The 57671-nt window shown below is 73.0% G+C and carries 55 protein-coding genes (2 of these 55 only partly in view); 26 read left to right on the top strand and 29 right to left on the bottom strand.

The window, feature by feature from the left end; translation table 11 throughout:
• The 4 genes from pelF to ACI8AX_RS01930 form a co-directional block, all read left to right on the top strand.
• On the top strand, positions 1-227 hold the end of the coding sequence (gene pelF / locus ACI8AX_RS01945) for a GT4 family glycosyltransferase PelF (RefSeq protein WP_456548102.1). 1498 nt of this gene lie to the left of the window's left edge; only the last 227 of its 1725 coding nucleotides appear in the window; the start codon falls outside the window, past its left edge; the stop codon is at positions 225-227.
• Between the two features lie 37 nt (positions 228-264).
• The gene (locus ACI8AX_RS01940; RefSeq protein ID WP_456548101.1) at positions 265-435 is read left to right on the top strand and encodes a hypothetical protein; all 171 of its coding nucleotides are present in this window, start codon (positions 265-267) and stop codon (positions 433-435) included.
• A 184-nt stretch (positions 436-619) separates the two neighbouring features.
• Positions 620-2296 carry a DUF4832 domain-containing protein gene (locus ACI8AX_RS01935; RefSeq protein ID WP_456548100.1) on the top strand — a complete coding sequence of 559 codons (1677 nt, stop codon included), beginning with the start codon at positions 620-622 and terminating at the stop codon, positions 2294-2296.
• Between the two features lie 56 nt (positions 2297-2352).
• Positions 2353-3435, top strand: coding sequence for a putative glycoside hydrolase (locus tag ACI8AX_RS01930; RefSeq protein ID WP_456548099.1), 1083 nt, complete (start codon positions 2353-2355; stop codon positions 3433-3435).
• Here the strand turns inward: ACI8AX_RS01930 and galE are convergent, their stop codons facing one another.
• The 8 genes from galE to ACI8AX_RS01890 form a co-directional block, all read right to left on the bottom strand.
• Positions 3436-4407: a UDP-glucose 4-epimerase GalE gene (gene galE / locus ACI8AX_RS01925; protein WP_456548098.1), complete on the bottom strand. Its 972-nt coding sequence runs from the start codon at positions 4405-4407 to the stop codon at positions 3436-3438.
• A gap of 77 nt (positions 4408-4484) precedes the next feature.
• Positions 4485-5807: a DUF4910 domain-containing protein gene (locus ACI8AX_RS01920; RefSeq protein ID WP_456548097.1), complete on the bottom strand. Its 1323-nt coding sequence runs from the start codon at positions 5805-5807 to the stop codon at positions 4485-4487.
• The gene (locus ACI8AX_RS01915; RefSeq protein ID WP_456548096.1) at positions 5804-6826 is read right to left on the bottom strand and encodes an NAD-dependent epimerase/dehydratase family protein; all 1023 of its coding nucleotides are present in this window, start codon (positions 6824-6826) and stop codon (positions 5804-5806) included. Before ACI8AX_RS01915 ends, ACI8AX_RS01920 begins: the two co-directional genes overlap by 4 nt.
• A 28-nt stretch (positions 6827-6854) precedes the next feature.
• Positions 6855-8198 carry a glutamate-1-semialdehyde 2,1-aminomutase gene (locus ACI8AX_RS01910; RefSeq protein WP_456548095.1) on the bottom strand — a complete coding sequence of 448 codons (1344 nt, stop codon included), beginning with the start codon at positions 8196-8198 and terminating at the stop codon, positions 6855-6857.
• A complete protein-coding gene (locus ACI8AX_RS01905; protein ID WP_456548094.1) occupies positions 8195-8836 on the bottom strand; it encodes a PIG-L deacetylase family protein in 642 nt (213 codons plus the stop codon). Before ACI8AX_RS01905 ends, ACI8AX_RS01910 begins: the two co-directional genes overlap by 4 nt.
• Before the next feature lie 3 nt (positions 8837-8839).
• Positions 8840-9685, bottom strand: coding sequence for a sugar phosphate nucleotidyltransferase (locus tag ACI8AX_RS01900; protein WP_456548093.1), 846 nt, complete (start codon positions 9683-9685; stop codon positions 8840-8842).
• A complete protein-coding gene (locus ACI8AX_RS01895; RefSeq protein WP_456548092.1) occupies positions 9682-10932 on the bottom strand; it encodes a class I SAM-dependent methyltransferase in 1251 nt (416 codons plus the stop codon). Before ACI8AX_RS01895 ends, ACI8AX_RS01900 begins: the two co-directional genes overlap by 4 nt.
• Before the next feature lie 349 nt (positions 10933-11281).
• Complete coding sequence (locus ACI8AX_RS01890) at positions 11282-12382, bottom strand: glycosyltransferase (protein WP_456548091.1); 1101 nt, start codon at positions 12380-12382, stop codon at positions 11282-11284.
• 230 nt (positions 12383-12612) lie between these two features.
• On the opposite strand from ACI8AX_RS01890, the gene ACI8AX_RS01885 reads away from it, so the two are divergent.
• Genes ACI8AX_RS01885 through ACI8AX_RS01865 form a run of 5 tightly spaced genes read left to right on the top strand, consistent with a single transcriptional unit; the run spans position 12613 to position 19002 of the window.
• Positions 12613-13578: a glycosyltransferase family 2 protein gene (locus ACI8AX_RS01885; RefSeq protein ID WP_456548090.1), complete on the top strand. Its 966-nt coding sequence runs from the start codon at positions 12613-12615 to the stop codon at positions 13576-13578.
• Positions 13578-14726, top strand: coding sequence for a hypothetical protein (locus tag ACI8AX_RS01880; RefSeq protein ID WP_456548089.1), 1149 nt, complete (start codon positions 13578-13580; stop codon positions 14724-14726). The genes ACI8AX_RS01885 and ACI8AX_RS01880 overlap by 1 nt, the downstream gene beginning before the upstream one ends.
• Positions 14723-16054 carry a hypothetical protein gene (locus ACI8AX_RS01875; RefSeq protein WP_456548088.1) on the top strand — a complete coding sequence of 444 codons (1332 nt, stop codon included), beginning with the start codon at positions 14723-14725 and terminating at the stop codon, positions 16052-16054. Before ACI8AX_RS01880 ends, ACI8AX_RS01875 begins: the two co-directional genes overlap by 4 nt.
• Positions 16051-17655 carry a polysaccharide biosynthesis tyrosine autokinase gene (locus tag ACI8AX_RS01870; RefSeq protein WP_456548087.1) on the top strand — a complete coding sequence of 535 codons (1605 nt, stop codon included), beginning with the start codon at positions 16051-16053 and terminating at the stop codon, positions 17653-17655. The genes ACI8AX_RS01875 and ACI8AX_RS01870 overlap by 4 nt, the downstream gene beginning before the upstream one ends.
• Positions 17656-17658: 3 nt before the next feature.
• Positions 17659-19002 (top strand): right-handed parallel beta-helix repeat-containing protein, encoded by a 1344-nt coding sequence (locus ACI8AX_RS01865; RefSeq protein ID WP_456548086.1) that lies wholly within the window; start codon positions 17659-17661, stop codon positions 19000-19002.
• On the opposite strand, the gene ACI8AX_RS01860 is transcribed toward ACI8AX_RS01865, so the two are convergent.
• Positions 18983-20230: a lipopolysaccharide biosynthesis protein gene (locus ACI8AX_RS01860; RefSeq protein ID WP_456548085.1), complete on the bottom strand. Its 1248-nt coding sequence runs from the start codon at positions 20228-20230 to the stop codon at positions 18983-18985. The genes ACI8AX_RS01865 and ACI8AX_RS01860 overlap by 20 nt on opposite strands.
• Before the next feature lie 126 nt (positions 20231-20356).
• Here ACI8AX_RS01860 and ACI8AX_RS01855 point away from each other — a divergent pair, with 126 nt between their 5' ends.
• Positions 20357-21613: a glycosyltransferase family 4 protein gene (locus ACI8AX_RS01855; RefSeq protein ID WP_456548084.1), complete on the top strand. Its 1257-nt coding sequence runs from the start codon at positions 20357-20359 to the stop codon at positions 21611-21613.
• Here ACI8AX_RS01855 and ACI8AX_RS01850 read toward each other — a convergent pair.
• From ACI8AX_RS01850 to ACI8AX_RS01820, 7 genes are all read right to left on the bottom strand, one after another.
• Complete coding sequence (locus ACI8AX_RS01850) at positions 21603-22154, bottom strand: dTDP-4-dehydrorhamnose 3,5-epimerase family protein (protein WP_456548083.1); 552 nt, start codon at positions 22152-22154, stop codon at positions 21603-21605. The genes ACI8AX_RS01855 and ACI8AX_RS01850 overlap by 11 nt on opposite strands.
• 2 nt (positions 22155-22156) lie before the next feature.
• On the bottom strand, positions 22157-23758 hold the full coding sequence (locus ACI8AX_RS01845; protein ID WP_456548082.1) for a sugar transferase: 1602 nt from the start codon (positions 23756-23758) through the stop codon (positions 22157-22159).
• 190 nt (positions 23759-23948) lie between these two features.
• Positions 23949-24668, bottom strand: coding sequence for an FkbM family methyltransferase (locus tag ACI8AX_RS01840; RefSeq protein ID WP_456548081.1), 720 nt, complete (start codon positions 24666-24668; stop codon positions 23949-23951).
• A gap of 98 nt (positions 24669-24766) precedes the next feature.
• A complete protein-coding gene (locus ACI8AX_RS01835) occupies positions 24767-26173 on the bottom strand; it encodes a sugar transferase (protein WP_456548080.1) in 1407 nt (468 codons plus the stop codon).
• A 227-nt stretch (positions 26174-26400) separates the two neighbouring features.
• A complete protein-coding gene (locus ACI8AX_RS01830) occupies positions 26401-26973 on the bottom strand; it encodes a hypothetical protein (RefSeq protein ID WP_456548079.1) in 573 nt (190 codons plus the stop codon).
• Between the two features lie 732 nt (positions 26974-27705).
• Positions 27706-27951, bottom strand: a complete 246-nt coding sequence (locus tag ACI8AX_RS01825) for a hypothetical protein (RefSeq protein WP_456548078.1) — start codon at positions 27949-27951, stop codon at positions 27706-27708.
• Positions 27952-28034: 83 nt separating this feature from the next.
• Positions 28035-28205, bottom strand: a complete 171-nt coding sequence (locus tag ACI8AX_RS01820; protein WP_456548077.1) for a hypothetical protein — start codon at positions 28203-28205, stop codon at positions 28035-28037.
• A gap of 93 nt (positions 28206-28298) precedes the next feature.
• Between ACI8AX_RS01820 and ACI8AX_RS01815 the strand changes: the two genes are divergently transcribed.
• On the top strand, positions 28299-28676 hold the full coding sequence (locus tag ACI8AX_RS01815) for a hypothetical protein (RefSeq protein WP_456548076.1): 378 nt from the start codon (positions 28299-28301) through the stop codon (positions 28674-28676).
• Between the two features lie 15 nt (positions 28677-28691).
• Here ACI8AX_RS01815 and ACI8AX_RS01810 read toward each other — a convergent pair whose 3' ends face one another.
• The 3 genes from ACI8AX_RS01810 to ACI8AX_RS01800 form a co-directional block, all read right to left on the bottom strand.
• Positions 28692-29549: a hypothetical protein gene (locus ACI8AX_RS01810; RefSeq protein ID WP_456548075.1), complete on the bottom strand. Its 858-nt coding sequence runs from the start codon at positions 29547-29549 to the stop codon at positions 28692-28694.
• A gap of 84 nt (positions 29550-29633) precedes the next feature.
• Complete coding sequence (locus ACI8AX_RS01805) at positions 29634-29807, bottom strand: hypothetical protein (RefSeq protein WP_456548074.1); 174 nt, start codon at positions 29805-29807, stop codon at positions 29634-29636.
• 48 nt (positions 29808-29855) lie between these two features.
• Positions 29856-31070 carry an acyltransferase family protein gene (locus ACI8AX_RS01800; protein WP_456548073.1) on the bottom strand — a complete coding sequence of 405 codons (1215 nt, stop codon included), beginning with the start codon at positions 31068-31070 and terminating at the stop codon, positions 29856-29858.
• 215 nt (positions 31071-31285) lie between these two features.
• On the opposite strand from ACI8AX_RS01800, the gene ACI8AX_RS01795 reads away from it, so the two are divergent.
• Together ACI8AX_RS01795 and ACI8AX_RS01790 are read left to right on the top strand one after the other, a co-directional pair.
• Positions 31286-31459, top strand: coding sequence for a hypothetical protein (locus ACI8AX_RS01795; RefSeq protein WP_456548072.1), 174 nt, complete (start codon positions 31286-31288; stop codon positions 31457-31459).
• Between the two features lie 86 nt (positions 31460-31545).
• On the top strand, positions 31546-32151 hold the full coding sequence (locus ACI8AX_RS01790) for an arsenate reductase/protein-tyrosine-phosphatase family protein (protein ID WP_456548071.1): 606 nt from the start codon (positions 31546-31548) through the stop codon (positions 32149-32151).
• Here ACI8AX_RS01790 and ACI8AX_RS01785 read toward each other — a convergent pair.
• From ACI8AX_RS01785 to ACI8AX_RS01765, 5 genes are all read right to left on the bottom strand, one after another.
• The gene (locus tag ACI8AX_RS01785; RefSeq protein ID WP_456548070.1) at positions 32148-32780 is read right to left on the bottom strand and encodes an arsenate reductase/protein-tyrosine-phosphatase family protein; all 633 of its coding nucleotides are present in this window, start codon (positions 32778-32780) and stop codon (positions 32148-32150) included. The genes ACI8AX_RS01790 and ACI8AX_RS01785 overlap by 4 nt on opposite strands.
• A gap of 19 nt (positions 32781-32799) precedes the next feature.
• Positions 32800-34179: a sugar transferase gene (locus ACI8AX_RS01780; protein WP_456548069.1), complete on the bottom strand. Its 1380-nt coding sequence runs from the start codon at positions 34177-34179 to the stop codon at positions 32800-32802.
• A 337-nt stretch (positions 34180-34516) separates the two neighbouring features.
• A complete protein-coding gene (locus ACI8AX_RS01775) occupies positions 34517-35836 on the bottom strand; it encodes a UDP-glucose dehydrogenase family protein (protein ID WP_456548068.1) in 1320 nt (439 codons plus the stop codon).
• A gap of 102 nt (positions 35837-35938) precedes the next feature.
• A complete protein-coding gene (locus ACI8AX_RS01770) occupies positions 35939-36076 on the bottom strand; it encodes a hypothetical protein (protein WP_456548067.1) in 138 nt (45 codons plus the stop codon).
• 435 nt (positions 36077-36511) lie between these two features.
• On the bottom strand, positions 36512-37030 hold the full coding sequence (locus ACI8AX_RS01765) for an adenylyltransferase/cytidyltransferase family protein (RefSeq protein ID WP_456548066.1): 519 nt from the start codon (positions 37028-37030) through the stop codon (positions 36512-36514).
• Between the two features lie 466 nt (positions 37031-37496).
• On the opposite strand from ACI8AX_RS01765, the gene ACI8AX_RS01760 reads away from it, so the two are divergent.
• The 7 genes from ACI8AX_RS01760 (at position 37497) to ACI8AX_RS01730 (ending at position 44797) form a co-directional block, all read left to right on the top strand.
• Complete coding sequence (locus ACI8AX_RS01760; protein WP_456548232.1) at positions 37497-38456, top strand: LCP family protein; 960 nt, start codon at positions 37497-37499, stop codon at positions 38454-38456.
• A gap of 74 nt (positions 38457-38530) precedes the next feature.
• Complete coding sequence (locus ACI8AX_RS01755; protein WP_456548065.1) at positions 38531-39247, top strand: methyltransferase domain-containing protein; 717 nt, start codon at positions 38531-38533, stop codon at positions 39245-39247.
• A 229-nt stretch (positions 39248-39476) separates the two neighbouring features.
• Complete coding sequence (locus ACI8AX_RS01750; protein WP_456548064.1) at positions 39477-40724, top strand: hypothetical protein; 1248 nt, start codon at positions 39477-39479, stop codon at positions 40722-40724.
• A gap of 95 nt (positions 40725-40819) precedes the next feature.
• Positions 40820-41416: a CDP-alcohol phosphatidyltransferase family protein gene (locus tag ACI8AX_RS01745; protein ID WP_456548063.1), complete on the top strand. Its 597-nt coding sequence runs from the start codon at positions 40820-40822 to the stop codon at positions 41414-41416.
• Complete coding sequence (locus ACI8AX_RS01740) at positions 41397-42392, top strand: glycosyltransferase (protein ID WP_456548062.1); 996 nt, start codon at positions 41397-41399, stop codon at positions 42390-42392. The genes ACI8AX_RS01745 and ACI8AX_RS01740 overlap by 20 nt, the downstream gene beginning before the upstream one ends.
• Positions 42385-43224, top strand: coding sequence for a glycosyltransferase family 2 protein (locus tag ACI8AX_RS01735; RefSeq protein ID WP_456548061.1), 840 nt, complete (start codon positions 42385-42387; stop codon positions 43222-43224). Before ACI8AX_RS01740 ends, ACI8AX_RS01735 begins: the two co-directional genes overlap by 8 nt.
• Positions 43225-43246: 22 nt before the next feature.
• Positions 43247-44797 carry an O-antigen ligase family protein gene (locus tag ACI8AX_RS01730; RefSeq protein WP_456548060.1) on the top strand — a complete coding sequence of 517 codons (1551 nt, stop codon included), beginning with the start codon at positions 43247-43249 and terminating at the stop codon, positions 44795-44797.
• 720 nt (positions 44798-45517) lie between these two features.
• Here the strand turns inward: ACI8AX_RS01730 and ACI8AX_RS01725 are convergent.
• On the bottom strand, positions 45518-46816 hold the full coding sequence (locus tag ACI8AX_RS01725; protein WP_456548059.1) for a glycosyltransferase family 4 protein: 1299 nt from the start codon (positions 46814-46816) through the stop codon (positions 45518-45520).
• Between the two features lie 447 nt (positions 46817-47263).
• Here ACI8AX_RS01725 and ACI8AX_RS01720 point away from each other — a divergent pair, with 447 nt between their 5' ends.
• A complete protein-coding gene (locus ACI8AX_RS01720) occupies positions 47264-48757 on the top strand; it encodes a sugar transferase (protein WP_456548058.1) in 1494 nt (497 codons plus the stop codon).
• Positions 48758-48839: 82 nt separating this feature from the next.
• Positions 48840-50318 (top strand): polysaccharide biosynthesis tyrosine autokinase, encoded by a 1479-nt coding sequence (locus ACI8AX_RS01715; RefSeq protein ID WP_456548057.1) that lies wholly within the window; start codon positions 48840-48842, stop codon positions 50316-50318.
• A 91-nt stretch (positions 50319-50409) separates the two neighbouring features.
• On the opposite strand, the gene ACI8AX_RS01710 is transcribed toward ACI8AX_RS01715, so the two are convergent.
• The 3 genes from ACI8AX_RS01710 to ACI8AX_RS01700 all read right to left on the bottom strand — a co-directional run bounded on the left by ACI8AX_RS01710 (position 50410) and on the right by ACI8AX_RS01700 (position 52995).
• The gene (locus ACI8AX_RS01710; RefSeq protein WP_456548056.1) at positions 50410-51195 is read right to left on the bottom strand and encodes an SGNH/GDSL hydrolase family protein; all 786 of its coding nucleotides are present in this window, start codon (positions 51193-51195) and stop codon (positions 50410-50412) included.
• 63 nt (positions 51196-51258) lie between these two features.
• Positions 51259-51909 carry an arsenate reductase/protein-tyrosine-phosphatase family protein gene (locus ACI8AX_RS01705; protein ID WP_456548055.1) on the bottom strand — a complete coding sequence of 217 codons (651 nt, stop codon included), beginning with the start codon at positions 51907-51909 and terminating at the stop codon, positions 51259-51261.
• Positions 51910-52029: 120 nt separating this feature from the next.
• A complete protein-coding gene (locus ACI8AX_RS01700; protein ID WP_456548054.1) occupies positions 52030-52995 on the bottom strand; it encodes a GDP-L-fucose synthase family protein in 966 nt (321 codons plus the stop codon).
• 88 nt (positions 52996-53083) lie between these two features.
• Between ACI8AX_RS01700 and gmd the strand changes: the two genes are divergently transcribed.
• The 4 genes from gmd (at position 53084) to ACI8AX_RS01680 (ending at position 57373) form a co-directional block, all read left to right on the top strand.
• A complete protein-coding gene (gmd, locus tag ACI8AX_RS01695) occupies positions 53084-54097 on the top strand; it encodes a GDP-mannose 4,6-dehydratase (protein ID WP_456548053.1) in 1014 nt (337 codons plus the stop codon).
• Between the two features lie 137 nt (positions 54098-54234).
• Positions 54235-55176, top strand: a complete 942-nt coding sequence (locus ACI8AX_RS01690; protein ID WP_456548052.1) for a nucleotidyltransferase family protein — start codon at positions 54235-54237, stop codon at positions 55174-55176.
• A 149-nt stretch (positions 55177-55325) separates the two neighbouring features.
• Positions 55326-57092, top strand: a complete 1767-nt coding sequence (locus ACI8AX_RS01685) for an ABC transporter ATP-binding protein (protein ID WP_456548051.1) — start codon at positions 55326-55328, stop codon at positions 57090-57092.
• 137 nt (positions 57093-57229) lie between these two features.
• Positions 57230-57373 carry a lasso RiPP family leader peptide-containing protein gene (locus ACI8AX_RS01680; protein WP_456548050.1) on the top strand — a complete coding sequence of 48 codons (144 nt, stop codon included), beginning with the start codon at positions 57230-57232 and terminating at the stop codon, positions 57371-57373.
• 4 nt (positions 57374-57377) lie between these two features.
• On the opposite strand, the gene ACI8AX_RS01675 is transcribed toward ACI8AX_RS01680, so the two are convergent.
• Positions 57378-57671, bottom strand: partial view of an asparagine synthase-related protein gene (locus tag ACI8AX_RS01675; protein WP_456548049.1) — the end only. The gene runs 1440 nt beyond the window's last position; only the last 294 of its 1734 coding nucleotides appear in the window; the start codon falls outside the window, past its right edge; its stop codon occupies positions 57378-57380.

The raw sequence follows: 57671 nt of genomic DNA, 5'->3' as shown, positions 1-57671 counted from the left end.
GGGTGGAGGACTTCTTCCAGCTGAGCGACGCCATGCGCGCCTACAACGACCTCTACCGCGAGCTGGGCGGCCTGCCCGCGGCGACCGTGGACAGCGGCCGGCGCCCGGGCGCCCACCGAGCCCCCGTCGCGGTGCCGGCGCCGGTCGAGGACCGGTTCCCGCTCGTCCGGCCGGACCGCCGGAGGGCCCGGCTGCCGCGCCTGTCCCGGCTGCGGCCCATCGCCTGAGGTCAAGGACGGCGGAGCGGCTGCCGATGACGGTCACGTGCTGCCCGCCGTCCTCGGATCCCTCCTCGTCCTCCCCTGGCTGGTGACCGCCGGGTCCTCCGCCCGGGGCACCCGCGCCCTGCCCGTGTCCCGCTGGACGAGCGCGCCCGTGCCCGTCCCGCACCGCACACCCACCCACCCCGACGACTGGGTCCTCCTCGTCCGCTGACGGCACCCGCGCCACCGAGGCGTGGGACAGGAGTGACGCCCGAGACTCCACACGCACAGTAGTTGGACAGCTGCAACGCGTGCTTGCTTGACTGGGACGACATCAGGTCCCCGCTCACTCCCCTGGGCGCTGCGGCGGATCGCGTCCGGCGACTCGCTGCCCCGCGCAGCGGTGGAGGCTCCCGGTGGGCAGGCACACCAACACCGCGTACACGGCTGTCCACCGGGCACCCGGCCGCGCACCACACCTCTGGGCCGCGGGGCGGCGCCTGCTGCGCGCGGTCGTCGTCGCGGCCCTCGCGGTGGTCCTCGTCGCGGGTCCCGAGACCGGCAGCCGGCCGGCCACGTCGGTGGAACCGGTCCCCGCAGCCGCAGCCCTCCGGGCGCACTGCACCGACTGGGCCGGCTGCCGGGACCTCGTCCGCGCCGCGCTGCGGGTCCTCGCCGGCGCGTCGGCGTCGCGGGCCGGCCGGCCGGCGCTCCCGTCGCCGTCCGCCGCGCCGTCCACCGCGCCGTCCACCGCGCCGGCGGCTGCACCGACGACCACCGCGGCACCGACGGGTACCGCCACCCCCTCGGCCACGACAGACTCCCGGCTCGTGCGGTACGCGCCGACGGACGAGGTGTTCGCCAACCCCGAGCGCGGCTTCTACCACTACACCGAGACCCACTGGTCGCCCGACGGCAGCGCGTACGCGCCGCTGGACGTCGCCCGGCTGACCGCCTGGCGGACGACGGAGTCGGTCAGCCTCGTCTACCGGGTGTTCTACCTCGACGGGCTGGTCGACCGGGACGCCGTCGACCAGCGGTTCCTCGACCAGGTCGCCGGCGACCTCCGGGCGGCGCGCGCCGCGGGCGTGCAGCTGGTGGTCCGCTTCGCCTACTCCGCCGACAGCGGCAGGGACGCCCCGCCGGCCCGCGCGGTCGGCCACGTCCGGCAGCTGGCCCCGGTCCTGAACGCCGGCGCGGACGTCGTCTTCGTGCTGCAGGCGGGCTTCGTCGGGCGGTGGGGCGAGTGGTACTACTCCGACTCCTACACCTCCGACCCGTCCCGCCCGTGGGAGCTCACCGACGCGGACTGGGCGAGCCGGGACCGCGTCCTCGACGCCCTGCTGGACTCGACCTCCCCCGGCATCTGGGTGCAGGTCCGCTACCCCGCGATCTCGCAGCGGCTGCTCGGCTCCGGCGACCCGCGGGCGGCACGCGTCGGCGTGCACAACGACTGCTTCCTGGCCAGCGACACCGACATGGGGACGCTGAACTCGGCCGCCGAGCGGACCTGGCTGGCGGACCGGTCCCGGACGCGGCCCGTCGGCGGCGAGACCTGCGGTGCCAACGCGCCGCGGTCGCTGTGGGAGACCGCGGCCGCGGAGCTCGCCCGCTACCACTGGAGCTTCCTCAACGCCGACTACTCCCGCGACGTCCTGGACTCCTGGGGCCCGTCCGGACGGACCACCGCGGCGCGGCTGCTCGGCTACCGCCTGAGCCTGACGTCGGCCACGCTCCCCGGTTCCGCACGGGCCGGCGCCACGGTGCCGGTCGAGCTCACCCTGACCAACCAGGGGTGGGCCGCACCGCTGTCGGCCCGCCCGGTGCAGCTGGTGCTCCGGGCGGGGACGCAGACCGTGGCCGTGCCGGTGCCGCTGGACGTGCGGACCCTCGCCCCCGGGACGACGCGCACCGTCCGCGTCGACGTCCCCGTGCCGGCCGCCCCCGGCGTCTGGGCCGTGTCGCTCGCCCTCCCCGACGCCGCCCCCGCGCTGGCCGGCGACCCGGCCTACGCCATCCGGCTGGCCAACCAGGGGCTGTGGGACCCGGTCACCGGCCGCAACGACCTCGGCCACGCGATCACCGTGCGCTGAGTGTGATGTGCCCGGCGGCCCGGGAGCGGACGGCGGAGGTCTGGCAGGCTCGACCCGTGGTCACCCGCCGTGGCGCCTGGATCAGGTACCAGGACGCCCTGTCCGAGCAGCAGCTGGAGTTCGCGGCCGAGAACTACCAGGTCGCGATCCTGCAGCCGTGGGAGACCGAGGCGGTCGGCTGGCTGAAGGACCGTCGTCCGGACATGACCGTGCTCGCCTACAAGTGCCTGTCCTCGGTCCGCGACTTCGAGTCGGGGCCGATCTTCACGTCGGGCGTCAGCCTCGAGGAGGCCGAGGAGGCCGGCGAGGAGTGGTTCGGCCACCGCGAGGACGGCAGCCGGATCCAGTGGGCCACCTACCCGGGGCACTGGCAGATGGCCGTGTGGGACCCCGAGTACCGGGAGCGCTGGGTCGACAACGTCGCCGACTTCCTGGACGGCACCCGCTGGGACGGCGTCATGGCCGACAACGACGTCTTCGACGACTACTACGGCCTGCGTCCGCCGATCGAGGGCGGCCGCGGGATGGCCGACATCCGCGCGGCCATGGACGTCTTCGTGCCCGAGGCCGGCGAGCGGCTGGCCGGGATCGGCAAGCTGCTCGTGCCGAACATCGCCGAGTCCCGCCGGGACCCGGGCCGGTGGGCGCGGCACGCGGCGTGGGGCGGCGGCTTCGAGGAGGTCTGGCTGGCCTGGGGGCCGCAGGACCACCTCGACCCGGTCAGCGCCCTGGCCCAGATGGAGGAGCTGCGCGGCCCCGGGATCAGCGTCATGCGGATCGCCACCGACGGCCGCGACGACCACCCCAACTTCCTGTACGGGCTGGCCGCGCTGTGGGTCTTCGGCGGCGAGGAGCAGGCGTACTTCTCCGCCACCGACCACGACGGCTACAGCGGGACGCCGTTCGTGCCCCAGCTGAACTGGGACCTCGGGGCGCCGCTGGCCGGCCCGCAGCAGCGCGGCAACGGCTTCTGGCGGGAGTTCGCCGACGGCTGGGCGGCGGTGAACCTCAACGACAACCCCCGCCGCTCGGTCTCCTTCACCGTCCCGTCCGGCCTGCGCACGGTCGACGGCGACCCGGCGCCGGCCAAGGTGAAGCTGCAGCCGCACGAGGGCGTGCTCTACACGCGCCGGGGCTGATCAGCGCCGGCGGGTCCAGCCCTCCCACGCCGAGGCGACCATCTCCTCGACGCCGTACCGGGCCTGCCACCCGAGCTCGGTGGCCAGCCGGTCGGCCGAGGCGACCACCCGCGGCGGGTCGCCCGCGCGGCGCGGCTCGACGACCGGCTCGGCCCACTCCTGGTCCGCCGTCCCGCTGACCGCGCGGACGACCCCGACCATCTCGCGCACCGACACGCCCTCGCCGCGGCCGACGTTCGCGGTCATGGCGGTCACCGAGCCGGAGCCCAGCGCCCGCGCGGCCGCGACGTGCGCGGAGGCGATGTCGGCGACGTGCACGAAGTCGCGGATGCACGTGCCGTCGGGGGTGTCGTAGTCGTCGCCGAAGATCCTCGGCGGCCGCCGGCGGTCCAGCTGCTGGAAGACCATCGGCACGAGGTTGGACACACCCCGGTCGGTGAGCTCCGGCGCCGCCGTCCCGGCGACGTTGAAGTAGCGCAGGCTGGCGTACCGCAGCCCGGTCGCGCGGGCGGTGTCGGCCACCATCCACTCGCCGACCAGCTTCGTCGTCCCGTAGGGGTTCACCGGCCGGCAGTCGACGTCCTCGTGGACCAGGTCGACGTCGGGTGCGCCGTACACGGCGGCGCTGGAGGAGAAGACGAAGGACCCGACGCCGGCCTCCGACGCCGCCTCCAGGAGCACCCGCAGGCCCTCGACGTTCTCCCGGTAGTAGTGCAGCGGACGGCGGACCGACTCCTCGACCTGCTTCTTCGCCGCGAGGTGCACGATGCCCCGGACGGCGTGCTCGCGCAGGGCGCCGGCGACGAGGTGGCGGTCCAGGACGCTCCCGGCGACCAGCGGGGTGCCGGGGATGCGCGCCGGGTCACCGGTGGAGAGGTCGTCGAGGACCGCGACCTCCTCGCCCGCCTCGCGCATGGCGCGGACGACGTGCGCCCCGATGTACCCGGCTCCGCCGGTGACGAGCCAGGTCATGCCCCGACGGTAGTGCGGCGGAGACGCCCGGCGGTCGCGTCCGGCGGAGACCCTGCACACCCCGGCCGGGGGCCGGGCTACGGCTTGCGGGCCAGCAGGCCGGCCGCCTCGAGGTCCGCCGCGGCGGCACGCAGCCCCGCGAAGTCCGTGCCCGACACCGACGCGACGTCGAGCAGCGACGTCGCCCCGTCGGAGTAGGCGAGCACCCACAGCATCGCCATCACCGCGTCGGTCGCCGCCTTGCCGCCGGTGGTCGGGTAGAGGCCCCGCTTGCCCAGCTGGGGCTCGCCGTACGGGCTGAGGTTCTCGTACCGCTCGTCGTGCTCCAGGACGTCGAGGACCTCGAGCACGGCGAGGTGGGCGTCGGCCAGCTCCGCCGGCTGCACGAACCCCAGGTCGTCGGCGGAGGTGTGGTACTCGGGGTACTCCCCGTGCGGCGTGCGCGACAGCCGGCCGAAGGGCAGGTCGAAGCCGATCGCGTTGAACTGCCGCTCGTCGTAGCCGTACGGCGAGTAGCCGCGCACCTCCCCGCCGCGCCGCGTCACGACGTGGGAGGCGGCGCGGTCCACGTCCCGGTCCCCCCGTCGCGTGCGCTTGTAGACCAGCGGACCCGGCCCGCCCAGCCCGGTGACCACCAGCCCGTGCCGCAGCCGCGGCAGGACGTCGGGGTTGCGGCTGAGCCAGGTGATCGAGCCGATCGTCCCGGGCGCGAAGAGGAACCGGTACGTGTACCGGCGCGACGGCAGCGCCATCAGCGTGCGGGCGACCTCTGTGGCGACGGCGATCCCGGCGAGGTTGTCGTTGGCCAGCGACGGGTGGCACACGTGCGCGGTGACCATCACCTCCTCGGCGGTCTCCCCCGGGATCACCAGCTCGCCGTAGGTCAGCTCCCCGGGCCCGATGGTGGTGTCGACGACGACCTCGTACGGCCCCTCGTCCATCGCCTGCAGCTGCCGGTCGGTGAGGCAGAAGCCCCAGTCGCGGCTGTAATAGGTGGTGCGGTACGGGATCCAGTCGGGCCGGTCCGGCAGCGTGTGCAGGTGCGGGCGCAGCTCGCTCAGCGTCATGGTGGCGCGGACCGGCACGCTGTAGCCGACCAGGTGCAGGTTGTGCTCCCGGAAGTCGACGACCCGCCGCCCGCTCGCGTCGGCGATGTAGGCGTCGCGGACGTTCCACTCGTCGTTGATCGTCCAGTCGAACGCCTGCGTGCCCGACGCGACGCCGTGCCGCTGCAGCGGCAGCGACTCGGCGAGCACGTCGAGCGTCGCCCGCACGCCGTCGCCGGTGATGCTGCGGCAGATCGGGTACAGCCGGGCCATCGCCGCGTGCATCGACTCCCCGAGCCCGGCGAGGTCCCGCTCGCCGGACCGCAGGGCGTCGACGACCCGCGCGAGGCTCACGACCTCGTGCGCAGCAGGTCGTCCAGCCGGCCCTCCGCCCGGAGCCGGTTGACCCGGTGCAGCCGCACGTACCGCTCACCCTCGAAGTCCTCGGCGCTCAGCCCGATCCGGTCCATGTCGACGGCGAGCTCCTTGATGCCGTCGAGCACCGTCCACCCCGGCCGGAACCCCGGCAGCTGCGTGGAGATCTTCGTGAAGTCGACCTTGTAGTCGCGCTTGTCGGCGCTCGCGCCCTCGGCGAAGGTCACCGGCGCGCCCATCACCTCGGCCACGGAGTTGGCGATGTCGCGCACCTGCACGACGTCCTCGTCCCGGCCGACGTTGAAGGCCTGGTCGTGGACGACCTCCCGCGGCGCCTCGAGCACCGCCAGGAACGCCCGCGAGATGTCCTGCACGTGCACCAGCGGCCGCCACGGGCTGCCGTCGCTCTGCAGCCGCACCTCGCCGCGGGTGAACGCCGTCCCCGTCAGGTTGTTGACCACGATGTCGGCGCGCAGCCGCGGCGAGGAGCCGTACGCGGTCGCGTTGCGCAGGTACGTGGGGCTGAAGCCGTCGTCGGCCAGCGCGCCGATGTCCCGCTCGGCCATCACCTTGCTCTCGCCGTAGGGCGTGACCGGGTTGAACGCGCTCTCCTCGCTGACCGGGGCGTCGCCCGCGGCGCCGTACAGCGAGCAGGAGGAGGAGAAGAGGAACCGCGGCACGCCGGCCGCCTTGGCGGCCCGGGCCACGTGCGTCGCGCCGTGGGCGTTGACCGAGTAGGTGGCGTCGGGGTTGAGGTGCCCGACCGGGTCGTTGGAGATGGCCGCTAGGTGCACCACCGCGTCGAAGCCCTCCAGGTCGGCGGGGACGACGTCGCGGATGTCGCCGGTGCGGGAGACGTAACCCCGCGGCTGCTCGCCGAAGTCGCAGCCGTCGTACCAGCCGGCGTCGAGGCCCTCGACCTCGTGCCCGGCCTCGAGCAGGGCGGGCACGAGCACCGCGCCGATGTAGCCGCGGTCGCCGTTCACCAGAACACGCATGGGGCACTCACTCCGGGTCGGTGCAGGGTCAGGTCGGGATGCGGCGGGGTGCCGCGAACGGCCGCAGCGCCGGCGCCACGGGGCGGCCCCGCAGCAGGCCGTCGGTCGAGCCGGCGTGCAGGGCCTTGGTGTACACGGTCAGCGCCTCGCCGACCGCCTCGACGGTGCGGTCGACGTCGTCGTCGGTGTGGGCGGCGGAGATGACGAACGACTGGCCGAGGACGCCGCGCTGCAGCATCTCCTGCAGGAACAGCGTCCGGAACTCCTGCGAGGGCCGGCCGAGGTGGTCGCGGGTGACGAAGACGAGGCAGGACGGGCGCCCCACCACGGTGAAGGAGTCGGCGATCCCGGCGGCGGCCGCCGCCGCGTTCGCCCCCTCGGCCAGCCGCCGGCCCCGCTCCTCCATGACCGCGACGACGTCGCGCTCCCGGTAGGCCTGCGCCACCGCCAGGTAGGCGGCCAGGCCGGTCGTCTCGGGGCCGTGCGTGGTGGAGAGGAGGAAGGTGCGCTCGGCGTCGGTGCGCAGGCCGCCGAGCTCCATGAGCTCGCGCTTCCCGGCCAGCGCGGAGACGGCGAAGCCGTTGCCCAGCGCCTTGCCCCACGCCGAGAGGTCGGGGGTGACGCCGTACACGCCCTGCGCCCCATGCCGCGACCAGCGCATCCCGGTGATCATCTCGTCGAAGACGAGGACGAACCCGTCGCGGTCGGCCAGCGCCCGCAGCCCCTCGAGGAAGCCCGGCGCCGGCTCGGCCAGCGCGGTGGCGGCCTCCAGCAGCACGCAGGCGATCCGGCCGGGGTGCTCGGCGAGCAGCGCCTCCACCGAGGCCAGGTCGTCGTAGTCGAAACCGACCGTGAGGTCGCGGTGCGCCTGCGGGATGCCGGCGGACATCCCGGTGGTGCCGATGAACCAGTCGTCGGTGGAGAAGAACGGGTGCGTCCGGCAGACGGCGACCAGGTCGCGGCCGGTGGCGGTCCGCGCCAGCTTCACCGCCGCGGTCGTGGCGTCGGAGCCGTTCTTGGCGAACTTGACCATGTCCGCGCCGGGCACCTGGGCGAGGAACTCCTCGGCGGCCCGCAGCTCCCACACCGAGGGCCGGCTGAAGCTGACCCCCGAGCGGGCGGCCTCGGCCACCGCCTCGACGACCGGCTCGTACGCGTGGCCGAGGGTCACCGACCGCAGGCCCATGCCGTACTCGACGTACCAGTTGCCGTCGACGTCCTGCACGTGCGCGCCCTGCCCGCGAGCGATGACCGGCGCCATGTCCTCGGGGTACTGGTCCGAGCCGCGGGCGTAGGTGTGCGCCCCGCCCGGCACGAGCTCGTGCAGGCGGGCCTGCACCGCCGTCGACCCGGCGAAGATCCGGTCGGTCATCGGGCGTCCAGCCTCAGCAGCAGCTTGGCCGGCACGAAGCCCTCGGCGTAGCGGGTCCGGCTCTCCATCCCGCGCAGCCGCAGGAGCCCGAGGAAGGTCTCGTCGTCCCACCAGTCGCGGCCCAGCTGGGAGGGGAAGGAGCGGTGCAGCAGCTCGACCTTGCGGCGGGCGTCGTCCTCGGTCACCCGGACGTAGGCGCTCGGCGAGCGCGCGTCGCCGTCCCACTTGGGGATCTCGTAGTGCAGCACCAGCGCGTCCCGCCAGACCGTGGTGACCAGCTCGCCGATCAGGCGGTGGTCCTGGTGCGCGTCGTCGGTCCGCGGCGCCAGCACCAGGTGCGGGCGGTGCTCGGCGGCGGTCTCCTCGAGCGCGTCCTTGACGGCGTCCCAGTGCGCGGGCAGGCGGCCGTCGGGCAGGTCCAGCACGCGCACCGACGCGCCGGGGAAGAACTCCGGCAGCGCGGCCTCGGCCTCCTTGCGCCGGTCGGGCGTGCCGGTGAGGACCAGCCCGCTGACCGTCGTCTCCGGCCGGCGGGCCAGGCCCAGGAGCGTCCCGCCGCAGCCGATCTCGATGTCGTCGGGGTGGGCGCCGATGCACAGGACGTCGAGGCGGCCGGCCGGGGGCAGCAGGTCGAGCACGGGCTACTTGCCGTCGGCGAGGGTGGGCTCGGGCATCACCACGGGGATGACCGGCTTGCCCGGCTCCACCGGCACGTCGCGCCACACCGCCCACGGGCTGGCCCCGCTGCGGTACTGCTCCTCCAGCGCCGTGCGCTCCTTGAGGGTGTCCATCGGCGCCCAGAACCCGTCGTAGGGGGTGGCGCAGAGCCGGCCGTCGGCGGCGGCGCGGACGAACCCGTCCATGACGAGGTCGTCGCCCTCCTCGAGGTAGTCGAAGATGCCCTGCCGCAGGATGAAGTAGCCGCCGTTGATCCGCATGGACATGTCCGCGACCGGGGTCAGGCCGGTGACCCGCTCGCCGCCGGCGATCTCCACGACGTGGAAGGAGTCCTGCGGCTTGACGGCGAGCAGGTTGGCGACGGCGTCCTTGCCCTCGAACTCGGCGATGAGCTCGTTCATCGGGGCGTCGGTGAGCACGTCGCCGTAATTGGCCAGGAACACCTCGTCGTCCTCCAGGTACGGGCGCACCCGGCGCAGCCGCTCCCCGATCGCGGTCGAGATGCCGGTGTCGACGAAGGTGATCGTCCAGTCGCTGATGTCGGTGGCCAGCATCTGCACGTGCTGGCCGCCCTTGGTGAGGACGAAGTCGTTGGAGCTGGTCTCCCGGTAGTCGAGAAAGTAGTTCTTCACCGCCTCCGCGCCGTAGCCCAGGCAGAGGATGAACTCGGTGTGCCCGAAGTGCGCGTAGTAGCGCATCACGTGCCACAGCACCGGCCGGCTGCCGATCGGCATCATCGGCTTGGGCAGCGACTCCGGGCCGGTGCGGATCCGCATGCCCAGCCCGCCGCAGAAGATGACGACCTTCACCGCTGCACCCCCCGCGGCTCGACGACCTCCAGGCGGGGCAGCGCCACCACCAGCTGCCCGCCCCAGTCGCGGACGTGGGCGAGCTGCGCGGCGATCTCGTCCCGGAGGTTCCAGGGCATGATCAGGACGTGGTCCGGCCGCGCCGCGTCCAGGGCCTCCGGCGCGTGGATCGGGATGTGCGTGCCGGGCAGGAACTTCCCGTGCTTGAACGGGTTGCGGTCGACGGCGAAGGCGATCAGGTCACCGCGGATGCCGCAGTGGTTGAGCAGCGTGTTGCCCTTGCCGGGGGCGCCGTAGGCGACGACGGACTCGCCGCGGCGCGAGCGCTCCACGAGGAACTCGACGAGGTCGTTGCGGACCGTGGCCACCGCCTCGGCGAAGCCGGCGTGGCCCTCGAGGGTGTGCAGCCCGGCGGCCTCCTCGGCGGCCAGCACCGCGGCGACGGCGTCGCTGGGCGGCGGGGCCTGCTCGGCCGGCATCGACCAGGTGCGCAGCGACCCGCCGTGGGTGGGCAGCTCCTCGACGTCGTAGACGGCCAGGCCGGCCTCGGCGAGCACCCGCTGCGTGGTCAGCAGCGACAGGTACGAGAAGTGCTCGTGGTAGATCGTGTCGTACTCGTTGCCCTCGATCAGCCGCATGAGGTGCGGGATCTCGATCGTGACGGTGCCGCCGTCGGCGACCAGGGCGCGCAGGCCCTTGGCGAAGTCGACGATGTCGGGCACGTGCGCGAAGACGTTGTTGGCGACGACGAGGTCGGCGGCACCGTGCCGGGTCGCCACGTCCCGGCCGGTCTCCTCGCCGAGGAAGGCCACCTCGGTCGGCACGCCCTTCTCGACGGCGGCCTCGGCCACGTTGGCCGCCGGCTCGATGCCCAGCGCCCGGATCCCCCGGTGGACGACGTGCTGCAGCAGGTAGCCGTCGTTGCTCGCCACCTCGACGACGAAGGAGTCCGGCCCGAGCGACAGGCGGTCGGCGGCGTCCTCGACGTAGGCCTTGGCGTGCGCGACCCACGAGTCGCTGTAGGAGGAGAAGTAGGCGTAGTGGCTGAAGATGTCGCCGGCGTCGATGTAGGCCGGCAGCTGCACGAGCAGGCACTGCGCGCAGATCCGCACGTGCAGCGGGTAGAACGTCTCGCCGGTGTCGAGCTGGTCGGCGGTCAGGTAGCTCTCGCAGGGCGGGGACATGCCCAGGTCGACGAAGGTGTGGGTCAGCTCGGCCGAACAGAGCCGGCACCGGGGGGCGCTCATGCGCAGGACCTCCTGGTCGCGTCGGACCGGCTCCGTGCCGGTCGCGTGGACTCGCGGTGTGCGCGCACGCCCTCACCCCTTCGACTGAACATCCTCCGTGACCCTGGGTCACGCTAGGGATGAGACGGAAGTGGGACAGGGGATCGGCCGCGATGATCGCTCCGCCGGGCGTGCCACCACCGTGCGTGCTCAGCCGGTGACGGCCCTGCTGACCGAACGTGCTGGTCAGGTCACTGCTCGGTGAACGTCGCCGGTCACGACGGTGACGGATGGTGAGCGCCGCCGCCCTCCCGGCCGGCCCACCCGCCGCGCGGACGGCGCTCCGCCCGCACGGACGGCGCTCCGGCCGTCACCGACGGCGAGCGATCTCCGCCGCGTGGACGACGTCCTGCGCCGCCCGCCGCGGCGAGGCGAACTCGACGTCGACGTCCTCGGCCCACCCGGCCCAGTCGTCGCGGGCCTCCGCCATCGCCCGCGCCACGGCCGCCACCGTCGGCTCGACGAGCCAGGTGCCCTTCTTGTCGCGCAGGTTCGGCGCGATGCCGGCGACCGACGACACCACCACCTGCAGCCCGGCCACGTACGCCTCCAGCGCGGTGAAGCCGAAGACCTCCTCGGTGCTGGGCAGCACGAGGGTGTGCGTCCGGGCGAGCAGCGCGACCACGCCGGACTCGTCGAGGAAGCCGTGGAAGGTCACCCGGTCGGCCACCCCGAGGGAGCCCGCCAGCTCCTGCAGCGCGGCCATCTCCACGCCGTCCCCGGCGACGTCCAGCGTCGCGCCGTCCCCCAGCGTCGCGAACGCCCGGATCAGCGTCGCCACGTTCTTGCGCTCGATCAGCTGACCCACGTAGACAAACCGGTGCACGGCGTCCGGCGGCCCGCCCGCCCGCAGCTCCCGCACGCGGCGGTCGAACTGCCCCAGGTCGATGCTGTTGACCGTCTCGACGACCCGGTCCCGGGCCGCGCCGTCGGTCACCGCCGCCTCGGCCGCCGCCGGCCCGGGGACGACGACCGCGCCGGCGTGGCGGAAGACGAACGAGCGCAGCCAGGCCGCGGGGCCGCCGGAGAACTGGCGGCTCTGCAGCGTGCTCTCGGCGTAGAGGACGTAGGGGATGCCGCGCAGCCGGGCCAGCAGCGCCGGCCACAGGTGCGCGGGCTGCCACCACTCCTGGAAGACCAGCACGTCGGCGCCGCGCAGGAGCCTGCGCGCCACCCCGGGCCGGAGCACGGCCGCGGGCTCGTCGAGCCGACGGGCCACCGGACCGGGCAGCGGCAGCTTCCAGGAGCCGACGACGGCCGACCGGTAGTCCGGCGTCTCCCGCCAGACCCAGTGGCGGACCTCCTCCTCGCGGAAGTAGAAGGACACGTCCAGGTCGGCCAGGTCGCTCAGCTCGCGCCACATCGGTTCGCGGTACGGGGCCTGGGTGTCGGTCAGCCACGCGATCTTCATGCACCGCTCCCCGGGAAGACGGCCGGGGGCAACCGGCGGGCGCCCGGTCACTCCCAGCGATGAGGTCGCGCGCCATCTAACTCCCCGTAGTGCGCAAACGCCCACACGGGGCGGCGCGCAGACCCCTGGCGCACTGCGCAGAGTCACGTATCGTGACGTCCTCGTGGTGGACGGCTCCGTCACCACAGCACCCGAACGGATCGCCCCCAGCCTCGGGAGGGCCGCGCTCGATGGCCGACGGACGTGCCGGCGAACGATGGACCAGCAGCGGCACCGGCGTGCAGGACGCGCCGGCGCCGGCCGACCCACCCGTGCCCGCGGTCTCGGTGTGCATCCCGCTGTACCGCAAGGAGGAGTTCATCGGGGCGACGATCCAGAGCGTCCTCGACCAGACCTTCGGCGACTTCGAGCTCGTCGTCCTCGACAACGCCAGCCCCGACCGGTCGGCCGAGATCGCGCGGTCGTTCGACGACCCCCGGATCCGCGTCGTGCAGAACGCGGAGACCATCCCGCCGACCGACAACTTCAACACGGTCGTCGCCCTCTCCCGGGCGCCGCTGGTCAAGGTCCTGTGCGCCGACGACCTGCTGCGCCCGGCCTGCCTGGAGCGGCAGGTCGGCGTCCTGCAGGCCGATCCCGGGCTGGCCCTGGTCACCTGCCGGCACGACCTGGTCGACGGCGAGGGCCAGGTTGTCTCCCGCGACCGCACGCTGCGCACCCGCGACCTCGTCGGCCGCCAGGACCGCGCCACGATCGTCCGCCGGCTGGTGCGGCACGGGGGCATCCCCGTGGGCAGCGTCAACAACGTGATGTTCCGCCGGACGGCGTTCGAGGCCGCCGGCGGCTTCCCGGTCGACGAGGACTTCTTCATCATCGACGTGGCCGCCTGGGTGCGGCTGCTCGAGCACGGCGACTACTACGGCATCCCGGAGAGCCTCGCCGGGTTCCGGGTGCACTCCGGTTCCAACTCCCGCGACCTCGGCGGCGAGGCGATCGCGACGCAGCGGCGGTTCGTCGCCTCGCTGATCCGGGACAACGCCGGCGTCGTCCGGCCGCGGGACCGGTTCTTCAGCGCCCTGCGCGCGCCGGTCACCCGGGTGCGCCACCACATGCTGTTCGCCGCGGCCGGCCCGACCGCCAGCCCGCTCAGCCGCGCCGCGGGGCGGCTCCTGAAGCTCGGCAAGGGCGCGGCCTAGTGACCTCCTCCCCCCGGCACGCCGCGATCTCCCCGTCGCCCGGCAGTCCCGTCGCCGACGTCGCGGTCCTCGAGGTGGAGCCCGAGGGACACCGCCTGCACTACCTCGCCCACCTGGTCCGGGCCGCGGGTCCGGGCCGGTGCGTCGTGCTGACCACCGACCGGGCGGTCCGCTCGGAGGACCACGCGCTGGTGGCGCCGGCCCTCGCCGAGGCGACCGTGGTGCTCGACGACACCGCCACCCCCGGCGCCGCGCTGGCGTCGGCGCTCGCGGTCGCCCGCGAACGCGGCATCCCGGCGCTGGTCGTGCCCGAGGGCGACGACTACGTCGTCCCCCTGCTGCGCCACCTGGTCCGCCGTCCCCGCGCCCGCACCGAGGTCCGGCTGCTGCTCATGCGCACCCAGGCCGTGCGCGGGCCGGAGCCGTTCACGTCGGTCGCGCTGGTCAAGCCCCTGCTCGTGCAGCTGCTGCGGCTCTCCCGGCGGGTCCGGCTGCACTTCCTCACCGACGCGCTCGGCGTCGTCCGGCGGCGCAGCGGCTACCCCGGCGTCCGCCCGGTCGAGGACCCGGTGGCGCCGCCGGCGCCGGGCACCCCGGCCCGGCCCGGGTGGCTCCCCGCGGCGTCGCCGGACTCGGTGCTCGTGGGCGTCTTCGGCGTCGTCACGCCGCGCAAGAACCTGCCGCTGCTGGTCGAGGCGGTGTCGCGGACCGACGACGCGGTGCTCGTCGTCGGCGGGCGGCTGGCCCCCGAGGTGCGCGCGTTCGTCGACGCCGACGCCGACGTGGCCGCCCTGCGGGCCGCCGGGCGCCTGGTCGTCGTCGACCGCCTCCTCGACGCCGACGAGCTGGCCGGCGCGCTGGCCGCGGTGGACGTCGTGGCGGTCCTGCACGACAACGACTCCCCCAGCGGGATCCTCGCCGAGGCCTGCGTGCGGGGGACGCCGTCGCTGGTGCCCACCGGCGGCTGGCTGGCCCGGGTGGTCGACGCGACCGGCACCGGGGTGACCACCGCCCTCGACCCGGACGACGTGGCGGCGGCCCTGCGCCGCGTGCGCACCGGCTCCACCGCCCTGGCCGCGGCCGTCGACGCGGCGGCCGGCCGCATCGGGACGACGCGCTTCACCGACGCGCTGCTGGGCCGGCGATGACGTCGAGCGGCGTCCTGGCCCCGGCGGTCCCCCGCCCCTCCGCACCGCCGGCCTGGCGGCGGGTGGCCGGCGGGCGCGCGGCGTACCTCGTCCCGGTGGCGCTGGTCGTGCTCGCCATGCCGCTGGTGCGGCCCAACCTCTTCGGCGAGTTCGCCTCGTTCGCCGGCGCGGGGCTGCTGGTGCTGGCCGCGGCGCTGGCCGTGGCCCTCCGCGCCGCGGCCGGGACCCGCCGCCCGGCCGGCCCCGGAGGGATCGGCCCGGCCGTCGTGCTCGTGGTCCTCCTCGGGCTGGCCTACCTGTGGCTCCTGGTCCAGGCGGCCGTCATGGAGCCCGCCGGGATGGGGCGCACCGCGCTGCAGGGCGCGTTCCTGACCGTCGGCGCCGTCCTCGCCGTGGTGGTCGTCTGCGCCGAGCCGCGCGCGCGGCTGGCCGTGGGCCGGGCGTTCGTGTTCGTCGTGGTCGCCCTGTGCGCCTCCTACGTCGTCACCGCCGTCCTCTGGCTCGTCGCCGGGGTCGGGTCGGGCGTCCTCACGACGATCCCGGCCGGGGCCTCGCCGGATCCCGAGCCGCTGTTCTTCCCGCTGACGCCCACGCTCGGCACCCAGGCCGTCCTCGGCATCGAGTTCCCCCGCTTCACCGGCCTGGGCCGCGAGCCGGGGTGGATGGCGATGTACTGCGCCGTCGCCTACTTCCTGACCGACATGGTGGGCTGGCGCAGTCGCCGGCTGAAGGCGACGCTGCTCGCCGGCCTGGTCGGCTGCATCTCGACGGCCGGCTTCGGCGTGTTCGTAGTCGCCTGGGCGTACCACGCGTTCCTGCGCGACCGGGGCACCGGGATCACCCTCGGCGGGTACCTGCGCCAGCTGTTCGGGCTGGCCGCCCTGGGCGGCGCCATCTGGCTGGCCGTGGCGGCGCCGGTGCTGGGCCTGGCCGCGAAGTCGACGCAGAACGTCGTCTCCCTCGACGAGCGGCAGGTGGCCACCGAGGCCGGCCTGCGCGCGCTCACCGAGCGGCCGCTGGGCGGGGCGCCCGAGGTGGCGCAGGCCGGCATCAACCTCATCTCCGACATCTCGGTGAGCGGGCTGCCGTTCGTCGTCCTCGTCACCCTGGCGCTGCTGCTGCCGGCGGCGCTGCTCCGCGGCCCGGCGCGCTTCAGCCACGCCGTCGTCGTCTCCGTCTTCCTCACGCTGCTGCTCTCCCAGCCGCCCAAGGACTCGACCTGGGCCTACGCCGTCGTGGCGCTGGCCCTCCTGCTGCGGGGGGCCGACATGGAGCCGCTCGTGCCGACCACCCGCCGTTCCACGACACCGTCCGGGAGGGCGCCGTGAACGCTCGTGACTACATCGCGCTGGTGAGGGAGCGGAAGCTCATCATCGCCCTCTGCGTGCTGGCCTGCCTCGGCCTCGCCGCGGTCGTCACGTCGCTGATGCCGAAGTCGTACACCTCGACGGTCACGTTCTACCTCTCGTCGGAGGTCACGTCGGAGGAGGGCGCCGGCGACCCGTTCCTGACCGCGCAGCTGCCGGCAGAGCGGGCGGCCTCCTTCGCCGAGCTGCTCACCGGGCCCCGGGTCGCCGCCGACGCCGCCGAGCAGCTGGGCGGGGGAATCACCGGCGCCGAGGTCGCCGACTCCGTCGCCGCCGGGGTCGAGCCCGAGAGCGTCGTCCTCACCCTCACCGCCACCGGCGACACCGCCGAGCGGGCGCGGGACGTCGCGCAGGCGGTGTCGGACTCCTTCGTGGCGCTCGTGGCCGAGCTCGAGACCGGTCCCGCCCCCGCCGAGGGGGAGGAAGCAGCCCCGGCCCCGCCGGTCGCGGTCGTCGCCGACGTCCTGCAGCCGGCCGACCTGCCGGACTCGCCGACCAGCCCGTCGCTGCTGCTGAACCTGCTGATCGGGCTGGCCGTCGGCCTGCTGGTCGGCGTCACCGCCGCGGTCGCCCGGCACGCCCTGGACACCCGGCTGCGGTCGGCGCGGCAGCTCGCCGAGGCCGTGGGCGCACCGGTGCTGGGCGCGGTGCCCGCCGACCGGAAGGCCGCGGAGCACCCGGTGGCCCTCACCGCCGAGAGCGCCGACGCACGGCGACCCCACCCGCGCGTGGAGGCCTACCGCAGGATCCGCACCGCCCTCCAGGCGGCCCAGCCGGGACCTGCGGGGGGCGTGCTCGTGGTCGCCAGCGCCCGCCGCGGGGAGGGGCGCACCACCACCGCGTGCAACCTCGCGGCCTTCCTGGCGGCGGTGGGCGCCCGCGTCGTGCTGGTGGACGGCGACCTGCGCCACCCCCGGGTGACCGACGTGCTCGGCCTCGACCGGGGCGACGCACCCGGCCTGGGCGAGGTGCTCTCCGGCGCGGCCACCCTCCGGCAGGCGACGCTGCGCTGGGAGCCCGAGTACGTGGACGTGATCCCCGGCGGCGCCCCCACCGCGCGCTCGAACGAGCTGCTCGCCTCGCGCCGGGCCCAGGAGGCGCTGGCCGACCTGCGGACCCGCTACGACTACGTGGTCGTCGACTCCTCGCCCGTCCTGTCCGTGGCCGACGCCGCGAGCCTGGCGAGGCTCGCCGACGGCGTGGTGCTGGTCGGCCGGTGGCGCCGGACGAGGGGTCCCGACGCACAAGCGGCCGCCGCCTACCTGCGCTCGGTCTCCGCGCCCGTGCTCGGCGCGGTGCTCACCCGCGTGCCGCGCCGCCGGATCACGCCGGCCGACCTGGCCGCCGGCGCCGGCACCGGCACCGTGGCCGCGCCGGCCACCCGCCGGCCCGCCGCCGATGCCCCTGTCGATCCCGGCCGGGCGGTCGCCGGCCCCGAGCCCACCGGGCCGCCGGCCGGCAAGCCGCCGTCGGACCGGATGGGTGAGGTCTCCCCCATCCCCGACTCCCACAAGCAGGACCGCCGCGGCGGGCCCCCGTCGCGCAAGCGGCGCGCGAGCTGACCGGTGGCGTACGAGCCGGGGCGGCGGCCGGTCTCCCGCCGCGCGGTGCTGGGCACGGGCGTCGCGCTCGTGCTCGGGACCGCTGCCGCCTGCTCGGCGTCGGGGGACGACCCGTCGCCGCCCCGGCGCACCGACGCGGCGACGACCAGCCCGCCGCCGCCCCCGGCGACGCCCAGCGGGGAGCCGCTGCTCTCCGGCGTCCCGGTCGTGGACGTGCGGGCGCTCGGGGCGGTCGGCGACGGTCGCGCCGACGACACCGACGCCGTCCGCCGCGGCCTGGACCAGGTGAACGCCGGCGGCGGCACGCTCTACTTCCCCGCCGGCCAGTACCTCTACCGCGGCGGGGCGCTGCAGCCGGCGGCCGGCGTCACCCTCGCCGGGGTGCCCGGCGCCTCGACGGTGCTGTTCGACTCCCCCGGCTCCTCCGGCTTCGTGAGCCTGCTGTCCGTCGAGACGGCAGGCGTGACGGTCGACGGCCTGGTGCTGCGCCGGGCCGGCGCGTTCCGGGCCGTGCTCGTCGACATCGGCGGGGTGGCCGGCTTCCGGCTGTCCCGCAGCGTGCTCGACGGGGCCGTCCCGGACTTCCCCGGCCCCGAGTGCCACGGCATCAAGTTCCCCGACCGCGGCGCCGCGCAGGACGTCGTCATCTCCGGGTCGACGCTGCGCGGCCTCGTCTACGGGCTGCTGATGGCCAACGCCTCGACCGCCACGGTCACCGGCGTCACGGTCGAGGAGAGCACGTTCACCGGCAACGCCAACACCGACCTGGAGTTCAACAGCCCCAGCGGCTGGATCCGGCGGATCCGGGTCGACGGCTGCACCTTCGCCGACAACGACTCGGAGGGCTTCGGGGTCGGCCTGGCCCACGTCGAGGACGCCGTGGTCAGCAACTGCTCCTTCGACACGTACTCGCTCGAGGCCGTCCACGTCGAGGACTACAGCGACGAGGTGACCGTCCGCCGGAACACCTTCCGCGCCTGCGGCCTGCGGATGCACTCGCACGTGCAGGTGATCAGCGGCTGCACGAACGTGCGGGTCGTCGAGAACACGTTCGACGCCACGGCCAACGCTGAGCTGATCTACGTGGTGAACGCGCTGCCCGGCGGCACCCAGCCGACCGCCGGCGGCCGTCCCTCGGACGGGCCGTCGGACGTCCTCGTCCGCGGCAACACCTTCGACTGCTCGGCCGACGCGGTCCCCGTCTACTTCCAGGACGTCGAGCGCGGCGAGATCAGCGGCAACACCATCACCGCCCAGGCCGCCGACGACCCGTCGGAGGCCTTCCGGCTGCTCGAGGACCCGGGGACGACGGTCACCGGGAACGCCATCAACGGCCGGACGTACTGACCGCCGCCGGCAGCGCCGTCCGTCTCTTGGCGACCAGCAGGTGCCCGAGGATGTAGAGCTGCGAGAGGGTGAACCCGGCCGCGGCCTCCACCGGCCCGGCGACCGCGGCCAGGACGTACGTGACCACCAGGCCCAGGCACAGCCCGATGCCGACGGCGGTGCCGACGGCCCGCTCGGCGCCCCGGTTCTGCAGGACGGTCGCCATGCCCTGGTTGACCGTCGAGAAGGCCGCCCCGACCGCGAGGACGGCGAACGTCGGCCCCGAGTCGGCGAACTCGTCGCCGAGGATCCACGGGATCAGCAGCGGCCCGATCAGCGCCGCCACGAGCGGCCCGAGCGTGAGGGCGAGGGAGAGCAGCCCGATCCGGCGCTCCTCCCGCCGCAGCGCCTCGGGGTCCTTCCCGGCCCGGGCGAGCCAGGGGGCGCCGACCAGCGCGAGGGACGACGAGAGGAACAGCAGCGGGCCGAGCAGCCGGCCGGCGCCGGCGTAGATGCCGCCGACCGTGGCGCCGCCGCCGGCGGTGGCGAGCGGGGTGTCGAGCTGCTGGCCGATCGCGGCGAGGGAGACGACGCCGAAGGAGAGGCTGCGGCGGTGCACCGCGAGGGTCTCGCCGAACCCGGCGGCGGCTTCCGGGGCCCGGCCGAGGAAGACCCGGTCGAGCCCGGCCTCGACCACGAAGCTGGCGACCAGGCCGATCGCGAGCCCGAGCTCGGGCGCGCCGGCGACGACCAGGACGACGGTGACCACGAGGCCGGTGGCCCGCCCGGCCAGCTGCGCCCACGCCGCCCGCGAGAAGCGCTCCTGCGACCGCAGCAGGGCGTTGGCCGTCTGGGCCTCCCACACGGCCCAGCCGACGAGGCCGAGGACCAGGCCCTCCACGAGCCCCGGCGCGATGAGCACGCAGGCCACGACGTCGGGGACGAGGAGGAGCGGGACGGCGCGCCGCTTGGCCGAGCACCAGGCCCGGCCGCGCGCCAGGGTCACCCGGTCGGCGGCGACCTCACGGACGAGGTAGCCGATCAGGCCCGCGTCGAAGACCGTCGCGCCGATGCTGCCCAGCGCGAAGCAGGTGGCGACCAGGCCGAGCCCGGCCGGGCCGATGCCGCGCGCGGCGACGACGTAGGTGAGGCCGATGAGCACCTGGCCGGCGGCGAGGGACGCCGCGACGCCGCCGAGCCGCCCGACGAGCAGCCGCCCGGCGTTGGGCTCCCGGGCCACGGTGGTCACGCGGCGGGGGTCCTCACGCAGACGTCCTCCTCCGGGCGGGCCGACCGGCGAAGACTAGATCACCGGTCCGGGCGGTGGCGGCCCGAGGCCCGCAATCCGGGCCGCGACCTGCGTACATTGCGCTGCGTGAGGGACGCCGGAGCGAGGAGTGGACCGGTCGGCGCGGCTCCCGACGTCGTCGTGGTCGGGCTGCACTACGCCCCGGAGCACTCGGGCAACGCGCCGTACACGACCGGCCTGGCGCGGCACCTCGCGGCGGCCGGGCTCCGCGTCACCGCGGTCACCGGCTACCCGCACTACCCGCAGTGGCGGCTGTACCCGGGCTACGAGCGGCGCCGTCCCCGGGAGGACGACCGCGGCGTGCGGCTGCGCCGGCTGCGGCACCCGGTCCCGGCCCGCCCCACCGGCCGCGCGCGCATCGTCATGGAGTCGGTGTTCGCCGCGGGCGTGCTCGGGCAGCTGCTGCGCCGCCGGGCCGACGTCGTCGTCGCGGTGAGTCCCGTGCTGCTGTCGCTGGTCCCCGCGGTGCTGCTGCGCCGGCTGCGCGGCTACCGGGTCGGCGTCCTCACCCAGGACCTCTACGGCGCGGCGCTGGCCGAGACCGGGATGGGCGGCGGGCGGCTCACCCGGGCGACCGCGGCGCTCGAGCTGGCGCTGCTGCGCCGGGCGGACGCCGTCGTGGTGATCCACGAGGTCTTCCGGGCGCGGCTGGTCGCCGGCGGGGTGCCGGCCGAGCGGATCCAGGTGATCCCGAACTGGACGCACGTGACGGTGCCCGAGGCGGTCGACCGGGACGCCGTCCGTGCCGAGCTGGGCTGGGGCGAGGACGAGGTCATCGCGCTGCACGCCGGGAACATGGGCGTCAAGCAGGGGCTGGAGGGGCTGGTCGAGACGGCGCGGCTGGCCGGCGAGCGGGGCAGCAAGGTGCGGGTGGTGCTGCTCGGCGACGGGTCCCGGCGGCCGGCGCTGGCCGAGCTGGGGGCCGGCCTGCCGCGGCTGACCTTCACCGACCCGCTGCCCGACGGCCGGTTCGAGGCAGCGCTGGCCGCCGCCGACGTCCTGCTGCTGCACGAGAAGCCCGGCGTCGTGGAGATGTCGGTGCCCAGCAAGCTGACCAGCTACTTCAGCGCCGGCCGGCCCGTCGTCGCCGCGACCGACGCGCGCAGCGGCGCGGCCGCGCTGATGGCCGCTTCCGGCGCCGGTGTCGTGGCGCCGGCCGGGGACGCCGAGGCGATCCTGGCCGCGGTCGAGTCGGTGGCCGCCGACCCCGCGGCGGCCGACGCGATGGGCGAGGCCGGCCGCGCCTACGCGGCGACCGTCCTCACCGGGGCGGAGTCGCTGGCGCGGTACGAGGCGTGGGTGCGCGACCTGCTCAGCCGCTGAGCCGGGCCACCAGCTCCGCCCAGCTGCCGGCCGCGGCGTCGCGCGGGCTCACCACGCCGACCGGCAGCGGCCAGTCGATGGCGAGGTCGGGGTCGTCGTAGCGGACGGCGAGGTCCTCGCTCGCGTCGTGCTCGCGGTCGATGCGGTAGCAGACGTCGGCCTCCTCGGTGAGCACCTGGAAGCCGTGCAGGAAACCCGGCGGCACGTACAGGTGCCGGCCCTCCTCGTCGTCGAGCCGGAAGGTGGCGCTGCGGCCGAAGGTGGCCGAGCCCGGGCGGGCGTCGACGAGCACGTCGAGCACCGCGCCGCGGGCGCAGCGGACGAGCTTGGCCTCGCCGCGGCCGGCCCGGCCGTGCATGCCGCGCACGACGCCGCGGCGCGAGCGCGACTGGCTGTCCTGCAGGAAGGCGCGGGCGTCGACGCCGGCCTGCGCGGCCACGGCGACGTCGAGGGTGCGCATGAACCAGCCACGCTCGTCGGCGTGCCGGGCCTCGGGCAGGAAGCAGACGACGTCGGCCAGCTCCGACCGCTCGATCCGCACGGTCAGTACGCCCCGGAGCTGCGCAGCACGGCACCGGCCGTGCGCAGCAGGATGGCGGCGTCCAGGGCCGGCGACCAGTTCTCCACGTAGCGGACGTCGAGCGCCACCGACTCCTCCCAGCTGAGGTCGGAGCGGCCGCTGACCTGCCACAGGCCGGTGATGCCGGGCTTGACCAGCAGCCGGCGGTGCATCGCCGGGCCGTACTGCTCGACCTCGCGGGTCACGTGCGGGCGCGGCCCGACGAGCGACATCTCCCCCTTGAGCACGTTGAACAGCTGCGGCAGCTCGTCGAGCGAGTACTTGCGCAGGAAGCGCCCCACCGGCGTGACGCGGGGGTCGGCGCGCAGCTTGAACTGCACCGCGTTGCCCTCGTTGAACACCATGAGGTCGCCCATCCGCGCCTCCGCGTCGACGACCATGCTGCGGAACTTCAGCACGTCGAACTCCCGGCCGTTCTTGCCGATCCGGCGGTGCCGGTAGAAGGCCGGGCCGGGACTGGTCGCCCGGATCAGCGCGGCCAGGCCCACCAGCACCGGGGCCACGGCGAGGATCAGCAGGCCGGCGACGAGCCGGTCGAACGCGTCCTTGGCCACGCGTCGCGCGCCGCGGAACTCCGGCTCCCGCACGGAGAGCAGGGGCAGGGTCGCCGTCGGCCGGACGAGCAGCCGGTGCGGGGCGACCTCCACCATGCCCGAGCACACCAGGAGCTCGACGTGGGTGCCCTCGAGCTGCCAGGCGAGCTCCCGGGTGTAGCGCGCCGCCGTCTCGCTCGCCGACGCCACGAGAACTGCGTCGGCCCGGACGTCGTCGACGACCGGCACGACGCCGTCCAGCCCCCCGAGGACCGGGACGCCCATCCCGACCAGGGTCGCGGAGGACGCTGGATCGGGCACGCACGCGCCGACCACCTGCAACCCGGCCGCGGGATCGCGCTCGAGTCGCTGGACGACGTCCAGCACCGCGGCGTCCCGGCCGACGACCAGCACCCGCTTGCCCCGCGTCCCGCGACGCCGGGCGCGGGTGAGCCGGCGGCGGTGCACGACGCGGCCGAGCAGCGTCAGCACGGTGACCGCGGGGACGGCGGCCAGCTGCAGGCGGTGCCACTCCGCCAGGTGGGCCGACGGCGCGGCCAGCGCCAGCGCCGTCGTCAGCAGCAGTCCGCCCACGGCGACGCGGCGGTACTCGTCGCCACCCGCGCCCTGACGTCGCTCGGCGTACGCGCCGAGCGCCAGGAGCAGGACCGGCCAGAGGAGGACGACGAGGCCGCCCGGGAGCCACGAGGGCGAGGCGCCGCGGAGGCCGGCGTGCTGCGCGAGGACGACGGCCACGACGGCGGCGAGGACGTCGGTGACGACCAGGCCGGTCGTGTGGGTCACGAGCCAGGTCGGGGTTGGACGGCGGCGGGCGCTGTACGGGTCGTAGCGCGGCGGCCCCGGAGGCTCCGGCAGGAGCGAGGCGGCCGGCCGGCCGGTCAGCGGTCCGGCGCGCCGCGGCGGAGGGACGGGCCGCAGCCGGTCGAGCGGCCGGACCTCGGGGTCGTCCTCACCGGGGACGCCGTCCTCTCCGGCGTCGGTGTCCCCGCCGTCGATCCGGCTCGTCGTCATGGGCACCTCCGATCGCCTGCGGGAGAGCGCCGCGGCGACCGCACGTCCCGCGATCGGATGGCACTCCGTCGAGTGGACGATGGTCCGAATGTGACTGTCAGTCAACACGTCCCGGTGCCGAGCAGGTCACATTCCTCGCGTGTTCACCCTGAGTCACCGAGCGTTTGCGCGAGTCGGGCCGATCAGGCGGTCAGCGGACGAACAGCACGTTCCCGAACACCACGGGGACGCGGTCGATGACCGGGCGGAAGCCCTGGCCCCGCAACCAGCGGAGGACCTCGTCGTACAGCGGGGCGCCCGCGTACAGCGGCTTGCGCGAGACCTCCATCAGGACCGCCCCGGTGCGGGCGAGGGTCCGGGGTCCCGCCTCGAGGGCGGCCAGTTCCGCGCCCTGCATGTCCAGCCACATCAGGTCGATGCGCGGTAGGGGGTGGGCCTCGAGCCAGGCGTCCATCGTCGTCGTCGGCACCTGGAGCTCCGCGCCGAAGACGACCTCCGGGAAGGCCTCCAGGTGACCGGTCGGGGCGAGCAGCGACGAGCTGTCGGTGCAGCCCGGGTCGTCGGTCCGGTCGCTCAGGTACATCGTCATCGTGCCGGTCCGGTCGGCGAGCGCGACCGGGTACCGGCGGACCTCCGGCATGGCGGCGGTGAGCTGCTCGACCTTGGCCATCGCGCTGGGGACCGGCTCGAAGGCGTGCACCTCGCAGCCGGGCCAGCGGCGCACGAACTCCGCGGTGTCCCTGCCGTCGGCCGCGCCCGCCTCGATGACGACGGGGTGGTCGGGGACGTACCGCGCGACCTCGTCCAGGGTGATCTCGCTGGGCTGCAGCCCACGGAGCTTGCGCATCAGCAGGTCGGGGCGTCGCAGGGCGAAGCGGATCTTCTCGGGGAGCTGGGTGGACGAGGACATCGGCGCGCTCATCTCGAGGGAGAGGTCGACGGGATCCGGAGCCTGCCCGGCGATCGGCCCCGCCACAAGGCCCGCGGGACCGCGGGCGGCGAGGCCGGTCAGCCCCCCGCGCCGCGGAACACGCAGCCGACCGTCCGGATCAGGATCTTCACGTCGAGCCAGAGCGACCAGTTCTCGATGTAGTAGTTGTCGAACCGGGCCCGGTCGGCGATGGACGTGTTGCCGCGCAGGTGGTGGATCTGCGCCCAGCCGGTCAGGCCGGAGGGCACCCGGTGGCGCGCGGCGTAGCTGGGGTACAGCTCGCGGAACTCGGAGACGAAGTGCGGCCGCTCGGGCCGGGGGCCGACGAGGCTCATGTCGCCGGTCAGCACGTTGAACAGCTGGGGCAGCTCGTCGAGCGAGCTGCGGCGCAGGAAGCGGCCGAGCCGGTCGAGCCGGTCGTCGTCGGCGATGTTCCACCGGGTGGCCGACTCCGCCGGGTCCTCCGGCGTCATCGTCCGGAACTTGAGCAGGGTGAACGAGCGGCCGTCGACGCCGATCCGCTCCTGCCGGAACAGGACGCCGGGGCCGCCGTGCACGCGCACCGCGAGGGCGACGAGCGCGAGGACCGGCGCCATGAGGAAGAGCACCGCGCCGGTGAGGACGACGTCGACCGCGCGCTTGGCCCGCCACCCCGGCGTCCGGTAGGTGGCGCGGCGCAGCCGGATCAGCGGGATGCCCCACAGCTGCTCGACGTCCGGACCGGCGTTGTGCAGCTCGAAGAAGCGCGGCACGAGGAACAGCTCGCAGCGGTGCCGGCCGGAGGTGCGGATGACGTCGACCATCTGCGATTCCTTGAGGGAGGAGAAGGCGACGACGACGTCGGTGACGGCCTCGCGCTCCAGCACCTCGGCGAGCACCCACGGGCCACCGAGCACCGGGAGGCCGGAGCGGCCGCCGGTCATCCGCGGGTCGGCGTCGAGGAAGCCGATCGGGGTGAGCCCGAGGTCCGGGTGCTCCTGCAGCGCCCGGGCGACCTGGCTGCCCACCTCGCCGGCGCCGACCACGAGGGTGCGCCGTCGTGGGCGGCCGCGGTGGCGGAGCTCGCGCACCGCGCCGTAGGCGAGCGCGCGAAGGACCAGCAGGAGCGCGCCGACCAGGCAGACGGCGCCGGCGAAGCCCCAGTCGAGGAGGTAGCCGGCCGCGGGGACCCCGGACCAGGCCATGTCGGCGAGGACGGCCACCCCGCACGCGGTCAGCCAGCGGCCGGTCAGGCGGGGGGCGTCGTCGAGCACGGAGAGCGTCAGGCGGGGCCGGTGCAGCCCGCCGATCCACAGCAGGGCCAGCAGGGCCGCGCCGAAGAACGCCATGAGGCGCCAGGCGTCGTTGTGGACCAGGACGCCGACCGTGGCCGCGGCGGTGTCGGAGGCGACGAGCAGCGCGGCGGGTCCGGAGCGGGCGAGCGCCGAGGGTCTGCGGTGGACGGCGCGGGCCCCCGAGGGGCGGTGGTCGGGCCCGACCGCCACGAGGGCAGGCGCGTCGGGCGGACGCGGGCCTCCTCCGGCGGGCGGGGCCGGGGTGCGCTCGCTGCGCGATCGGCCGTACATGGGCACCTCGGACGACTTCGAGGGTGGACGAGTGGGCACGTGCCGCGGTTCCGCGGAGCGTTCGCGCGCCGGGCCGGGAGCGGTTCGACCGGCCGGAGGAGCGACGCGGGCCTGGCTGCAGCAGGCGGTACCGCGGGAGGAGCCGGTCAGTCCGGCGGGGAGGTGACGCCCAGGACGCGGGCGCGCGTCGACCCGCTGTCGCCGGAGACGCCGGCGCCGGCGCCGTAACCGGGCACGGCCGTGCCCGATGAGGTGAGGACGGCGGCCGGCGAGTCCTGGCCGTTCAGGTGACCGCCACCGGAGGGACCGCCGGTCGCGGCCGCGCACGGGGCGGCGGGAGCCGGAGCCGCGGGCGGTGCGGCGGGCGTCGGGGCGACCGGCAGGCGGTCGCGGAGGGGCGGCGCGGCGCCGGAGTCGCTGACGGTCGCCGGCGCCGAGGCCGGCGCGCGGGAGCGGACGCGGTCGGGGGCGTCGGCCGTGTCCGCCCGCGTGGTCCGGTCCGGGTCGCACGTCCGGGTCGCTGCCGTCGGCGCCGCCCGCACGAGGGGTGCCGCGTCGAGCACGAGCCCGTCCGCGACCACGACCTCGACGGGTCCGGGGACGTCGGGGACGGTCCCGGTGCCGGTCGCCTCGGTGGTCGCGGCGACGGCGGCCGGGCCTCCGGCCTGCTCGACCGGCGCCGCTGTGGCCAGCGCCGGGGCGGCCGCGGGCGGGGGCACCGGTGCTGCGGGCTCCGCGGGCGGCGATGCGGCTGGGGTGTCGGCCGGTAGCGCGGGGACTCCGGCCGGGGGTCCGGGATCCGCCGGGGGGGTGGGCACGTCGGCCGGCGGGCCGGGGTCGGCCGGGGGTCCGGAGGTGTCGCCGTCGGCGGGTTCCTCCTGGCCGGTGCCGCCGTCCGCTCCGCTGCCGCCGGAGCCCTCACCCGACGACCCGGACCCCGGCGCGGAGCCGCCCTCGTACGGGGGCGGATCGGCGGGACGGCCCGGTCCGCTGCCGGACCCGTGTGAGCCGGGCACCGGTGGCGGGTCGGGGAGGTCCTGGGTCGGCGGCGGCTCTGCGGGCGCCTCCTCGGGCGGCGGCGCCTCGACAGGGGCCCGCTCCGCGACGTCCGGCGGCGGTGGTCCGGCAGGTGCGGTGGCGGCCTGAGACTCCTCCGGCGCCCCGCCGGCCGGGGGCTGCTGCCAGCCCGGGGGCCCGGGGTCGCCGCCGGTCGCGGAGTGGTCCGGGGGCCCGGGGCGGTCGGGGGCGTCGGCGCGGGCGGCGCCGGCAGCCACAGCGAGCAGGAGGGCGAAGCCGAGGCCGAGGAGGAGGACGAGGAGGAGCCGCCGCAGCGTGCGCCGCGCGCCGACCCGGTCGGGGAGGGCAGCGGCGGTGTGCATGTGCGCGCTCCCCCTCACCGTGCGTGGGCCGGCGCCGTCCGTGGCACCTCGCCGTCCGAAACTAACGCCGGGTCACCGCTTGCGTCGGTGTCCCGGCCCCACGAGACGACTCGGCGGGGATTCCATGACCGAGAGTGACGCCATGTCGTCGGGCTGTTGCGACACCATCGATCGAGCACGGCCATCGGCGCGGCGTTCGGGTCTTCCCCGGCGGATCCAGTCGCGGCGCTCGGCCTCTCGGACCACCCGGCCGAAGGCGATGCCAAACAGGGCGGCCAGCACGGCCCAGGCGGTCAGCAGCCACGCCCACCACGGCATCGGATCGTCCTCGACGCTCGTCCCCGTGCGGCACCAAGGTCCCGCCGGTGCGCAGCGGGCGTCAAGGGACCGGGGCGTGCCGGTCAGGCAGGGCCGGGCGACCACCAGTCGTCGAGGGCGTGGGCGTGCTCGGCGGAGCAGGCGCGGCGGCCACGGACCCGGTACCGCGGCGAGGGCAGCGCGCGGCCGCACCACTCGCAGCGGCGCCGCGCGTCGAGGACGCGCGCCGTCCAGCCCAGCACACCCGGCACCATGCCCACCTTCGTCGGAGTGCGCTACACGCTCCCCGACGCCGGCCGGTCCTGCAACGGGTCACCGGTCCAGCACGAACGTCCTAGGCTGCCCGCGTGTCGCTGCGCCGCGCCTCGCTGGTGGTCGTCGCCGTGCTCATGGCCGGCACGGCGGCGTGTAGCTCCTCGGCCTCCGAGACCGCTGCCCTCTTCTTCTCGCTCGGGGATCCGGATGCCGTTGTCGACGAGCAGACGGTGGTCGACGCCGGCGAGGAGGCCCTGACCCGAGCGCAGGCCGATGGGGACATCCCCGACTCGGTGTCGCTGCGCCACCAGTCGGACACGATGGTCCTCGAGGTCGTCGCCGAAGCCGACAGCTCGGCCGACGCTGCCGAGACGGCGAACCGCGCCGTCGAGGAGCTGGTCGCCAGGCTGAACGCGGCCCCGGGCCTCGACTCTGGGCAGCTCGTCGTCGTCGAGCTGGCCGAGGGCTGACCCGGCGACGATTCGTCAGCCGCGGCTGGTCTCCCCGGCGGCGTCGGTCGCGACCTCGAGGGTGTGCGCGTCCGCCTCGCGGCGGAGCGGCCAGGCGGCGGGGAGCACGAGCCGCGGTGCAACCCCAACCAGGACGGCGACCAGGAAGGCCACGCCGGCGAGCGCCTCGCCGGACTCCTCGATGAATGCCGAGGCAGCTGCCAACGTGCTGGCCCGGCCATAGGTCTCCTGCACGAGGTAGGACACCCCCGACAGACCGACCGCCGCGAAGGCGTACAGCGCGACGGCCACGAGGACCCGCCGACGGTCACGCTTCTCCGCCCGGCTGACGAACGCGAGCATCGCCAGGACGGCGACGGCAGCCAGCCCACTGAGGACGAGAGCCGGCGCCGCGCCCAGAACCGTGACCACCTCGTCCATGGCCGCGACGTGGATGGTGCTACCGGCCTTGATGACCGCAATGACGGCGGCGAGGAGCCCCACGGTCGTCCACCAGCTGCGGCGACCGGGGATACGCGAGGCGGCGATCAGAGCAGCAAGGGACGCTACGGCGAACAGCCCCGCCACGAACAGACGGGGCGCCGAGTACGGGGCGTCCATGGAGAGGGCGTGCGCGGTCGGGCCGGTCGCGCCGGTCAGCCGCAGCGCGTAGCCGACGGCCTCGAGCGCGACGGCGGTCGCGGCGAGCGCCACCCCGACCGGCGGCATCGGGATGCGCCGGCGCCTCGGGAGCAGCGCCGGCACAGAGGTGGGATGGGCGCCGGTGTCGGCGGCGCGCTGGTCGGCCAGCCGGATGCCCCGCCCGAGGAGGACGGCCACGAGGGCAGCCAGCAGCACCCAGACGGTCAGGCCCACGGCGATCCAGAACCACACGACCTGCTCATCGGCAGTGAGCGGTTCGGGCGTGACGGGGTGGTCACACGAAAGGGGCAGCCGCGGCGTGTGGAGCCATTGGGCTCAATGAATCGGGAGTGACGCCGGACGGAAGTCCTCGGGCAGGTCGCCGGTCGTCAGCGGCCGGCCGGTGTGCGGAGCGCGGCGATCGGCCAGCGCGATGCTCCGCCCGACCACGACGGCGGCGAGCACCGACAGCACGACCCAGAGGGCGAGGACCACGAGCCACGTCTGCACGTTTGCTTCATCGGCAGGCCCGGACCCGACCGCTACCTGCAGCTGGGGTCAGCTGGTGACCTCCGTGGGCCGAGCCAGGCTCGGCCGGTCGCCGACGACGTCGTCGGCGTCATCAGGACGACCTTCGGGGGCCGCCGGTCCCCGGCCGAGGCGCCGCAGGCGGAGCCGGGCCGGCGTCTCATAGAGGAGGAAGACCGGGACCGACAAGGCGATGACCGCAGCCATGCCGAGCCAGCCCAGCCAGCCGTCCACGTGCAGGATCTGCAGGACCCGCAGCAGTGGCATGTGCAGCAGGTAGAGCGCGAAGCTCGCCTCACCCAGGAGCACCAGTGGCCGCCACGCCAACCACCCACTCCACCGCCGGGGCCGCACGCCCAGCGCGAGGACGAGTCCGGCGAAGAGCGGGCTCATCAGCAGGTAGGCCGGGCTGACCGGCTGCCACCAGGACAGGGCCACGATCCCGCCGAGGCTGACGGCCAGCAGCAGGCTCCGCCGAGCTCCCGCTGGCAGCCACTCGCGTCCTCCCCGGACGAAGAACAACGCCGCTCCGATGCCCAGCACGAACTCGAACAGGTGCGTCACCGGGAACTGGTAGACGAGGAACCCGCCGCGGGCCTCGGGAGCGAGCTGCTGGATGGCCACGACCAGCAGGGCCTGGCACGCCCAGCCGCCGCCCAGGACGAGGGCAATTCCGTGCCAGCGGAGCCGGCGCAGCCAGACGATGAGCACCGGGAAGAGCGCGTAGAAGAAGACCTCGCAGGCGATGCTCCACGCCGGCCCGTTCCAGGGCTGGTTGAAGGAGGCGATCGGCAGCCAGCCGGTGGTCATCGACAGCTGCGCGGCGAGGCTGATGAGCAGTGACGCCCCGACGTGCGAGTCCAGGGCGTACCAGTCCAGGAGGTGCCCCTGGTCGCGGTGCATCCAGGCGTAGGCGACGCCGACGGCAGCGAGAGCGAGGCTGAGAACCGTCACCGGGTACAGCCGGGCGAAGCGTGCGGTCCAGAACCGGCGTCGTGCGGTCTTGCCGGCCAGACCGCCGTAGTTGTACGCCAGGACGAAACCGGACAGGACGAAGAACAAGGTGACGGCCGTGCGTCCCCCGTCCAGTACCTCGAACACCCGGGCCGGTGAGACGGCGACCGCCTCGTCGCTGAAGTGCGAGACGACGACCGCCAGCGCCGCGAGGAAGCGCAGTCCCGTCAGCGCGGGTAGCGCCCGGTCGTCGTGGACCACGTCCGCAGCCCTGCCACGCGCTCGCGCCATGGGCGGCGAAGGTAGTGGCGCTCGCGGGTCCGCCGGCTCCGCCGATGCACCCTCACCCGATCGGGTGACGGACCGGTCCGGCCATGCGCCTGGTGGAGCGCGTGTGACGCGCGTGGCGGCGGGACGCCGGATCCCCGGGAGTCGACACGGGCGTTGGCAGGACATGCCCATGGTTTCGACTGAAGACCACAGGACCTGACGCCTAGAAAGCAAGTGTGTACCTGTTCGTGTTCGTCGGCCTGGCCTGGCTGCTCACCGCCCCCGCGATGGCGGTGCTGATCGGGAAGGCGGTGTCGCTCGCCGAGCGGCACGCGCGCCCGGCCTCGCGGTTCGCCGCGCTCGAGGCGGAGCTGCGGGGCGGGCGGCGGCCGGCCGCGGGGCGGCACTGATGCCGCACCACGGCGTCTCCCCCGCTGGGGTGACGCACCTCCCCAGCAGCGGTCGAGACGGCGGTCCGGACACCTACCGTCCGCTCGTGCGCCTTCTCTTCGTCTGCACGGGCAACCTGTGCCGCTCCCCCGTGGCCGAGCGCCTCATGTTCGCCCGGGCTGCGCGCTCGCTCGCGGAGAGCCCCGAGCTCGCGCGGGTCGAGGTCGTCAGCGCCGGCGTGCACGCCGAGGCCGGCACCCGGATGGACCCGCACAGCGCCCGCGCCCTCCAGGCACTGGGCGGCGACCCGGCGGATTTCGCCTCACAGCGCCTCACGGCCGAGCTGGCCCGCTCGGCCGACCTGGTGCTCACCATGACGCGGGAGCACCGCCAGGCTGCTCTCGGCCTGAACCCGCGCGGCCTGCGCCGGACGTTCACCCTCGCCGAGGCCGCCGACCTGGTGCAGCTCGCCGACCTCTCGGGTCTCAGCCTCATGCCGATCGACGCGCGGACGCCGGAGCTGGGCCTGCGGCTGGACGCCGCACGGTCACGCCGGCAGACCGGGCGGTCCGACGACATCGCCGACCCGGTGGGGCAGCGGGCCGCCGTCCACGCCGACGTCGCCGGCACCATCGACCGCGCCCTCCGCCCGCTGGCGGAGGTGCTGTTCAGCAGCGTGCGCCAGCAGCTCGCCGCGCCGATCTCCGCCTAGGCCGCGTCGGGGTCGCCCTGGGCGGCCGCGCTGTGCAGCGAGGCGATCCGCGCCAGCAGCGGGATGAGCGCCTCCGCGATCGCCGCGCCGACCTCCTCGTGCACCTCCACCGGCAGGCCGATGGGGTCGCGGACGTCGTCGCCCGGGCCGGCCTGCCGGCGTGACCGGGCGCCGTTCATCTCGCGCACCAGCGCACGCGCGCGGTCGGCGAGACCCTCCCCCGGCACGTCGACGTCACCGAGGAGGTGGACCAGGTCGGCGGCCTCCCGCAGCGTGAAGGTGCGGGCGAGCGCACGGGGAGCCAGCTCGAGCACCCGCCGGCGGTGGGCCCGGGTCGAGGTGAGCGTGAGGTCGGCGTCGATGGCCATGTCCTCGACGATCTGCCGGGCCACGAAACCGGCCGGATCCCCGCCGTAGCCCTGGAGGACGAGCGCACTGTCGGGGTGCATGGCCGAGCCGACCACCGCGCCGACGCCGGCGCTCGTCAACCGGACCAGGTGGGCGTCCGCACCGAGCCGGTCGTCGAGGTAGGCGCGGCCCAGCCGCTCGGCGAGAGCCGACCGGCAGATGTTGCCCGTGCACACCAGGAGCACGGTGAAGACCGGCTCAGGCGACCAGTGGCGGGGCACCGGCACATCGTGCCCCTGGTCAGTACGCCCCGCTGCCGCGGACGACGGCGCCGATGGTCTTCCACAGGATCATGAAGTCGAACGCGAGTGACCAGTTCTCGACGTAGCGGACGTCGATGCGCACCGAGTCGTCCCAGGAGAGGTCCGACCGGCCGCTGACCTGCCACAGACCGGTCAGCCCCGGCTTGACCAGGAAGCGGCGGTGCATGTCGTAGCCGTACTTCTCGACCTCGCGCTGCAGCGGCGGCCGGGGGCCGACCAGGCTCATGTCGCCCTTGACCACGTTGATCAGCTGGGGCAGCTCGTCGATGGAGTAACGGCGGAGCACCCGGCCGACGCTGGTGACGCGGGGGTCGACCTTCTTCTTGAACAGCACCTCGTTGCCGTCGCTGCCGGCCTCGGCGGCGAGCGCGTCGACCATCCGGTCGGCGTCGACGACCATGCTGCGGAACTTCAGCATCGAGAAGGTCTGCCCGTCACGGCCGACCCGCTCCTGGCGGAAGAACACCGGTCCGCGGCTGGTCACCTTCACCGCCAGCGCAATGCCGACCAGGATCGGGGCGAGGAAGAGCAGGCCGAGGGCCGCGCTGGTGCGGTCGAAGGCCTCCTTGGTCAGCCGGCGGACGCCCTTCAGCTCCGGGCGCTCCAGGTGCATCAGCGGGAGACCGCTCACCGGCCGGATCCGCACCCGCGGGCCGACGACCTCGGTGACGGCGGGAGCGAGGAGGAGCTCGGCGTCGGTAGCCTCGAGCTCCCAGCCGAGGCGACGCAGCGCGGGCCCGTCGAGCTCGGGGCACGGCAGGACCGCGACGGTGTCGACCTCGTAGGCCTTGACCACCTCCGCCACCTCGGTCAGGTCGCCGAGCACGGGCAGGCCGTGGAAGGCGTCCTTGCGCTCGTCCTGCTGACCGGCGGGCAGGCAGCAGCCGATCACGCGGTAGCCGTGGAAGGCCTCGCGGTCGAGCTGTTCGTCCAGGGCGCCCACCCCGCCGCGGTGGCCGACGAGGATGGTGGTCTGCATGTTCCGGCCGTGCCGGCGAGTCCGGTGGAGTACCTGGCGCTGCGCGTACCGGGCGCCCAGGCTGAGCACCGTTGCCAGCGGCAGCGCGATGACGACGAAGCCGCGGGCAACGTCGAGCTTGAACGCCCAGGACACCGTGCCGACGGCGGCCAGCAGCATCATCGCGGCCACGAAGACCCGGCGAAACTCCTCTGGCCCCTCCCAGAGGAAGCGCTCCTCATAGGCGCGGCCGACGAGCATCGCGAGCACCCAGACGGCCGGCAGCAGCACGGCGAGCGCGAGCGGGACATGGGCCTCGCCGCGCTCCGCCGGACCGAAGCGGACCAGGTAGCCGACGCAGGCCGCCAGGCCGGCGATGACCGCATCGACGGCCGTCAAGCGGCGGACGTACGCCCCACGCCACGCGCGCCGAGCGGTCGTCCCCTCGCCGCGGAGTCGCGGGGCGAGAAAGCCCCAGCCCCGGCTACGGACGATCTCGGGTTGACGGACGGCCTCGTAACGCGCGACAGCCATGGGAAGAGACGCACCCCCGTGCGAATGGCAGCCCACGATCACCCTGAACATGGGAGTACGGGCTGATTCTGCGAAGTAGAGCTCGGCGAACCTCAACGTCCGACCGGCAAGGATGAGGTTACGGACCTGTCACGTTTTCGCAAGTGGAGACTGGAGTCAGTCGAGTCACAACGGCCCCCTCGCGACACGTTCACTAATGGGTTCACCCAGCTCGACGACCCAATGCACGGTAGGACCATCCGGCGTCGGTCCATGCCGTGCGGGACAGCGCGTTGCGCCCGTCGAGCACCCGTTTCTGCGCCACGATCCGACCGAAGGCGACAGGGTCGAGCTCCAAGTACTCCTTCCACTCGGTCAACACGAGGACGGCGTCGGCGCGGTCAGCGGCCTCCTCGGCGGTGTCGGCGTAGTCCAGCTGCGGCCACAGCCGGCGGGAGTTCTCGACCGCCGCCGGGTCGGTGACCCGCACGACCGCACCCTGCAGCTGGAGCTGCGCGGCGACGTTCAGCGCCGGGGAGTCACGGATGTCGTCGGAGTCGGGCTTGAACGCCGCGCCCAGGACCGCCACGCGCTTCCCCAGCAGCGACCCGTCGCAGACCTCGCGGGCCAGCTCGACCATGCGGATGCGACGGCGCATATTGATGTTGTCGACCTCGCGGAGGAACGTCAGCGCCTGGTCCGCGCCCAGCTCGCCGGCCCGCGCCATGAAGGCCCGGATGTCCTTGGGCAGGCAGCCCCCGCCGAAGCCGAGGCCGGCGTTGAGGAACTTGCGGCCGATCCGGTCGTCGTAGCCGATCGCGTCGGCCAGCTGCTTGACGTCGGCGCCGGTGGCCTCGCACAGCTCGGCCATGGCGTTGATGAAGCTGATCTTCGTCGCGAGGAAGGAGTTGGCCGCCGTCTTGACCATCTCGGCGGTGGCGTAGTCGGTGGTCACCTTCGGCGTGCCGCGCTCGACGATCGGCGCGTACACCTCGTCGAGCATCCGCTCGGCCGTCTCTCCGGCCTCGTCGGCCGGGAGCCCGTAGACGAGGCGGTCGGGGTGCAGTGTGTCCTGGACGGCGAAGCCCTCGCGGAGGAACTCCGGGTTCCACGCCAGCAGCGCCCCGGGGACCTTGTGCTCGACGAGCTCGGCCAGCCGGGCTGCCGTGCCGACCGGCACGGTGGACTTGCCGGCCACCAGCTCTCCGGGCTGCAGCACCTCGAGCAACGACTCGGTGGCGGCTTCCACGTAGCGGAGGTCGGCGGCGTACTCGCCGCGCTTCTGCGGCGTGCCGACACAGAGGAAGTGCACGTGCGCGCCCGTCGCGTCGGCCATGTTGGTGCTGAACTGCAGGCGATCGGTGGCCAGGTTCTTCGCCAACAGCTCCTCGAAGCCCGGCTCGTAGAACGGCGCCCGCGCCTCACGGAGAGCGGCGATCTTCGGCTCGTCGACGTCGATGCCGATGACGTCGTGACCCAGCTCGACGAGCGAGGCCGCATGGACCGCGCCCAAGTAGCCGCAGCCAATCACCGAGATCCGCATGTGTCCCCACCCGTGAAGGTTGCCTCCGGGGGCAAACCGTACGGGGACGATCAGTATCCAGACCAGCTGTGCCGGGGGATCACCCGCAGACGGGTGAGGGAGTCAGACAGCGGGCCGGACGGCGCCGCAGCGGCAGGTGTACAGGCTCGACCCGCTGAAAACGTCCTCGCCGGACCAGCGGAAGCGGTGCCGCCGGCAGGTCGGCGCGCTGATGCGCTCGACCGGGAACGTCAACAGCACGGCCTCAGGGCGAGATCGCGTCGATGGTGACTGCCGGTTCACGGCCGAGAGTGTGACAAGAACGCTGGATCTGGGGAATGGCCGGGTGCGCTCGTGCCCAGATCGTCACGCGGCGTGCGGCGTGCGGCGAGCGTTCACAGAACCCCGGCCGCGGTCGCGGTCGACCCGGTCGGTTTGCGGGCGAGGACACCGGGGAAGACGTTCCGGAGCTCGGGCGCACAGGCGTCCGCCTTCGCGTGCAGAGGCAACCCGCTCGACGAGGAGCGCCATGACCTGGCTGTGGATCGCCGTCGTCGGCTGGCTGCTGTTTTCGGTTCCCGCGGCCAGGCTCATCGGCGGTGGGGTCCGCGAGGCCGACGAGCGCGACGCGTGTGCTCCGCGGGTCGGAGCCGGGGCTCTCGCCACACGAGCGGCCGGCCGCCCAGCCGGCTGAACTCAAGCAGCAGCGCCTCGAGACGGCGCTCGTCCTCCGGACGCCGCTGGAGCGACGGTCTGGATCCGCTCGATCGTCGCGGACGTCGAGATCGACGGAGTCCGCGGCAGGTAGACGACCTCACACAGCTCCGACATCCCGTCGAAGCGCCCCGCCCAGTCGTCGCCCATGACGAGCACATCCGCGCCGACGGCGGCGATGTAGTCCGCCTTCGCCTCGAGGCTCTCCTCGAGGAACACGTCATCCACCCAGCGCACCGCACGCACGATCGCCATGCGCTCGTCCTCCGGAAAGACCGGCGGGCGCCCCTTCTTGGCGATGTTGAGCCCGTCGCTGGACACGCCGACGACCAGGCGGTCACCCAATGCCCTGGCCCTCTCCAGGATCCGCAGGTGCCCGACGTGGAAGACGTCGAACGTCCCGAAGGTGATGACGACGCGGCCGGATGGATTCACAAGCGTCGGCACGCCCCCCGGCAACCCGGCTCCTGCGACCGCTCGGGACAAGAGCTCCTCCTCCATGATCTGCGCCCGCTGCGTGCCTCGGGCTCACCGCGCATCCGCGCACGAGTTGCTGGACTCGAGCGGCGGCCCTTCGGGACGACCGCCCGCAGCAGACGGGTCTCCAAGCAGTGTCGTGCCACGAACTCGGCGGGCTCGAGCGACACTCCGGCGATCGAGCCTGAGCAGCTCCGGAACCACAGCGGTCCCAGTCACCCGCTTCGACGCTGCCGCCCCATGGCTTCCACGAGGCCGCCTGAGCACCAGGTCGAGCGGCCGAACCCTCGTACCCTCGGAACGCGATGCCTGCCGGACGGGGGACCTGATGACCGACGACGAGTCGCCGACGCGGCGGCTGGACCTTCACGCGCGCGAGGACGACGTCGCGGTCGAGCGCAGCTCCGAGGGCGATGCCCCGGGCGGAAGGGACCGGCCTCGCGGCCGGCGTGTGCTGCGCCGGGTCCTCATCAGTCTGGGGATCTTGACCGTGGTCCTGGCCCTCCTGGTCGGCGGCGGGGTCTGGTTCTTGATGGAGCGCTACGCCGGCAACATCGACCGGGTCGCGAACGTCTTCGACCAGCTCGACGAGGACGCGCGCCCTGCTGCGCCCACGCCTGAGCAGCCGACCGCGGAGGACCCGCTGACCTTCCTCCTGGTTGGCTCCGACACGCGCGCGACGGCCGACGAGGGCGTCGCCGAGGGCGGCCGCTCGGACGCGATCATGATCGCCCGCTTCGCCGGTGACCGCCGGCACGCCCAGCTCGTCTCGATCCCCCGTGACTCATGGGTCGAGATCCCCGGTCACGGCATGAACAAGATCAACGCGGCGTACGCCTTCGGGGGGCCGACGCTGCTGATCCAGACGGTCGAGCAGCTGACGCAGGTGCGTATCGACCACTACGTCACCATCGACTTCGCGGGCATCATCCAGGTCACCGACGACCTGGGCGGGGTCGACGTCGTGGTGGCGGAGACGACGAGCAACGGCCCGTACACCTTCCCCGCCGGCGTCAACCACCTCGACGGCGACCAGGCGCGCTGGTACCTCGGCCAGCGCTACGGCCTCAGCGGCGGCGACTTCGACCGCGTGCGGCGCCAGCAGCAGTTCCTGCAGGCGATGTTCACCCAGCTCTTCAGCAGCGACACCTTCACCGACCCCGGTCGGCTGGACTCCGCGCTGCGCGCGGTGACCAGCGCCGTCGCCGTGGACGACACGCTCAGCAACACCGATCTGCTCTCGCTGGCGTACTCCCTGCGCGACCTCACGCCGGACAACGTCGAGGCCTTCACGGCTCCGGTGCTGGGGACCGGCCGCGAGGGCGCCGCGAGCGTCGTTTACCTCGACGCCGTGACATGCGAGCGCATGTGGACCTACTTGCGCAGCGACTCGTTGGCCGCCAATGCCGCCGAGTTCGGCGACGAGGCACTGCCCGACGTCCCCCGCTGAGGCGGGCCCGGGCGAGCGTCCCCGGGCGCCCCCCTGCCGTGCGCCCCCGGGCCGGCGATGGGGACACTGCCCCGGTGAGTGCACGCTTGAAGGCATATCTGGGTCGGATCGACCGCCTCCGCGCCCCGGCGCCCATGCAGGACTTCAGCGACTACGACGCCTACTGGCGGGAACGTGGCGAGCTGGGAGTGGTCCACGAGCGGTGGAGAGTCGCGGCGGAGCTCATCCCGGACGGCGCAACGGTGCTCGACGTCGGATGTGGCAGCGGAGAGTTCCTCGCGTACCTGAAGCGTGAGCGTCCGGGCGTCGAGGCCGTCGGTGCGGACTTCTCCGACGCGTCCGTGGACATGGTGCGGAAGCGCGGTCTCGAGGCCTTCCGGCTGGACCTGTCCCACGAGGACGTCCCAGGCACCTTCGACTACATCACCTGCTTCGAGACCCTCGAGCACATCCCGGACGCCGAGACCGCGGTGCTCAAGTTGACGGCCGCGGCACGCCGGCAGGTCATCGTCTCGGTGCCCAACGTCGGCTACCTGGACTCGCGAATCCGGCTGGCCCTGTTCGGCCGCTTCCCCAACACGAACTTGGTCTTCCACGTGAAGGAGCACGTCCGGCACTGGACGGTCAAGGACTTCCACGAGTGGGCCCACCGCCTGGGACTGCGGGTCGTCCTCACTCGCGGCCAGTACGGCGGCCGCCTGACCCCGTGGAGGACGCGCCCGAGCCTGTGGAGCGCGGGCGCCATCTACGTCCTGGAGGCTGCCGATCCGACCGGCCGGAGCGCCGCCTGATCGGCATCTCGCGACGGCGCCATCTCAGGACGGTGCAGCAAGGCGCGGACTCACCACTGGGGCTGCTGTGACGGGCGAGCCGTGTGACGATACTCGCCAGGTCACGTTCTCCATGACGTATCCGCTGGTCAGTGCGTCGCGGCGCCGGACCCCTGGCGGGACGCGCGGCCGCTGGGTGCTCGGGAGACGGACCGGTCCGCAATAGCCTCCTGGCGTGCGTGGAAGGGGGGTGCGGCGCGACTACGTCCTGCGCGTCGCGTCCCTGGGGCTGGGGCTCCCGGCCAACGTCCTGTTCCTGGCGGTGGCATCGAACGTCCTCGACCGGTCGGACTTCGGCTTACTGGCCCTCCTCATCAGCATGGCCACGTTCTGCGCGGCGCTGGACCTGGGCGTGTCCTCCCTCTACACGACGACCGTCGTCCGTGCCGACGAGATCCTCGCTCCCTGGGCGTCCTGGGTGCGACTGTCACTGACGTCGTGTTCGGCGGTGACCGTGTGCGTCTTCGGCGGCGCGGCGGCCGTGGTCCCGGGTCTGAGGTCCGACGCACAGACACTCGTGTGCGTCGCCGGACTGGCGGGGAGCGCCGTGCTCGCCGGCGTCGGCAACATGGTGCTCGGTCGACGTATCGCGGCCGGTCGCCTCGCCGAGTACTACGTCTGCTTCCTCGTCCAGCCGCTGCTCCTGTTGGGTGCCACGGGGATCACATGGGGAGTCGGCGGTGATCTACCGACCTTCGTCCTGTGCTTCTCCGTGGCCACGCTCGGGCCGGCCGCCCTGACTCTCATGTGGCGGCCGCAGCCCCATCCGATCGCCGCGGGCGGCGTCGCGCGGCGTCCGTTGAGGGCGATGCTCGGAGACTCGCTCCGGGTCGGGATCCGGCAGCTGACGAACTACTGCGCCTACACCGCGCTCCCGATCCTCGCCGGCGTCGTGGTGGCGCCGACGCTGTCCGCAGATCTGGTCCTGCCGCTGCGCTTCTCCAACGCCGTGTGGACGGTCGTCGGCGTCCCCTACAACCAGTCTTGGTCGCGAACGGCGCGGGACGTCGCCACGGGCGACACGGCGCGGATCCGATCACGGGCGAGGTCCCTGACGTTGACGGGGCTGGCCATCGCAGGCGTCGGCGCATCCGCGACGGTCATCGCCGGGCCGCTCTGCGCGCGCCTGCTGGACTACACCCCGACGGTGCCGGTCGTGCTCGCCTTCGCCCTCACCGCCCTCGCCCTCGTCCTCCGGGCCGCCTGGCTCGGCCTCGCGCAGCTCTCGATGGTCACGGGCATGGGAACGGGCATCTCGCTCGTGGAACTGGCGACCGTCCTGGCGATCATCGCCGGCCTCTCAGCGCTCACCACCGTGACAGGCGACGGCCTCTGGCTGCTCCTCGTACCTCTCTGCTGCGCCGCGCTCGGCGGCCTCATCTCCCGCTGGAACGTCGCGCAGCTCCTCCGCGCTCTCTCCCTGAAGACGGTGATGTAACCATGGGCTGGTTCACGGCCAACCTCAGTCAGGTCCTTGCAACGGGGCTGCTACGGCTGCATTGGGTCCACGGAGACTCCAAGACGAGAGCGACGATGCTGTCCATCGTCTTCGCCTGGCTGGCGTCGATCGCAGCCCTCCTCCTGATGTCCGTCGACGCGCCGCTGGCGGCAGGCGTGACGTTCTTCGTCCTGGCCCATCTGGCGTTCGCCTTCGATTGTCTCGACGGGCGGCTCGCGCGGCTCACCGGAAAGGCCTCGCCGGCGGGCGCCGGCGTGGACGCCTTGGCCGACGTCCTGGCTTGGGCCGGCGTCGCCGCCCTCGTGAGCACGCAAGTCGTCGGGGTACCGCACGACGAGCTGGTGACGGGTCTGGCGGTCCTCGGCCTGGTCGCCAAGGCTGCTGCCCCACTGTGGACCGTGGCCGACCGCCTGGCGGTCACCCTCGGGGGCAGTGAGGCGACCGGTGAGCTTGGTGATGAGAGCTCGGCGGTCAAGCGTCTGCTCATGCTCGTGAAGCACCTCAGCGACCACGCCCTGGTGCTGACGCTGATCGCAGCCGCGCTGGCCGTCGACGAGGCGTGGGCGTGGATCACGCTCGCGGTCGTGCTGGCCGGCGTGGGACTCGTCGTCAACGCCATTGCGCTGGCAGCCCTCGTCCGCCTCGACCTGCGTGGGCGCGTCGATGCGTAGCGCCGTCCTTCACGACGTGTCGCCCCACGAGGCCCGCCTGGGCATGCGCCGCCGGATCGGGCACCTCGTGGAGCACGAGGAGGGGGCCGGGCACACCGTCGACGTCCTCACCGTCCTCCGGGCGGAGGACGCACGGGCAGCTCGTGCGGTACGGGTGCGGGACGCGCTCAGCGCGCCCTGGCGGCTCCCCCTGTCTCGATACGACCGGTTGGTCGTCGAGGCGCTCTCAGCGCCTCACATGGTGGTCCTCGCAGGGCTGCTCCGCCGTTCCGGCTTCTCCGGCGAGGTGCTCGTCGACGTGTGTGACAGCCACTGGATGCTCACCGCACAACGTCCGCGGGACCGGCTGGGCGCGGCACGGCTGCGCCAGACGGTCTCCTACGGATTCGACCGGCTCGCCTTCCGCATGCTGCCCCGCGACGTCCAGCGCTCCTACATCTCCGAGGCAGACGCAGCCGCCGACCGGCGCGCCGACGGCTCCTTCGGCTACGTCGTCATCCCGCCCTCTCCGATCCCCGAGCTGGCCGCACTGCCGGTGCCTCAGGGACCGCCGACGTCGATCCTCGTTCCCGCGGACACGACGACGGACCAGGGACGTGAGGCCATCGCTGAACTGGCCGGCATCCTGTCGAGGGCGTCACTGTCTGCCCGCGTCGAGATCACCGGCGACCGCCCGGCGGACACGCCCGCCGGAATCGCGGAATGGCACTGGCTCGGCCGGGTCCCCTCAATCGCGGACGTTTACGACCGGCCCGCTGTGGTGGTGTCCACGAATCCGGCAAGCCACGGGGTGCAGCTCAAGCTCTGGGAGGCGGTCCAGGCGCGGCGGCCGGTCATCGCCTATGCGTCAGCGCTGCAGTGGGCTCCGGAGGTCGACTGGGTCCATCGCGTCCGCGATCGGGACGACTTCGCGGACCGGCTGCGCTCGGTCCTCCTCGGCACCACTCCGGGAGGAGCCCGCGGTGAGGGTGCCTGAGCTCACCGTGGTCACGGTGACGCGCAACGACCTGCCGGGGCTGCAAGCGACGGTTCGCAGCGTCGAGGAGCAGCGGTCGGCGGACGTGGAGCACGTGATCGTCGATGGCGCGAGCACCGACGGATCCGCGGAGTGGCTGACCGCGCTCCCCGACCTCGCGTGGCGGTCGACCGTGTCGGAGCCCGATACCGGCATCTACGACGCGATGAACAAGGGGCTCGGGCTGGCCACCGGTCGGTACGTGCTCTTCTTGAACGCCGGTGACGTGTTCTCCTCGGACCAGGTCGTCGAGCGCTTGCTCGCCGTGATCCGGGAGACCGGCGCGCCATGGGTGAATAGCATCAGCCGGATGATCCAGGACGGCAGACCCGTCCGATTGCACGGGCTCGCACCGTTCCGACCCTGGGTCTTCCGCCTCGGTGTCAAGAGCTTTCCGCACCAGTCGACGGTGCTAGCCACCGCACTGGTCCGGGAGCTGGGCGCTTTCGACACGGCCATCGGCATCCACGCGGACCAGGACCTGCTGTTCCGCGCGCTCCTCCGGGTGCGGCCGCACGACCACCTCGACTTCGTCGCCGACTGCACCGCCGACGGTGTGAGCAGCACCCTCCCCCTCTGGGCATTCGCCGAGCAGATGGGAGAGGTCCGTCGCCGCAACGGCGTACCGCTTCGCGGCAGCTGGTGGCTGGATCGCGTCACACAGGGCATCCTGGTGGTCGCTCTGCGTGCCCTTGCGGGCATACGTGCGCTGGCGAACGGCCGTCCGATCCTCGCGGCGTACGCCGCGCGGAGGAGGGGGAACAGTGACAGTTGGTCGCGCGCCCAGCAGTAGCAAGAGACCCGGGCAGCGAGAAGTGGGTCTACGCAAGCCGTCCATCGCGCAGGTCCCCCGCGCCATCCCGTTCGCGATCATTGCGGCGACGCCGGTGCTCGCGATGGCGACCGTTGCTTCCCCGTCCGCCGCCCTGCTGCTGATCGGCGTCGCCGGACTCGTGCTCGTCGTTCGAAGCGCCCGCGCACGACTGGTCGCCTTGACGGTGGGCGGGATGGTCGTACTCCAATCCGAGTCCGGGGTGGGCAAGTTCGCCTACATCGGAGCGCTGGCCGTGGCTCTCGCCATGGCCGTTGCGGGCGCGCGACGCTGGGACGCCCGTCTGTCGCACGCTCTCAAACCTGCCGTGGTCGGCGGCGCCATCCTGGGGGCCTATCTTCTGTTCGAAGCCCTCACGTCGACCAGCAACGCGGTCGGTTTGGATGCCTGGGTCAGAGATTCGTTGCCCTACCTCATGCTTGCGGCAGCGCCCTTGCTTGCCGTCGACTTCGCCCACCGACTGCCCTGGCGATTCGTCCAACGTCTCATCGTCTGCGCCGGCCTGTACGCCACCGTGGCGTTCGCCGTGGTCTGGCTGAACGTACGGGGCCTGAGCGTCCTGCCCGTCGAGTCCATCGGAATCAGCGGCACGCCGATGTGCGCCTTCGCTTTCTGTTTCGCGCTGGCGAGCTGGGGCGCAGCCGAGAGGAGGAGACCAGCCTGGGCGGTACTTGCCGTGGTCATTCCGGTGCTTCTCCTGGTCACCGGTACGCGGAACTCCCTCTTGTTCCTCGCTGCGTTCCTCGGGTTGGCGGGCTCGCGACTCAAGGGACGGATCCCCCTGGTGAAGCTCGTCAGCATGGGAGTGGTCGCAATAGCGGCGGCAGCCGCTCTTCTACCCGTCCTGGCCGGTCGCCTCACAACAGACAAGGACTTCCTCTTCCGGAGGCTTGCGTCGATCGGCGATCTTCTCAGCGGATCGACGGATGACCTGAGCTACAACGACCGAACCCGGCAATACGATCTAGCTCTGGACACCTGGCAGTCGAGTCCGCTTTTTGGCACAGGACCTGGGTACCTGTACGACGCCTACCAGTACAAGGTCGGTGCCGACAGATTTGCCTTCACCATGGACACGCCGCTGATCATCCCGGCAAAACTAGGACTCGTCGGCGTACTCATCCTTGTCGCCCTCGTCGTCGCGTTGATCCTCAGTGCTCGTCGTATCACCCAGATCGGCGCGCTTGGTGTCACCGGCTCGACGGGTCGGGCCTTCTTTGTCGTGCAGGTCGTCATGCTTCCTCTCGGCGCTGCGGTGGAGAACAAAACATTTGCCATGGTGATCCTCTTGCTGCTACTGGCACAGGCAGTTCATGCGGTGCGCGACAGCAAGCGCAACGACGAGCGACCGGGGCGGAGCGACGCGGCCCCTTCAAGCGCAGGAAAATTCGAAGTCGTACCGCCTCATCCGCGCGCCATGCCGTCAAGGGGTGTACAGCGAGCCACACTCGGACGTGAGCGAAGTCGTGGATCTTCCCGGTCAAGGACAGGCCTGGCCACTCGTCCTCGCAGGATTCGCCGCAGCCTTCGTTGAGCCAGCCAACCACCCGAGCGGGGGGTTCCGCTTCGGGACGGCGGTCGCTGGCGGCCCCGCCGCGGAATGGTCACCTCCCGCCGGGTCGGGACGATGACCTGCTCGCCGCCGCGGCCGTTCCGGCGAGTCCGTGGTGGTCAACGTCCTGGTATCGCTCAAGTCGCCGAACAACACCGCGTCACTCGACGATCGCGACCCTGCGGGGCGGAGCGCCCTCGGCCTCTGAACCGTGCAGGGCTGAATCTCCCTGATCGGCGCTCGCCACCGACGTGGTCATCGCGGTGCTGCTGTTCGCCGTCCTGGTGGTGCCCGGCTGAGGCTTTCGGCGCTCCCCCGCCGGACTGGTCCCTGGTGGCGTTCTCCGCCATCATGGGGGCTGGCCCAGCCGTTCCCGTACCAGCTGAGGCCCCTGCTCTTCCTGGCGCTGGCGACCTCGTTGACCGTGCCGGCATCCGGCCCCGTTCCCTCGGCCGCCGCGCCCCCAGGCACGTCCGAGGCGCCGGACGACGTCACCGCCGGCTCGCCGCCCGCGGCAGCCGGCGGGCGGGCAGGGCGGCGCAGCCACGCTCTCTCGCTCGGCCGAGCCCGAGCCGAGGTGTGGCCGCACCCCGTCGCTAACGGGGACGCCGGAGCGCGACAGCGCCCCGAACGCCACAGTGCCCGGAACGCGACAGGGCCCCGCGACGCCAGTGCATCGCGGGGCCTGTCGGCTGGAGCTGATCAGTCGTCGTCGCGACGGCGGCGAGGACGGGCGTGCCGCAGGAGGTCACCCAGCCAGGCGTCGTAGAGGCTCAGCGAGGTGTCGCCGGCCAGTCGCTGCGCGGCGTACCGACGACCGTTGCGCCCCATCCCCTCGCCCCGCTGAGGGTCCTGGGCGAGGTCGGTGACAGCAGCGAGGATCGAGTCGGCGTCGCCGGACCGGACGATCACGCCGGCACCGGAGTCGCGGACGAGCTGCGCGGCGCCGCTGGCGGTGTCGGTCGCCGCGACGACGGGCTTGCCCGCGCTGAAGTAGGTGGTGAGCTTGCTCGGCACCGACATCTCCACGACGCCCGGCTTCTCGTTGAGCAGCAGGCAGTCGGCGGCGGCCAGGGCCCGCTCGAAGTCGCCGGCCGGCAACGGCTCGAGGAACTGCAGGCTCTCCAGCCCGTTGGCCTCGGCCTGCAGCTTGGTGCGCTGACTGCCGTCTCCCAGGAGCACGACGCGCACGTCGCTGCCGGTCTCCTCCGCCCGTCGTGCTACCTCCACCAGCGTCCCGAGCCCCTGCTTGACGCCCATGTTGCCGGCGTGCAGGGCGATCACCGCGTCGGGCTCCCACCCGAGCTCGCGGCGGACCTCCTCGCGGTTGATGTCGGGGATCGTGACGTGCGACCAGTTCGGGATGACCCGGATCCGCTCGGCCGGGACGCCCATGGCCACGAGCCGGTCGCGGAAGATCGGGTGGATGACGGCGACGCCGTCGGCGCGCCGCATGACCTGCTTCTCCAGCCACGCCGTGGCCCGGGACAGGACCGAGCCGCCGAGACCGGCTTCCGAGACGGCAGCGCCGTAGAGGTCCTGGACGACGACACCGACGGCGTGCCGCCGGAAGGGCTTCATGGCGACCGCCGGCAGGGCGGAGAGCAGGGCCGGGCTGACCACGAGAGCGACGTCGCTGCGGCGGCGCCACAGCTCGCGTCCGCTGCGCAGGGCGAAGACGGCTTCCATGACGATGCGAGAGAGGCCGGTCGGGTTTCCCGGGACCGGGTGCTTCACCCGGACCACCTCGACGCCCTCGTCGGTCTCGACCGGGCGGGGTGTCTCGTAGCCAGGGTGCAGGCGCCACTCGGGGTAGTGCGGGTGACCGGTCACCACGGTGACCGCGATGTCCGAGCCGGCCAGGTGGCGGGCGAGACCGGTCGTGTACGGCGCGATGCCAGTCTGCTCGGGGAAGAAGTTGAGCCCGGTGATCAGCACCTCTCTGCGCGTCCGGCGGCGGCGCTCGACCGGTACTCCTGCGACGACTCTCCTGCGGATCACGACTGCCTCCTCGGTGTGGCCCTCCGCCGTGGTGCGGCGCGAGCGCCACGGGCGATACGAACTCGTCCGCTCGGGACGGGTCGATCACATCGGCGCGGAGCCGGCCGAGCGGCGCGGCGCACCGACACGGCGCCGTTCCGCACCGCCGGTCGCTCCTGCCACACCGGGACTCACGAGACCGCCCCAGTCACGCGGTGACCGGCGAGCGCCGGGCCGCGGCGGTTGCCGACACGCCGCAGCCGTCCCAGGAGAAACGACCGTCACACCGGTCGCACAGGGTTGCTAGTTGTTGAGCCGAACTTCGGAAGCGTTGCCGTTCCGACACGGAACCGGCCCTTGCTTTACTGAACGTGAGCGTTCAGTCGCGCCCCGTTCAGGGCGCGACAGAGACATCGCACCGATCCGGATCACCCGCCGTCCGGGCGCGGGTCGTCGAAACGGGGAACCATGACAGCAACTGCGGAGGACGCCGGCATCGCGCCCGGCGTCCTGGCCCACCCCCGGGCCGACGCCCCGCCGGCGGTCGACGACCGTCGCCGGTGGCGCACGAGCTACGTGCGCTCCATCCTCGTCGGCGATGCCCTGTGCGCGCTCCTCGCCGGGCTGATCGGCTACCTAGTCCGCTTCGGGGACTCCACCTCGATGCTGGGGTCAGGTCCGTCCGAGGCACTGCTGGTCGCCCTCTGCCTGCCGTTCGGCTGGGTGCTGGCGATGTGGCTGGCGCGCAGCTACGAGCTCCGGTACCTCGGCCTGGGCGCCGACGAGTTCCGCCGGGTCCTGACCGCCTGCGTCTGGGTGGTCGCCGCCTTCGCCTCCGTCAGCTGGGCCACCAAGTGGGACATCGCCCGGGGCTTCGTCGTCGTGGCCCTGCCGCTGGCGAGCTTCCTCACCCTCGTGCAGCGCTACGCGCGCCGGCAGACGCTCCACCGCCAGCGCAGCCGCGGTCTGCACCGCTCCCGGACGCTCGTCGTCGGGCACGGCAGTGGTGTCGCCGCCCTCCGCCGGCAGATCGACAAGGTCGCCTACCAGGGGCTGGACGTCGTCGGATGCTGCCTCCCCGCGGGGCTGCCCCGGCACGGCGCCGACCCGATGTCACCGGTGCTCGGGAGCATCGACGACGTGGTGGACGTCGTCCGTCGTCACGACATCGACGTGGTGGCGGTCCTGCCGAGTCAGGAGCTCGAGGGCCCCGCGCTGCGCCGCCTGGGCTGGGACCTCGAGGAGACCTCCGCGTCCTTGCTGCTGGCCCCGGCCGTGACCGACATCGCCGGACCCCGCGTGGCCATCCGGCCCGTGGCCGGCCTGCCGTTGCTCCACGTCGAACGGCCCGAGTTCACCGGCGGCCGGCGCATGGCCAAGACGGTCTTCGACGTCGTCGTGGCCGCCGGCGCCCTCGTCGCGCTCTCCCCACTGCTCCTGTCGATCGCCGTCCTGGTCAAGGCGACAAGCCCTGGACCGGTCCTCTACCGGCAGCGGCGGGTGGGCAAGGACGGCGAGGTCTTCACGATGCTCAAGTTCCGCTCGATGGTCGTCGACGCGGATGCCCGTTTGACCGAGCTGCGGGCGCTGAACGACGGCAACGCCGTGTTGTTCAAGATGCGGGAGGACCCACGGGTCACCCGCGTCGGGCGCGTCCTGCGCCGTTATTCGCTGGACGAGATGCCACAGCTGCTCAACGTGATCGGTCGCCAGATGTCGCTCGTGGGGCCGCGACCGCCGCTGGTCTCGGAGACCGAGAAGTACGGCTTCGACATGCGCCGCCGCTTCCTGGTGAAGCCTGGCATGACCGGGTTGTGGCAGATCAGCGGCCGGTCCGATCTGACCTGGGACGACTCGGTGCGCGTCGACGTCCGCTACGTCGAGAACTGGTCGTTCGGCCTCGACCTCTTCATCCTCTGGAAGACCCTCGGTGCGGTGCGCGGCGGAAGCGGTGCGTACTGATGCCCTGTCTTACCGTGACATATGCGCCGGGTCCATGGACCTCCAGCGGCGCGCCCCGAACTGCTGACCGGAAGGCTTCCCCGTGGATCTGAAGGACGTCGTCCAGGCGGTACGACACGGCTGGTGGCTGATCGTCCTGGGCGCGCTGGCCGGGATGGTCGGAGCCGGGCTGCTGACGTGGCAGGCGACCCCGCTGTACACGTCGACCAGCCAGCTCTTCGTCAGTACGACGGGCACTGACACCACGACGACGGCGTACCAGGGGAACCTGTTCTCCCAGCAACGGGTCACGTCCTACGTCGAGATCCTGACCAGCGAGCGGCTGGCCGCCCGGGTGGTCGACCAGCTCGGCCTCGACGAGACCCCGGCGGAGCTGACCGCCGATCTTACCGCCAGCGCAGTTCCCGACACCGTGCTGCTCGACGTCACCGTCACCCGCAGTTCGGCGACCGAGGCGCGAGACATCGCCCTGGCGCTGGGCCAGCAGTTCATCAGCCTGGTGACCAGCCTCGAGACACCGGACGGAGCCACGGCCTCGACGGTGAAGGTCGAGTTCATCGAGGAGCCGCAGGTCGCCGATGCGCCGACATCGCCGGTCCTGTTGAACAACCTCGCCTTCGGTCTGCTCGCCGGCCTAGTGCTCGGTGGCGGCGCCGCGCTCCTCCGTGAGTGGCTGGACAACACGGTCAAGACCCCCGACGACGTGGAGGACCTCACCGGGGTCGCTGTGGTCGGCGCGTTGACCGAGGACCCGACACTGGCGGAGAACGGCGTCGCCGACGACTCCGGCGGCTACTCGGAGACCGCGGAGGCCTACCGCCAGATCAGGACGAACCTGCAGTTCGTCGACGTCGACGAGCCGGCCCGCACGATCGTGGTGACGAGCTCCCTGCCCGGTGAGGGCAAGACCACCGTGGCCGTCAACCTGGCCGTGGTCATGGCCCAGGCCGGCGTGCGCGTGACGCTCATCGAGGCCGACCTCCGCCGGCCCCGGGTGACTCGCTACCTGGGCATCATCAGCGGCGCCGGGCTGTCCAACGTGCTGGCGGGATCGGCTCGCTATGACGAGGTGGTGCAGCCGATCGGTGACGGCAACCTACAGGTTCTCGCGGCCGGCCCCATGCCGCCCTACCCGAGCGAGATGCTCGGCTCGAAGCAGATGCGCGCCCTCCTGGCCGAGATCCGGGAGACCAGCGACTACGTGATCATCGACGCGCCGCCCCTCCTGCCGGTCACCGATGGCGCCGTGCTCTCCAAGGTCGCCGATGGCGCGCTGCTGGTGGCCCGGCACGGCACGACCACCCGGGCGCAGCTGGAGCAGGCCGTCACGGCCCTGGAGCACATCGACGCCAAGCTGCTGGGCGTCGTACTGAACCGCATCCCGCCGAAGGCGGCCGAGGGCTACGGGTACGGCTACAACTACGCCTACTCGGCGCTGGCCGCCGTGGAGGGAGACGACGCCGGTCGGGGCAGAAAGGGCCGGTCGCCGCAGATCGACCACACGACCACCTTCCCGGCGATCCGGGACGACGCCCCACCGCCGCGAGTCCGCAGCCGCTGACCGCGGTCCTGACCGCGACGGCCCCCAACCTCTCCTGAGGTCGGGGGCCGTCGCCGTAGCACCGGCGCTCAAGCGAGCACCGGTCAGGAGCTCACTGGCGGGCGAGGACCTCGTCGACCACGGGGACCAGGGCGTCGGCGATGAAGCGGTGGCCGGCGTCGGTGGGCGAGATGCCGTCGGTGGCGATCAGACCCTCGGGCTCACCGAACCAGCCGGAGGCTATCGGGTCGACGAAGGTCGCGCCGGCCGACGCGGCGGCGGCAGCAACCGCGTCGCGGTGGGCCAGCAGGTCCGCCGGGACATCGGCATCGCTCCACGCCGGCCCGACGACCACGATGGCGGTGTCGGGTGCGGAGGTGCGGACCAGCTCGAGCGTCTCAGCGGCACCAGCAGCGACCGACGACACGGCCTCCCCGAGGTCGTTGCGGCTGCCGAAGACGATGGTGACCGTGGCGTCAGGCACAGGGGTGGCCGTCACCTGGTCCGCGAAGTCGCCTCCGGAGACGCCGAGGGCCGCGTATCCGGACTGCGACACGGCACCCATCCGCAGCTCGGCGCCGAGCTCGCCCGCGAGCAGAGCCGGCCAGCCCGATGCTCCCTGGCCGCCGAGCACGGAGCCGGTGGAGTACCCGTCGCCGTAGACGGCAAGCACCGGCGTCGTCTCCACGGTGGTGGCGGTCGCCGGCGCCGACGACGGGGCGGCCTCGCCGGCGCTCGGCGCGCTGGAGGTAGAAGCCGCAGCCGGCGCCGGGTTTCCAGCGAGCGGATCGAGCGGGTCGGGCCGCAAGGCGAGGTAGGTGAAGAGCCCCAGGTTGGCGATCAGCAGGACGGCGAGAGAGATCAAGCCCCAGCGAGGGGGACGAGCCAGGCCGAACACCACTCGATCGTAGGAGGCGTGCTCACGTCCTCACAGAGCGCGACGTGGAACGGTGCGACTCCGTTACCGGGCGGGCACGGGGACCGGCGGCGGGAACGCCGGGCGGCGCGCCGGCACCGGAGGGGGGCCCCACGCCCCACCTGGGCGGTCCTCGGCGAACAGCACGTCGGTGAGGGGCTGCAGCTTGCGCACGATGCGGGCGGCCACCTGCCGGTGGACGTCCTTCGACTGCCCGATGGGGTCGAAGACGTCGTCGGCGTCGACGCCCTTGCGCCACGCACGCTTCGCGTTGAGGCGGACCGCCAGCTCCCCGGCGCGGCGGCGCAGGGGCAGGAGGTCGATCCCGTCCACGTCGGCGCCACGCAGGAGGTCGGCCGCCTCCGGCAGCGTGAAGGTGTGACGCATGGCCCGGGGAGCCTGCTGCAGGACGCTCCGCCGCTGCCGGCGGGTCATCGTCAGCACCAGGTCGGCCTCCTCGGCCATGACCGGGTGCAGCTTGCGGGCGACGAAGCCAGCCGGGCTGCCACCCAGCGCGATGAGCGCGTTGGCACTGCGGGAGTCCATGGCGTGGCCCTCGACCCCCTCCGTGCCGGCGCTGCGGATGTGGATCGCGGCCGCACCCGCGCCCAGGGCCTGCTCGGCCCACAGACTCGCCAGCCGCTCAGCCAGGGGCGAGCGGCAGATGTTGCCGGTGCACACGAACAGGATCCGCATGGGTCGAGACTAAGTTCGCCTCCCCTGGCGGACGCGGACCGGCACGCTCTGGCAGGTGCTGTCGGGGCGCAGCCTCACCAACGTGACTGAGGGTGCTTCCGGCCGAGCGCCCGCACAAGTTCAGGCCGCGCGGATCGCCCCGGCGACGAGCTGCTCCTGGTACCAGGCGTAGGTCTCGGCCAGACCGGTCCGCAGGTCGATCTGCTCCTTGTAGCCGAGGGCGTGCAGCTTGCTGACGTCCAGCAGCTTGCGCGGCGTACCGTCGGGCTTGCTGCTGTCGAACTCCAGCGACCCCTGGTAGCCGACGACCTCGGCGACCATCTCGGCGAGCTCACGGATGGAGAGGTCACTGCCGATGCCGACGTTGATCGGCCCCGGCTCGTCGTAGTGCTCGAGCAGGTACAGGCAGGCGCGGGCCATGTCGTCGACGTGCATGAACTCCCGCCGCGGCGTCCCGGTCCCCCACACCGTCACTGATGGCGCCTGCTGCATCTTCGCCTCGTGGAACCGGCGGATGAGGCCGGGCAGCACGTGCGAGTTGGTCGGGTGGAAGTTGTCGCCGGGCCCGTACAGGTTGGTCGGCATCGCGGAGATGTAGTGGACGCCGTACTGCCGGCGCAGCGCCTGGACCTGCAGGACGCCGGCGATCTTCGCGATCGCGTAGGCGTCGTTGGTCTCCTCCAGCGGGCCGGTGAGCAGGCTGTCCTCGCGGATCGGCTGCTCGGCCATCTTCGGGTAGATGCAGCTCGAGCCGAGAAACAGCAGCTTCGTGGCGCCGTGCCGCGCGGCGGCGTCGAGCACGTTGACCTGCACGCGCAGGTTGTCGGAGATGAAATCGGCCGGGTAGGTGCTGTTGGCGACGATCCCGCCCACCTTCGCAGCCGCCATGACCACGGTCGCCGGCTTCTCGGCCGCGAAGAACTCCTCGACCGCGGGCGCATCGCGCAGGTCGAGCTCGGTGGAGGAACGCGTCACCACGTTGTCGAAGCCCGACTTGGCGAAGTGCCGGAGCACCGCCCCCCCGACGAGGCCTCGGTGCCCCGCGATGAACGTGCGGGCGCTGCGGTCCAATGGTGCGATCGACATGACAAGTCCTCCCGTGACGGCCGCCCCTAGGCTAACGGCGGGACGATCCGGAACTGCCGGGTCGCACGGGAAGTGTGGGGAGTACCTCGTGGCGAAGTCGGCGCTGATCACCGGGATCACCGGACAGGACGGTTCCTACCTGGCCGAGCTCCTCCTGGAGAAGGGCTACGAAGTGCACGGCCTGGTGCGCCGCTCCTCGTCGTTCAACACCGAGCGGCTCGACGGCATCTACCAGGACCCGCACGTGGCGAACCGGCGCTTGTTCCTGCACTTCGGCGATCTCAATGACGGCGTCACGTTGATCAACCTGCTTCGCGACGTCAACCCCGACGAGGTCTACAACCTCGGTGCGCAGTCACACGTCCGGGTCTCGTTCGATCAGCCAGTGTTCACCGGGGATGTCACGGGTCTTGCCGCCATGCGGCTGCTGGAAGCGGTTCGAGCCGCGAAGGTCCGAACGAAGATCTACCAGGCGTCGTCCTCGGAGATGTTCGGGGCGACCCCACCCCCGCAGAACGAGCAGACGCCGTTCTATCCGCGCAGCCCCTATGGCGCTGCCAAGGTCTACGCCTACTGGGCCACGCGCAACTACCGTGAGGCCTATGGCATCTACGCGGTGAACGGCATCCTCTTCAACCACGAGAGCCCGCGCCGCGGCGCCACCTTCGTCACCCGCAAGGTCACCCGAGCCGTGGCCCGCATCCAGGCCGGCCTCCAGGAGAAGCTATACATGGGCAACCTCGACGCCGTGCGCGACTGGGGCTACGCGCCGGAGTACGTCGAGGGCATGTGGCGGATGCTCCAGGCGCCCGAGCCGGACGACTACGTGCTCGCGAGCAACACCGCCTACTCGGTGAAGGACTTCGTGCGCATGGCCTTCGAGCATGTCGACCTCGAGTGGGAGAACTACGTCGAGCACGACGAGCGGTACGAGCGCCCGACCGAGGTCGATGCCCTGATCGGCGACTACTCCAAGGCCAAGGCGCAACTCGGCTGGGAGCCGAAGGTGCTGACGCCCGACCTAGTGAAGATCATGGTCGACGCCGACATCCAGCAGTTGGAGGACATGCGCTCCGGCCGGCACGTGCGGGTGGACGCATAGGGAGATCCCCGCGTGGCCACGCCCGCGAGGACTCCTTGCACGGCCACACCAGCTGCGGCTCCCCCGCACGGGACTGGCGCGGACCTACGATCCGGCGCGGGCGGTCGTGCTAAGCAGTCGGACGAGCGAGGGCGAGGGTGACGAGCTACCGCGATCAGGCGATGGCGCTGCTCCTCGACGACGCGTGCCGTTCCATCGCCCAGCACCTCGCGCGGGCCGAGATCGACTTCGTCATGCTGAAGGGCGCGACGATCGCCGGCTGGTTGTACGACGACCCGACACAGCGCACGTATGTGGATCTCGACGTCCTGGTGGCTCCCGACACCGAGGCGGCTACGGTTCGGGCACTCGCGGAGCTCGGTTATCGGCCACTGCTCGACGTCGCGACGCTCGCGGCCTTGTCGCCCGAGGAACAGCCGCTGCAGAACCGTCACGGAGTAGACGTCGACCTGCACGTGACGCTCACCGGCATCCGCGTCGACCGGAGCGAGGCATGGCGGATCCTGCGCGTCGAGACCGTGCCGTGGCAGTGGGCCGGCACGACGGTCCCCGCACTCTCCGTCCCTGCCCGCACCATGCACCTGGCCCTCCACCTGGCGCAGAAGGGACTGGCCGACGAGAAGGCGGCGCGCGATCTCCAACTCGGACTTGCCCGAGTGGATGACGACACGTGGCGGGCTGCCGCAGACCTGGCCGAGCGGCTCGACGCGCTGGATGCCTTCACGGCTGGGCTGACTCTGCTGCCCGCCGGTGCTGCACTCGTCCGGCGCCTCGGTCTCACGGGCCCGAGCCACGTGGAGACCCGGATGCGAGCCGCATCCGCCTCACACTCGGCCCTGGTCCTCGAGCGAGCAGCCATGGCGAAGACCTGGGGCTCCCGACTCAAATTGGCGAGCAACCTCCTCTTCCCCTCCGCGGAGTGGTTTCGCTTTGCGCAGCCGGAACGGACACGGACCACTGGGGGCCTCCTCCGCGCTCGGGTAGCCCGGCCGGTGCAGGTACTGGCCCGCATGCCCCGAGCGTTCCGAGAGTGGCGGCGACACCGCCGCGCGTCCGGCGCCGTGGGTGGCGCGGAGTGACGCGCGGCGCCGCCCAGCGGCTCCGTGTCCTCGCGCGCCGACAGCCAGTGGGTTCCGCTGCTGGACTGTTCTGACCCATGCCTTATCGTGAGGACGTTGCGCCTGGCACGGGACGTCGAGCCCGTCTGGCGCACCTGCCCGGATGGCTGGTGTACGCGCTGGCGCTGGTGTGGCGGGCCAGCCGCGCGAGGGTGCTGCTCACCGTAGGAGCTCAGGCGCTCGCCTCGGTGTCGCTACTGGCCCAGGTGCTCCTGGTCGAGCAGGTGCTCTCCGTTGCGTTTGAGGGATCCGACGAGGACGGCACGCTGGTCGAACGGGCCATTCTGCCCATCGTCCTGCTGGCCGTGCTCACTGCGGCGACCGCGGCTGCGTCCACGCTGGGGAACCTGCAGCACCGAGCCCTGGGCGAGCACGTCAACCGTGAGGTGTGGCGGCGGATCCTGGACGTCAGTCGAGCCGTGGAACTGGCCGCCTACGAGGACCCCGAGTTCTACGACCGAGCCCAGCGGGTCCGGGTCAACGCCGCCGAGCGCACGCAGAACGTGGTTCACGCGATCGTGATCGCCGCGGGAGACGCATTGGCCGCCGGTGGAGCGGCGGTAGCCGTCGTCGCGCTCGCCCCTGCGTTGCTGCCGGTTCTCCTCGTCTCGTCCGTACCGGTCCTCCTCACCTCCCGGGTCATCGCCCGGCGCGAGTTCCGGTTCGAAGCCGGCCAGACGACGCGCGAGCGGGAGCGCTTGTACCTACAAGGGGTACTGACGCGACGCGACGAGGCCAAGGAGGTGCGCGCCTTCGCGCTCTCAGGCCCCCTGCAGCGGCGGTGGGAGCGCAACTACGCCGCGTACCTGTTGGATCTCCGCCGGCACGTCAACGCGCGGCTCCGGCTGGCGCTGCTCGGCACGGTCGGCTCGGCCGTGTTGCTCGGCGTCGCCCTCCTGATGGTCGTCGTCCTCGTGGACCGGGGACGGCTGAGCCTGGCGGCCGCCGGGGGCGCGCTGCTGGCCGTTCGACTCCTTGCGGCCCGCGTCGGAGGCGCGACCTACGCGCTGGGCGAGATAGCCGAGGCCGCGCCGTTCCTGCAGGATCTCCGGCACTTCCTGGCCGAACGCCCCCCGACGTCCCCGACGGATGAGCCCCTCACTTCCCTTCCGCCGTCGTCCACGCCCCCGCGCATCACGGTGACCGGGGTCGGGTTCGCCTATCCCCAGGCGACCGAGGCCTCCCTCGAGTCGGTCTCGCTCGAGATCAACCCCGGGGAAGTGATCGCGCTCGTCGGCGCCAACGGGAGCGGGAAGTCCACACTCGCCAAGCTGCTCGCGAACCTCTACCGCCCGACGAGGGGTGTCATCGAGTGGGACGGCGTGGACGTCGGCGACATGGACCCCGATGCCGTGCGGAGCCGGATCGCGGTGCTGTTCCAGGACTTCGTCCGGTACCAGCTGACCGCCCGGGACAACATCCAGCTCGGACATCCGGACGGGGAAGCCGCTGACGCAGCGGTCCGCCGCGCTGCTCAGCAGGCGGACGCCGACGACTTCCTGACTGCTCTCCCTTCCGGCTACGACACCGTCCTGAGCAAGGAGTACGTCGGCGGGTCCGATCTGTCCGTGGGGCAGTGGCAGCGGCTCTCGTTGGCCCGGGCCTTCATCCGTGATGCGCCGCTGGTGATCCTGGACGAGCCGTCGGCCTCCCTCGACCCGCGCGCAGAGAGCGACCTCTTCGAGCAACTGCGCGTGCTGTGCTCCGGCCGCAGCGTCGTGGTGATCTCGCACCGCTTCTCGACCGTCAGATCCGCGGACCGCATCTACGTGCTCTCCGACGGCCGGATCGTCGAAGAAGGAGATCACGAGTCGCTCATGGCCTGCGGTGGCCAGTACGCGGAGCTCTACGAGTTGCAAGCCAGCGCCTACCGCTGACCGTGAGGGCTCTGCCGGGGCCAGTCGGACGTGTCGTGTGCGAGTCCGCGGGTGAGGTGTGATACAGCGAGCACTTGTGTGACTGGTGAGTTTCGTGCTTCCATTGCGCACAACTTCACGCCTAGCACGGGGATGTCATGGACAAGGTCGCTCAGAAGTCGAACTACCACCGCCCGACGCTGCGGTCGCTCGGCAGCCTCGCCGAACTCACCCTCGGCAACGGATCCCGCGGTCTGGACAACTGCAGCCGGAAGAACGGCGTGGCGAACGGCAAGTGCTGAGCGGCTAGGCCGTGCCACTCAGCCATGAGTGCACTGCCACGAGCCGACAGAAGGGGAGAGCTGCTTCAGCTCTCCCCTGTTCTGCGTCACTGATGACGTCGGTCACCGCGTCCGGATCGATCCATCCTCGCTCCATCAGCGGGCCACTGAGGATCCGCTGCGCCAAGTCTCGCGTCGCCGGTCGCGCCCAAGCCACTTCGGCGAAGTCCGCTTTGTCACGCCTGGTCCGGACCTTCGGTGGGAGGAGAGCTCCGAAGATCTCTACTTCGAGGGCTCGGTCGTGGCCGCCTCGCACGGG

It is taken from the genome of Blastococcus sp. SYSU D00813 (assembly GCF_054050735.1).
The sequence above is the reverse complement of the archived record's forward strand: the minus strand, read 5'-3'. Positions and strand labels throughout refer to the sequence as shown.

Bases quoted from the DNA above. Each gene is read 5' to 3' on its own strand.
- ACI8AX_RS01800 (WP_456548073.1), bottom strand. From the start codon at position 31,070: ATGGCGCGAGCGCGTGGCAGGGCTGCGGACGTGGTCCACGACGACCGG.
- ACI8AX_RS01840 (WP_456548081.1), bottom strand. From the start codon at position 24,668: ATGTCCTCGTCCACCCAGCTCCCCGAGAAGATCCGCTTCGCCCTGCGA.
- ACI8AX_RS01825 (WP_456548078.1), bottom strand. From the start codon at position 27,951: ATGCCGTGGTGGGCGTGGCTGCTGACCGCCTGGGCCGTGCTGGCCGCC.
- ACI8AX_RS01895 (WP_456548092.1), bottom strand. From the start codon at position 10,932: ATGAGCGCCCCCCGGTGCCGGCTCTGTTCGGCCGAGCTGACCCACACC.
- ACI8AX_RS01700 (WP_456548054.1), bottom strand. From the start codon at position 52,995: ATGTCGATCGCACCATTGGACCGCAGCGCCCGCACGTTCATCGCGGGG.
- ACI8AX_RS01720 (WP_456548058.1), top strand. From the start codon at position 47,264: ATGACAGCAACTGCGGAGGACGCCGGCATCGCGCCCGGCGTCCTGGCC.
- ACI8AX_RS01885 (WP_456548090.1), top strand. From the start codon at position 12,613: ATGGCCGACGGACGTGCCGGCGAACGATGGACCAGCAGCGGCACCGGC.
- ACI8AX_RS01820 (WP_456548077.1), bottom strand. From the start codon at position 28,205: ATGGTGCCGGGTGTGCTGGGCTGGACGGCGCGCGTCCTCGACGCGCGG.
- ACI8AX_RS01705 (WP_456548055.1), bottom strand. From the start codon at position 51,909: ATGCGGATCCTGTTCGTGTGCACCGGCAACATCTGCCGCTCGCCCCTG.
- galE (WP_456548098.1), bottom strand. From the start codon at position 4,407: ATGACCTGGCTCGTCACCGGCGGAGCCGGGTACATCGGGGCGCACGTC.
- ACI8AX_RS01910 (WP_456548095.1), bottom strand. From the start codon at position 8,198: ATGACCGACCGGATCTTCGCCGGGTCGACGGCGGTGCAGGCCCGCCTG.
- ACI8AX_RS01765 (WP_456548066.1), bottom strand. From the start codon at position 37,030: ATGGAGGAGGAGCTCTTGTCCCGAGCGGTCGCAGGAGCCGGGTTGCCG.
- ACI8AX_RS01915 (WP_456548096.1), bottom strand. From the start codon at position 6,826: ATGCGTGTTCTGGTGAACGGCGACCGCGGCTACATCGGCGCGGTGCTC.
- ACI8AX_RS01845 (WP_456548082.1), bottom strand. From the start codon at position 23,758: ATGACGACGAGCCGGATCGACGGCGGGGACACCGACGCCGGAGAGGAC.
- ACI8AX_RS01680 (WP_456548050.1), top strand. From the start codon at position 57,230: ATGGACAAGGTCGCTCAGAAGTCGAACTACCACCGCCCGACGCTGCGG.
- ACI8AX_RS01890 (WP_456548091.1), bottom strand. From the start codon at position 12,382: ATGAAGATCGCGTGGCTGACCGACACCCAGGCCCCGTACCGCGAACCG.
- ACI8AX_RS01745 (WP_456548063.1), top strand. From the start codon at position 40,820: ATGCTGTCCATCGTCTTCGCCTGGCTGGCGTCGATCGCAGCCCTCCTC.
- ACI8AX_RS01775 (WP_456548068.1), bottom strand. From the start codon at position 35,836: ATGCGGATCTCGGTGATTGGCTGCGGCTACTTGGGCGCGGTCCATGCG.
- ACI8AX_RS01875 (WP_456548088.1), top strand. From the start codon at position 14,723: ATGACGTCGAGCGGCGTCCTGGCCCCGGCGGTCCCCCGCCCCTCCGCA.